Here is a 41,080-nt window from a genome sequence, read left to right on the forward strand (position 1 = left end):
TAGGCGAAGCCTTGGTCGACCTCGCCGAGGACGGCGGAGTCGGGCACGAACAGGTCCTCGAAGAAGACCTCGCAGTGGCCACCGATCATGGCGCGGTCGATGGTGTCGATGTGCCGGCCGACGGTCAGGCCGGGAGTGTCGGCGGGCGCGAGGAACATCGTCGCCCCGCCGCGCTGGCCGGGTTCGCCGGAGGTGCGGGCCATGATGATGAAGAAGCCCGCACCGTCGGCACCGGTGATGAAGTACTTGCGGCCGTTGATCTTCCAACCGCCGGGGGCCTTCTCGGCGCGGGTGGTCAGGGCGTTGGGATCGGATCCGGCACCGGGGGCCGGTTCGGTCATCGCGAAGCCGGACCGCACGTCGCCGTGGGCGAGCGGCGCGAGGAACTGCTCCTTCTGCTCCGCGCTGGCGATGTGCGCGAGCATGTGCACGTTGCCCTCGTCGGGCGCGGCGATGTTGAGCGCGATCGGTCCGAACAGCGAGTACCCGGCCGCCTCGAACACCGGGGCGCGGTCGACCATGCCGAGACCGTGGCCGCCGTACTCGACGGGCGCGTGCGGCGCGAAGACCCCGGCTTCCTTGGCCGCCTGCTGCAGCTTCACCCGCAGGTCGTCGCCGCCCGCGGCAGTGATGTCACCGTTGTGGGCGTCCTCGACGGGCAGCACGTGCTCCCGGACGAACTCCTCGGTCTTCGCCACCAGCGCCTGGACGTGTTCCGGGTACGACAGATCGACAGCCATCGCGATTCCTCCTCCTCACCCCGACCGATCGATCGCTCGGTTGCTTCAACCGTGACATACCCCACCCCGCCGGGTCAACCCAGGGCGCCCTACCGGGCGTCTGCCGCGCCGGGCCTACCGGGCGTCTGCCGCGCCGTGCCTACCGGGCGTCTGCGGCGCCGGGCCTACCGAGCGCCTACCGCGCAGCGTGCGATCGCGAGGTAGCGGCGGACGACCTCGTCGGGGGACAGCGGTCCGTCCGGCCGGTACCACGAGGCGACGGCCACGCACATGGTGGTCACCGCCCGGCTCGCATCCTCCGGGAACGCGGTGCCGAACTCCCCCTTCGCCACCCCGTCCCGGACGATCTCGTCCAGCATCCGCTGCTGCTCGTCACGCAACGCGATGTACGCCTTCCGGTTACCCGGTTCCATGCTGCGCATCTCGGTGGAGGCGACGAACGCCTGGTTGCGCCGGAACATGTGGAACCGCAGCAGCGACTCGACAACGGCGTCGAACCGCTCGGACGGTGTCGGTCCGGCCTCCGCCAGGGCCTGCTTGCTCCGGTCGAGCAGGTCGCGCATCACCAGCGTCGTCAACGACACCAGCAGTGCCTGCTTGGACGGGTAGTGGTGGTACAGACCCGGAACCGACAGCCCGGCCCGGGCGGCGACCTCCCGTATCGAGGTGCCGTCGTACCCCCGCTCGGCGAACGCCTCGAGGGCGGCCTCGAGGGGCTTCGGCAGGGTCGACGGCCCGTACTGCCGCCACGTCCCCGGTTCGACGGCTTCCTCACGCGTTTCCATGGCATCACCGTAGGCGACCCCCCGGCGCCGTCGTCACCAGTCGTGCTCTCGCACTTCCGCTGCCGGTCCGAACTTCCCACCCCTCCCGCCGACCACAGGAGAAGGTCTATTATCTGCGTATGCATGCAGACAATGGACCATGTCGGCGGAGACTCGACGACGACCAGGTCGGGTTGGTCGTCGAGGTGTTCCGCATGCTTGCCGACGGGACCCGGGTTCGACTGTTGTGGGCCCTCGTCGACCGGGAGTTGTCGGTGACCGAACTGGCCGAGCATGTCGGTAAGGCCGCCCCGTCGGTGTCGCAGCATCTGGCCAAGCTGCGGATGGCGCGACTGGTGCGGACCAGGCGCGAGGGCACGACCATCTACTACAGCCTCGAGAACGAGCACATCAAGCAGTTGGTGACCGATGCCGTGTTCAACGCGGAACACGCCGGCCCGGGTGTGCCGGGGCACCACCGCGCCGACGCCGGACTGCGCACCCTGCACGAAGGCTCCGGTCGAGCCGGCCTGCAGCAGGAGGCCACATGACCTCCCGGCGCGGCCACGGCCACGGCGACCACGGGCACGGCCACGGCGACCCCGGGCACGGCAGCCACGAGCACAGCAGCCACGAGCACAGCAGCCACAGGCGTTCGGGGCTCGTCGGCGCCCTGAGGGATGTGTTCGCGCCGCACAGCCACGACTCGGCCGACAGGGTCGATTCCGCCCTGGAATCAAGCAACATCGGCATCCGTGCCGTGAAGATCAGCCTGGTCGCCCTGGCCGTGACGGCGGCACTACAGGTCGTCATCGTCGCCGCGTCCGGTTCCGTCGCGCTCGCCGCAGACACCGTGCACAACTTCTCCGACGCACTGACCGCCGTGCCCCTGTGGATCGCGTTCGTGCTCGGACGTCGGGCCGCCACCAGGCGATTCACCTACGGGTACGGCCGGGCCGAAGACCTCGCCGGGCTGTTCGTGCTGGCAATGATCGCCCTGTCCGCGGTGATCGCCGGCACCGAATCGATTCGGCGCCTGATCGATCCCGTCCCCATCGAACACCTCGGCTGGGTCGCACTGGCCGGGCTTGTCGGGTTCATCGGCAACGAACTCGTCGCGGTCTATCGGATCCGGGTGGGCCGGCACATCGGCTCGGCGGCCCTCGTCGCGGACGGCCTACATGCCAGGACGGACGGATTCACTTCTCTGGCAGTTCTTTTCAGCGCCGGCGGGGTCGCACTGGGTCACCCTGTCGCCGATCCCGTGATCGGAATCCTCATCACCGTCGCCATCGTGCTGGTTCTGCGCACCGCCGCCCGGGACGTCTTCCGCCGGTTGATGGACGGCGTCGATCCGGAGCTCGTCACCACAGCCGAACGCGTCCTGTCGGGCCGGGTCGGCGTCGACCGCGTTCGCAGCCTCCAGATGCGCTGGATCGGTCACCGTCTGCACGCCGATGTCGAGCTCGACGTCGATCCGGGGCTCAGTCTGAGCGCTGCGCACTCCGTCGCTCACGAAGCCGAGCAGGCACTGATCTCCGCGGTCCCGCACCTCACCACGGCACTGGTGCACGCCTATCCTCCTCACGAAACGGAACTGCACGCCACCTGAGGCCCGTTGCTCGACCTGCGTCGTGCAGTACGGACCGAACCCCGGTCAGGACACGCCGGTTCCGGGTTGCCCGTGGACGCAGGGGGTCGCACAGGTCGAGGGTGCGGTTCGCGTGCGGCCCCTCCGGGACGTTCCGGCCGCGCGTCGGCGACGTCCGCTCGACAGTCCGGACCGGTGGCATGCGACGACGCCGGAAGACCGAACGAGCGGCGGATCCGTCGTGGGATCCGCCGCTCGTTCGCCCGCTCACTCAGTAGTCGTCGTCGCCGTAGAGCACCATGCCACGCAGGTTCCGGCCCTCGTGCATGTCGGCGTAGCCGTCGTTGATGTCCTCGAGCCGGTACGTCTTGGTGACCAGCTTGTCGAGTTCGAGCTGCCCGCTGCGGTAGAGGTCGAGCAGCTTCGGGATCTGCGAGCGCGGTCCGACGCCACCGAAGATCGCACCCTGCAGCCGCTTCTGCAGCAGGGTCAGCTCGAACAGGCTCAGCGTCACCTGGGTGTCGGCGGCGCTGCCCATCCCCACCACGACCACCTGACCGCCCTTGCCCGTCAGCGCCATGGACAGGGCGATGATGTCGCCGTGGATCTCGCCGACGGTGATGATCGTGACGTCGGCCATCGCCCCCCAGGTGATCTCGCCGATCACCGGCAGCGCCTCCTCGATCGAGGCGAAGGTATGGGTCGCCCCGAACTTCTTGGCCTGATCGCGCTTGAACTCCACCGGGTCGACGGCCACGACGTGCCGGGCACCCGCGTGTGCGGCACCCTGTACCGCGTTGATGCCCACGCCGCCGATGCCGATCACGACGACGGAGTCACCCACCTTGGTGCCGCCGATCGCCGTCGCGGAGCCCCAGCCCGTGGCGACGCCGCAGCCGAGCAGGGCGGCCTTGTCGAGCGGGATGTCGTCCTCGATCTTGATGACCGACGCTTCGTGCACGGTGACGTACGGCGCGAACGTGCCGAGCAGGCACATCTGGATCACCGGGTCACCGTTGAGCGTCACCCGGTGGGTCTTGTCGGCGATCGCCTGCCCGGTGAGGAGGTTCGCCCCCTCGTCGCAGATGTTCTGCAGGCCCTTCGCGCACGCGCGGCACCGCCCGCAGGCCGGGATGAAGGCGAGCACCACGTGGTCGCCCTCCCGGATGTTGGTGACTCCGGGCCCGACCTTGGTGACCACGCCGGCGCCCTCGTGCCCGCCGAGGACGGGGAAGGACGGCATCGGCGTCGCGCCGGTGCGCAGATGTTCGTCGGAATGGCACAGCCCGGACGCAGCCAGACGTACCTGTACTTCGCCGGCGACCGGATCGCCCAGGTCGATCTCCTCGATCTCCCACGGTTGATTGAGCCCTTTGATCACCGCAGCCTTGGTCTTCACGAACCCTCCCACCGGATCCACTGTGAACTGTGTCACCATGAGTAGAGCAGGACGAGCGTCCGAACGGACGACTTTGAGGATCTCCCCAGGACGCGAGTTACCTGATACCTTGGGTAACAGAAATGTCCCCACGGAGGTACAGATGATCCACATCCGCCACAGCGCCGTCGCGGAGGTCCCCCTCGACGTGGCGTTCGCCTACCTCGACGACCACCGCACGGTCCCCGAATGGATGTACGGCGTCCACCGCTTCGAACCGGTGGGGTCACAGGTCAACGGCATCGGCGCGATCTTCGACGCCACCATGCAGATCGGGCCGAAGGGCCTCGATTCGCGCCTGGCGATCGTCGACTGGGAACTCGACCGCAGGATCGTCCTCGACTCCATCGCCGGATTCCGCACCTCCTCGTGGTGGGAACTCGCCGACCTCGGCGACGGCCGGGTCCGTCTCGACGTCGACTTCGCCTACCAGCTCCCCGGCGGGCTGGCCGGGCGGGCACTGGGCAAGCTCATCGAACCGGTGGTGAGTACCGCGATCCGCCAGACGGAACAGGCGCTGCGCTCGAATCTCGGCCACGTCGCCTGAGCGCGCGCCGGCCTCGGGCGGGGCAATTCGCGCGCTCGTCCGGAATCCGCCCGCACTGCTGCCTGGGCGGATTCCGAAGGTGCGAGCAAGTCCGCTAGGTTCCCGGCGGAGGTTCCGCCGTATGACTGACGATCGCCGCATGATCCACGTGCGCCACGACGGGGTGGCCCACGTCGAACTCGACACCGCCTTCGCATACGTCGCCGACCACCGCACGGTCCCGGAGTGGATGTACGGCGTGACCCGCTTCGAGCCCGTGGGCGAGCAGGTCCGCGGCGTGGGCGCGGTGTTCGACGCGTGCATGCGGATCGGTCCGGCCGCCTTCACCTCCCGGCTCGAGATCGTCGAGTGGGAGGACAACCACCGGATCGTGCTGAGCTCGATCTCCGGCTTCCGCACCCGCTCGGCGTGGCAGTTCGACGACCTGGGCGACGGCGACATGCGGCTCGCCGTCGACTTCGGCTACCAGCTGCCCGGCGGCCCGGCCGGGCGTGCGGCCGGGCTGCTCATCGAGCCCCTGGTGGGCACGATCGTGCGGCGGACCGAGAACGCGCTGCGGGACCAGGTCGTCCGGAACGCCTGATCCCGCAGCCCTGATCCCGCAGCGCGGAAGAGATCAGAAGTTGCCGCGCGCTTCCTGCTCCCGCTCGATCGCCTCGAACAGGGCCTTGAAGTTGCCCTTGCCGAAGCCGAGCGAACCGTGCCGTTCGATCAGTTCGAAGAAGACGGTCGGCCGGTCGGTGATCGGCTTGGTGAAGATCTGCAGCAGGTAGCCGTCCTCGTCGCGGTCGACGAGGATGCCGCGCTTCTGCAGCTCCTCGATCGGCACCCGCACCTCGCCGATCCGGGCCCGCAGCTCGGGGTCCTCGTAGTAGGCGTCCGGGGTGGCGAGGAACTCCACGCCCTCCTCACGGAGCCGGTCGACGGCGGTGAGGATGTCGTTGGTGGCCAGCGCCAGGTGCTGTGCGCCGGGACCGCGGTAGAAGTCGAGGTACTCGTCGATCTGCGAGCGCTTCTTCGCCACGGCCGGCTCGTTGAGCGGGAACTTGACGCGGTGGTTGCCGTTGCAGACCACCTTGCTCATCAGGGCCGAGTAGTCGGTGGCGATGTCGTCGCCGATGAACTCGGCCATGTTGGTGAATCCCATGACGCGGTTGTAGAAGTCGACCCACTCGTCCATGTGGCCGAGCTCGACGTTGCCGACCACGTGGTCGAGCGCCTGGAAGATCCGTTTGGGAGCGCCGTCGCGCTTGCGGTAGGTCGACGACTTGTCCACGTAGCCGGGCAGATACGTGCCGGAGTACCGCGAGCGGTCGACGAGGGTGTGCCGGGTCTCGCCGTAGGTGGCGATCGCGGCGAGACGCACCGTGCCGTGCTCGTCGCTGATCTCGTACGGCTCCTCGAGCACCGTCGCGCCCTGGGCCCGGGCGTGCGCGACGCACTTGTCGACGTCGGGCACCTGCAGCGCGATGTCGACGACGCCGTCGCCGTGCCGGCGGTGGTGGTCGACGAGCGGGCTGTCCGGATCCACCGCACCCTTGACGACGAACCGCACCGCACCGCTCCGCAGGACGTAGGCGTGGTGGTCGCGGTTGCCGGTGGTGGGACCGGAGTAGGCGATCAGTTCCATTCCGAACGCGGACTGGTAGTAGTGCGCGGCCTGCGTGGCGTTACCCACCACCCACACCACCGCGTCCCAGCCGCTGACGGGGAACGGGTCCCGATCGGCGTCGTACTCGACGAGGCCGACGAGCTGCCGCAGTTCCTCGGCGTTCAGCTGGGCGAGCTTCTCGCTGTCGGTAAGGGTGAACTCGAGAGTCATGGCGATTCCTCCTGCCGCCGGACGCGGCGCCATCGGTGTGTCGTGTGTCACCAGGAAAAACCTGTCGCGAGGACGGCGCAATCTCCCCCTTTTCAGCTGGCCCACCTGACTGGAATACGAGGGATGCCGGGCGCACCGCTATACAATCGGTACAGTTTCCGCCGCCTCTTCGGAAGGAACGGCCATGCGTGACACCGTGCAGCTGGACGAGTTGGATTTCGCGCTCCTGGAAACGCTGCACACGGATCCGAAGATCGGTGCGCTGGAGTTGTCCCGGCGGTTGCGGGTGGCGCGCGCGACGGTCTCGGCACGGGTGCGCCGGCTCGAGGAGTCCGGCGTCATCGCCGGCTACGAACCGCGCCTGAACCTGGCGGCGGCCGGATTCGAGGTCCAGGCCTTCGTGACGATGGAGATCGTCCAGGGTGCGCTCGAAGCCATCACCGATGTCCTCGAAGCGATTCCCGGGGTGCTCGAGGCGTTCGCGACGACCGGCGCCGGCGACATCCTGTGCCGGATCGCCGCGGACTCCCACCTCGGGCTGCAACAGACGCTGATCGAACTGAACCGCTCGTCGATCGTCGCCCGGTCGACCAGCGTCATGGTGTTGTCGGAGGTGGTCCGCTACCGGGCCATGCCCCTGCTGCGCACCCTCCAGCCGGGCAGAACCGCCAAAGCGCCCGCCTACCGCCGGTAGAGCTGACGACCGGCCCACCAGCCCTCCCCCGCAGAAAACGGCGGCACAGCTCTGCACACTGCACAGAAAATCGGCATCCCGCTGCGCTACAGCTCTTCAGGCTGATCAGTAGCGCAGGCCGCACTTGCGCGGCGTTTGTAACCACGGTCACAGTCTTCTTCATTCGCCCGCACCCGGGCACCGCACCGTCCCGACTCCCGAGAGAAGACATGAAGAACCTGCTGACCCGTTTCGAGGACAAGGCCCCCGAGATCGTCTTCGAGTGGCACGACACCGAGACCACTGCCCGCGGCTGGGTCGTCATCAACTCCCTGCGCGGTGGAGCGGCCGGCGGCGGCACCCGCATGCGCCGCGGCCTCGACCGCCGCGAGGTCGAGTCCCTGGCCAAGACCATGGAGGTCAAGTTCACCGTCTCCGGTCCGGCCATCGGCGGCGCCAAGTCCGGCATCGACTTCGATCCGTCCGACCCGCGCAAGGACGGGGTGCTGCGCCGCTGGTTCGCGGCCGTCGCGCCGCTGCTGCGCGCCTACTACGGCACCGGCGGCGACCTCAACGTCGACGAGATGACCGAGGTCGTGCCGCTCACCGAGAGCAACGGTCTGTGGCATCCCCAGGAGGGCGTCGTCAACGGGCACTTCGCCGCGGACGAGCGCGAGCGCATCCAGCGGGTCGGGCAGCTGCGGCTCGGTGTGGCCAAGGTCGTCGAGGACACCCGCTTCACCCCCGCCCCGGACGCGAAGTACACGGTGGCCGATCTCATCACCGGCTGGGGCGTCGCCGAGTCGGTGCGGCACCACTACCGCATCTACGGGGACGCGGCCGGCAACCGCGAGCTCACCGGCAAGCGCGTGCTCGTCCAGGGCTGGGGCAACGTCGGGGCGGCCGCGGCCTACTACCTGGCACAGGCCGGCGCCCGCGTCGTCGGCATCATCGACCGCGACGGCGGCATCCTCGACACGGACGGACTCGACTTCGACGAGGTGCGCACCCTGCTGCTGACCAAGAACGGCAACGCGCTCCGCAGCGACCGGATGCGTCCCTTCACCGAGGTGCACGACGCGATCTGGGATCTCGGCGCCGAGGTCTTCCTCCCGTGCGCCGCGTCCCGGCTGGTCACCCGCGAGCAGGTCGACCGTATGGTCGCGGCGGGCCTCGAGGTGATCGCCAGCGGCGCGAACGTCCCCTTCGCCGACGACGAGATCTTCTACGGTCCCACCTACGAGCACGCCGACAAGTCCGTCTCGGTGATCCCCGACTTCATCGCCAACAGCGGCATGGCCCGCGCCTTCGCGCAGCTCATGGAGGGCGACGTCGAGGTCTCCGACGCCGCGATCTTCGGTGACGTCTCGGACACCGTCGCCGGGGCGCTGCAGCGCTGCCACGAGCGCAGCGCCGACCATACGGGCGTCGCGGCCACGGCGTTCGAGATCGCCCTCGACCAGCTGGTGCCGGCGGGGGAGCGCATCGATGACTGACACCTTGGCCACCCCACCGGCCACCACGGCCGCGCCCGCCCCACGGGCGATGCTGCATCAGGCGATGCGACCGCGGCAACTGGTGATGATGAGCCTCGGCGGCGCGATCGGCGCGGGCCTGTTCGTCGGCTCCGGCGCCGGCATCGCGGTCGCCGGCCCGGCCATCCTCGTCTCGTTCCTCGCCGCTGCAGCCCTCGTGGTCCTCATCATGCGGATGATGGGCGAAATGGCGGCCGCGAACCCCGCCAGCGGTGCGTTCTCGGTGCACGCGGAGAACGCCCTCGGTTCCGTCGCCGGTCGCACCATCGGCTGGCTGTACTGGATCCAGGTGGTCATCGTGATCGCGGCGGAGGCCACCGGCGCCGCCGCCATCACCGCCGCCTCGATCCCCGGGATCCCGCAGTGGGCCGCGGCCCTGTTCTTCATGGTCGTCCTCACCGGCGTGAACCTCGTCGGCGTGCGCCGGTTCGGTGAGGTCGAATTCTGGTTCGCGGCACTGAAGATCGTCGCCATCGTCGCCTTCCTCGCGATCGGCGTCGCGATGATCGCCGGCTGGGTGCCGGCCTTCGACAGCACCGGGTTCGCGAACCTGACCGCACACGGAGGCTTCGCCCCCACCGGTATCGCCGGCATCGCCGCCGGACTGCTCATCGTGGTGTTCGCGTTCGGCGGCACCGAGATCATCGCGATCGCAGCCGCCGAGACCTCGGATCCGCGCCGCAACGTCGGCCGCGCGGTGCGCACGCTGATCTGGCGCATCCTGGTCTTCTACATCGGCTCGGTGCTGATCATGGTGACGGTGCTGCCGTGGACCTCCGAGGATCTTGTCACGGGACCGTTCGTCGCGGTGCTGAACGCCGGCTCGGTGCCGGGGGCCGCCGCCGTGATGACCGTGATCGTCGTGGTGGCGTTGCTGTCCTCGCTCAACGCGATGCTCTTCAGCGCCTCACGGATGATCTACTCGCTCTCGCAACGCGGTTCGGCGTACCCGGTGTTCGGCCGGGTGGCCGCCAACGGCGTGCCCCGCAACGCGGTCCTGGCCTCGGTGGCGTTCGGATTCGTCACCGTCGCACTCAACTACGTGCGTCCCGACAAGGTCCTGCCGCTGCTTCTCAACGCGGTCGGCTCGACCATCCTCGTGCTGTGGACGTTCGTGGCGGTCTCGCACCTCGTGCTGCGTAAGCGGGCACGCCGCGAAGGCACCGAAGACGCTCTGCCGCTGAAGATGTGGGGCTTCCCGTACCTGTCGTACGCGACGCTCGGCCTGCTCGCCGGCATCGCCGTGCTCGCACTGTTCGACTCGGCCGCGCGCACCCAACTCGTCGCGACCGGCGCCCTCACCGCGACGATCGCGGGCGCGTGCTGGCTCCTGCACCGCCGGCAGGCGGTCCGGCAGCCGTAACCGACCGTACAGACGACGACGCCGTGCGTCCTCCCGCAGGGGGGAAGGACGCACGGCGTCGTCGTGGTTCGGTCTCCGCCGTCAGTCCTTCGGACCACCGGCGACGTAGATGACCTGGCCGGAGACGAAGCCCGCGCCCTCGCTCGCGAGGAACGACGCGGTGTGCGCGATGTCCTCGGGCTTTCCGGTGCGGGCGACGGGGATCTGCGACGCCGCGGCGGCCTTGAAGTCCTCGAACGACATCCCGACCCGCTCGGCCGTCGCCGCGGTCATCTCGGTCTCGATGAAACCGGGGGCGATCGCGTTGGCGGTCACGCCGTACTTGCCGAGCTCGATCGCGAGGGTCTTGGTGAAGCCCTGCATGCCGGCCTTGGCCGCGGAGTAGTTGACCTGGCCGCGGTTGCCCAGCGCGGAGGTGCTCGACAGGTTGACGATGCGACCGAACTTGGCCTCCACCATGTACTTCTGCGTCGCACGGGACATGAGGAACGCACCCCGCAGGTGCACGTTCATCACGGCGTCCCAGTCGTCGACGGTCATCTTGAACAGCAGGTTGTCGCGGGTGATGCCGGCGTTGTTGATCAGCACCGTGGGATCGCCCAGTTCGCTCGCGACCTTCTCCACGGCCGCGGCGACGGACTGCTCGTCGGCGACGTTCGCACCGACGGCGAGGGCCTTGCCGCCGGCCGCCGCGATGGCCGAGACGGTGTCGGCGCATGCGGACTCGTCGAGGTCCAGAACCGCGACCTGGAATCCGTCCTCGGCGAGACGCTTGGCCACCGCGGCGCCGATACCGCGCGCGGCGCCGGTGACGATGGCGGTACGGGTGCTTGCTTCGCTCACTGCTTACCTCCGGTGTGGTTGGAAACTTCAGTTGATGGTGAGGCCGCCGTCGACCGCGATCGTCTGTCCGGTGACGTAACCGGCGGCCGCCGAGGTGAGCCACACGGCGGTGGCGGCGATCTCGGCGGGATCACCGGTGCGGCCCAGGACGATTCGCGGCTTCATGCTGTCGAGATAGCCGGGCTGGTATTCGTCGGTCATCTCCGTCTCGAAGAATCCCGGCGCGATGGCATTGACGCGGATGCCCTTGCGGGCCCCCCACTGCTGGGCCAGGTCGCGGGTCAGGCCGATCACGCCGGCCTTGCTCGCGGCGTAAGCGGCTTGCGGCAGTCCCGCGGTGGTGAGGCCCAGCACGGAGGAAATGTTGACGATGGCGCTGCCCGGCTGCATGACGCGCCCGGCGGCCTGCGCTGCCCAGTACGAACCGTTCAGGTTGATGTCGATGACGCGCCGGAACTGCTCCGGAGTCTCCTTGGTGGCCGGGACGGCCGTGCCGATACCGGCGTTGTTGATGAGGATGTCGACCTTGCCGAAGTGCTCGACCGCGGCGTCGACCATCCGCTGCGCCTGCTCGGGCTCGGCGATGTCGGTCTCGACGCTCAGCGCGCGGCGACCTGCCGCACGGACGAGTTCGGCGGTCTGTTCGAGCCGGTCCGCGCGACGGGCCGCGAGCACGACGTCGGCTCCGGCCTCGGCGAGGGCCTGGGCGAAGGCGACCCCGAGGCCGGAGGACGCGCCGGTGACGATCGCGACGCGGTCGTCGAGGCGGAACTTGTCGAGTACGGACATGGGGGTAGTCTCCTCCGAAAATTGGTACCTACGCGACTTGTATAGTTGAATTCGCGCTCGAGTTCAAGATCGTTTCTTCGAAAAAGGCGCGGTCACAAGCCCTTTCGGGCCCGCGACCGCGCCTCGTTCGCGTTCCGGTCGAGAGGGGTCAGCTCAGGCGCTCGAGCACCATCGCCATGCCCTGACCACCGCCGACGCACATCGTCTCCACGCCGAACTGCTTGTCGTGGGTCTGCAGGTTGTTGAGCAGCGTGGCGGTGATCCGCGCCCCGGTCATGCCGAACGGGTGGCCGAGGGCGATCGCGCCACCGGAGACGTTGAGCTTGTCCTCGTCGATGCCGAGCTCCCGGGCGGAGCCGAGCACCTGCACGGCGAACGCCTCGTTGATCTCGAACAGGTCGATGTCGGAGATGGTCTTGCCGGCGTTCGCGAGGGCCTTCTTGACCGCCTCGATCGGGCCCAGGCCCATGATCTCCGGCGACAGCCCGGACACGCCGGTCGAGACGATCCGCGCCAGCGGGGTCAGACCCAGCTCCTCGGCCTTGGTGTCGGACATGATCACCAGGGCCGCGGCGCCGTCGTTGAGCGGGCAGGCGTTGCCCGCGGTGATGGTGCCGTCGGGGCGGAAGACCGGCTTGAGCTGGCTCACGGCCTCGTAGGTGGTGCCGGGCCGGGGGCCGTCGTCGGTGGTCACGACGGTGCCGTCGGGCAGGGTGACGGGGCTGATCTCGCGCTCGAAGAAGCCGGACTTGATGGCTTCCTCGGCCCGGTTCTGCGACCGCACGCCCCACCGGTCCTGGTCCTCGCGGGAGATGCCGGTCATCGACGCGACGTTCTCCGCGGTCTGACCCATCGCGATGTACACGTCGGGCAGCAGACCCTCGCTGCGCGGGTCCGTCCACGCCGTGCCGCCCTCGGCGAGCGTGGCGGTGCGGGCCTCGGCGTCGGCGAACAGCGGGTTCTTGGTGTTCGGCAGGCCGTCGGCGTTGCCGGTGACGAAGCTCGAGACGGACTCGACACCGGCGGAGACGAACACGTCGCCCTCGCCGGCCTTGATCGCGTGCAGCGCCATGCGGGTGGTCTGCAGCGACGACGAGCAGTAGCGGTTGACGGTCACGCCGGGCAGGAAGTCGTAGCCCAACTGCACCGCGACGACGCGGGCGATGTTGAACCCGGACTGGCCGGCGGGCTGGCCGCAGCCGAGCAACAGGTCGTCGATCTGGGTCGGGTCCAGCTCCGGCACCTTCGCCAGGGCGGCGGCGACCATCTGGGTGGCCAGATCGTCCGGGCGCACGGTCTTGAGCGACCCCTTCATTGCCCGCCCGATGGGGGAACGGGCGGCGGAGACAATCACAGCTTCGGGCATCACGCGCTCCTTGTTCGGTGTTGACGCTTCGAGTCTCTACAGGCCCAGATCGCGGCCGATGAGTTCTTTCATGATCTCGTTGGTGCCGGCCCAGATCTTGGTGACGCGGGCGTCCTTCCATGCACGAGCCACACGGTACTCGTTCATGAACCCGTAGCCACCGTGGATCTGCACGCACGCGTCCAGGACCTCGGACTGCGTCTGCGCGCTCCACCACTTCGCCTTGGCCGCGTCCACGGCGGTGAGCTTGCCGTCGGCATGCGCCTCGACGGCCTGGTCGACGTACGCCTCGGCGACCTCGATCTTGGTGACCAGCTCGGCCAGCAGGAACTTGTTGTACTGCATGGCGCCGATGGCCTGGCCGAACGCCTTGCGCTCCTTCGCGTACTCGATGGTCTCGAGCAGGATGTGCTTGGCGTGGTGCACATTGTTGACCGCGGAGCCGAGTCGCTCCTGCGGCAGCATCTTCATCATCGAGATGAAGCCCATGCCCTCCTCGCCGATGAGGTTGGCGTGCGGGACGCGAACGTCCTTGAAGAACAGCTCTGCGGTGTCGGCCTCGGGCTGACCGACCTTGTCCAGCTTGCGGCCGTTCTCGAAGCCCTCCATCCCGCGCTCGACGGCGAACAGGGAGATGCCCTTCGCGCCCTTCGACGGGTCGGTGCGGGCCGCGACGACGACGAGGTCGCAGTTGTAGCCGTTGGTGATGAACGTCTTGGCGCCGTTGAGGATCCAGTCGTCACCGTCGCGCACGGCGGTGGTCTTCAGGTTGGCGAGGTCGGAGCCGCCGGACGGCTCGGTCATGCCGATGGCGCAGATGAGCTCGCCGGTGGCGCAGCGCGGCAGCCAGCGCTCGCGCTGTTCCTCGTTGCCCAGGTGGACGATGTAGGGGACGGTGATGTCCGAATGGATACCCATCGACGAGGACAGCGCCATGTTGGCCCGGGCGAACTCCTCGCCGAGGATGGCGTTGAAGCGGTAGTCGTTCGCCTCCATGCCACCGAAGCGCTCCGGGATCTCGAGCCCCAGGAAGCCGGCCTTACCGGCCTCGATCCAGATGTCACGCGGGATCTCGTGACGTTCGATGAGCTCCTCCGCACGGGGCATGACGAACCGGTTCACGAACTCGCGCGCCGACTCGCGGAACGCCTCGTGATCGGGGCCGTACAGGGTGCGTCGCATCAACCGCTCCTCAAATCTGTAAGCATCTGCTTATTTTCTAAGCGTGCGCTTATAGTGAACCGCGGCCGCTATCTTGTCAACCAGGCCGCAGCAGGAACGGGAGCACGACGTGAGCACATCCAGGGACGCGGTGATCAGCGGATCGAAGGCCGCGGCCCGGCTACGCGAGGCAGCCGTCGAGGTGTTCGCCGAGAACGGCTACGGCGGCACCACCACCCGCCAGATCGCCGCCCGCCTCGACATGAGCCCGGCCGCGATGTACCCGCACTACAAGTCCAAGGAAGAACTGCTCTACGCGATCAGCTACGAGGGCCACGATCTCGCCCTCGAGGTGGTGCGCACCGCCGACCTGCCCGACGAGGACGCCACCACGCGTCTGTCCACCGTCATCGCCCGGTTCGCCGAGTGGCAGGCCGAGCACCATCGCCGCGCCCGCGTCGTCCAGTACGAACTGACCGCCCTCACCCCGGAGCACTACCGCGTCATCACCGGCCTGCGCCGACGCACCACCCAGGTCGTCCGCACCATCGTCGACGCCGGGGTCGCCTCCGGCGAGTTCACCGTCCCCGACACCGAGGGCGTCACCCTGGCCCTGATGTCGCTGTGCGTCGACATCTGCCGTTGGTACCCCTCCGGCCGCTACAACGAGCCCCACGCCATCGCGAACCTCTACTCCGATCTGGCCCTGCGCCTCGTCGGCGCCGTCCGTTAGGATCTGCCCCACACGACGGATCGGGGGGTCCATGATCGGGGGGACGTCTTCGCGCGGCGATCGGCCGACTGCGCACGCAACGGATGTCGCGGGTGACCGGAGAGCGCGTCGGCCACACGCTCGCGCCGCGACCTACCGAGAACGACGACGGGTACGCACGCGTGGGTGGATCGTCGCCGTCGCGGCGGCGACGGCCGGCGCGTGCACCTCCGTCGCACCCCCGGAACCCACAGCACCCGCGGAGCCGCCGGCCACGTCGACCACCCGTGTGCCGCGCATCGTCGACGAATCCGACCGGCCCCCGGTCACGTTCGACCCCTGCCTCGACATCCCCGACCAGGTACTCCGCGACGCCGGCTACGACCCGAAGTCGGAGGAGGTCAGCGACTTCGCCGCGACGCACTACACATTCCTCGGGTGCAGCTATCAGGGCACGTTACGCATCCCCGGAGTTCTCCGCCGTTACGGACTCAATCTCAATTCCGGCAACATCACCTTCGCCGAAGTGCAGGAGAAGGTCGGCGGGTACGCGACCCCCATCGAAGTCGACGGCCGACGCGCCCTCCTCGAGGTCGACCCGAGCCTGCGCCACGCGTGTGCCGTCAACGTGGAGACGTCGTTCGGGGTCCTCATCATCTCGCGCGTCTACCACCCCGACCACGGCAACGGCGTCCCGCAAGGGGAATGGTGCGCCGGACTCGAGGACACCGCCGCGCGGATCTCCGTACTCATCGGCAACTGATCGGAAGGAACAAGGTGAGCAGACCGCTGCGACTCGACCCCCACACGATCGACGAGATCGTCGCACTATGCGACACCATGCTCGCGACACTGTCCCACGCGATCGACCGATCCGAGGACCTGACCCGAGCCGTGAGCTTCGGCGGATTCGAGTCCGCGGAACAACTTCGCCGAGGCTTCCTCATCAAGGCCAGAGGCACCCCGGAGTCCGCCTACGAGCGGCTCACCCAGTTCCACGAGGTCCTCACCCGCATGCGCGAGACCTTCGCCGCCGGCGGGCAGGGATTCCTCGACGCCGAGTACGACTGGGTCCGGCGTCTCGGCACGACCGACTCCACGTGAACGCCAGCACTTTTGCACCGCTCGACGAGTCACGCGATATCCGCGCGGGCGCCAGTCATCCGCGAACGCAATCGAGGGCGCGGACGACTGGGGACCGCGCGGATGCGACGAGGGCGATCGCGGCACCACCTGCACGGCCCGGCACGACTCGCCACAGGACTGTCCGGTCCGCTACGATCCTGCGCACTACCACGGAATCGGGGGGACTCCATGGGCATGTCAGTCGAGGCTTCACACGGCACCGGAAGACGCGCGGCGCGACACGTCGCGGTCGTGAGCGGAAGTGCCGAATAAATTGTCGTACAACGAGAATCCGATCCGGTCGATGCTCGATCCGCTGCTCGATCCCGCGGTGCCGGAGCGGGTCGACGCCCTGACGAACTGGCACACCAGCCTGGTTGCACGGCTCGACGGCAGCTTCGATCCGGACTATGCCACCGTGTTCGAGAACTTCCACAGCATGGAGCACGACGCCATCTACCGGGACGTCCAGAGAATGGACCCGGGTGCGATGAGGAGCCTGGCGGAGAGCTGGCGCGCGATCGCGACCGACATGAGCATCGGCTTCATCTTCGGAACCCAGATGATCTGCAACAAGATTGCCGAGGGATGGGACGGCGAGGCGGCACAGCAGGCCGTGGCGGCGACCCGCTCCTTCGCGACGTCGGCCGAACAACTGGTCGCCGCCCTGCTGGCGGTGTCGACGAAGCTGGCTGCGGCATCGGAGATCGCCACCGCCGTCCGAACCAATGTGCAACCACCGCCGATACGGATCCCGATGCCGTCGGGTGTGGTGGTGCCACAGGACACGGCGGAGTTCGCGCGGGCGGCGGAGGCTGCACGCACCGAGGCCGTGCGCGTCATGGAGTCGCTCTACGTCCCGCACTACCGCGAATCCGGCACGGCGGTCCCGATCCTGCCGTCCCCGCACGAGGCGACGGCAGGATCGGGACCGCTCGGACCGAGCCCAGCGGAGCGCCCCGCGGATAGTGCGAACGGCCGAGGTGGCGGTTCCGGGCCCGCGGGAGCCGGCAGCGACGGCCGACCGGTCACGGACACCGCGTCCCCCGACGCCCCAGCCCCCGACGCCCCAGCCCCAGACGCCCCTGCCCCAGACCGTCACGCGGCACCGGGCGACCCGACGACGGGTGCTGCCGAGCCCTCGACGACCGTCCCGGCCGCGACGACGGCGGCCGGCGCGACCACGACCCCGGAGCGCTCCCCTGGGGGATTCCCGGGCGGAACCGGCGGAGCGACGTCGGGGGGCGGTGGCGCGGGAGGCGCCGGCGCGGGGACCGGCGCCGGCGCTCCGGGACTCGGCGGACCCGGTCCCGTCGGCGGCGTGCCGATGGCGAACGGAACGACCGGTTCGGCGACGTCGGGTCCCGGCGCGCGCGCCGGCTCCGGCCGCGCGGGCGGCATGTACCCGGGCATGCTGGGCGCCCCCGCACGCCCGGCACGGGACGACGACGCCGCCCGCACGGTGCCCAGCTACCTCGTGGGCATCGACAACGGGAACGAGCTGATCGGTCCGATGCCGCTCACCGCGCCGCCGGTACTGGGGGTCGATCCGGCATGACGTGGCGGCTCACACCCGACCGGTTCCTCGCGCTGTGGACCGCGACAGGACTCGACGAGGTCCCGTTTCCCCTGCGCTACCGCTCGACCGCGCTGTGGGAGGACGAACACGCCGCGAACGTGGAGGCGGCCCACCGGTGGCGGCGCATGAATCCCGACGAGCAGCTCGCGGCGGCGATGGCGACGATGCGGCACGCGGAGGTCACCGTCGAGGCGTACGGGCAGACCTCGGCCGACTCCGAGCTGCGGCTGCGGGGCTGCATCAGGCACGACTCCGCGGTCCTGGTGCGACAGGAACCGGGGCGTGCCGGCGACTTCGTCGTCACGACCACGTCGGCGTACACCTTGGCGGACGCCGTCGTGCAGTGTCTGCCCGACGCACCCGCAGGCACGGCGCCGGCGCTGTCCGCGCCCACCGCGGAGGTGGCGGAGTTCTCGACCCCGACGCAGGTACTGCGGACCGCGCAGGCGCCGCCCGCAGTCCGATTGCGACGGCTGCTGACCGATCCCCGGTCCGGGACGGGCAACCTGCGGGTACTGTCCTCACCGGACGGTCTGACCTTCACGCCGGTCACCGATCTCGGTTGGTTCGACGTCGTCGGGGACGGCCGGTACCTGTTCCGGACGGGCCGCCACACCCACGTCTGTCCCGCGTCGCCGGAGCTGCTGCGCGACGAGCTGGCCCGCGCCGTCGACGGGGCTCGCGAGAAGCGCGGTCGGGTCGGCGATACCGGTTTACGCTGGGTTCATGGTTGAACGGGATCGAACCGTCGACGGTAGGCCGCAGAATGCCCGTCCGCGCGACGCGCTGGGGCGTCCTCTCCCCTACGGCGAGGAGGGTGTCGAGCGGGTCCCGGAGGACCTGGACCTCGAGCCCGACGAGGCGATCACCGAGGCCCAGCGGCTGCTCGACCACGGCCATCCGTTTCATGCGCACGAGGTGCTGGAGAGCACGTGGAAATCGGCGCCGGTCGAGGAGCGGCCCCTGTGGCAGGGGCTGGCGCAGCTCGCCGTGGGGCTGACGCATCTGCTGCGGGACAATCCGGCGGGTGCGGCGTCGTTGTTGCGGCAGGGGGAGGCGCGGATCCGGCACTACGAGGACGAGCCGCCGCACGGGCTGGACATCGACGGTCTGGCGGCGTGGGCCGAGCACCTGCTGACCGAGATCGAACGCGGCGAGCCGATTCCGGAACCGCCGATTCCCCGGCTGCGGCTGCCCTGATGCCCGTGCTCCCGATGTTCCCGCTGGGAACCGTGCTGCTGCCGGGCGACGCGCTTCCGCTCCATGTGTTCGAGCCGCGCTACCGCCGCCTGGTCCGGGACTGCCTCGCAGATCCGGACGGGCCACGATTCGGCGTCGTGCTCATCGAGCGAGGGCACGAGGTGGGGGGCGGGGAGACCCGCCACGACGTCGGCACGATCGCGCGGATCGTGATGGACACCGAACTCGACGACGGTCGATACGTCCTGGAGTGCATCGGGGAAGAGCGGATCCGGGTGAAGAACTGGCTTCCGGACGACCCGTACCCACGCGCGGAGGTCGAGCCGTGGCCGGACACGGTTTCCGGCCCGGTGGATTTCGCCGAACTGAGCGTGGGGCTCGGCCGGCTCTACGGTCTGCTCGACCGGCTGTCGAACGGTCGGATCGAACCGCCGAGCATCACCGAACTGCCCGACGAGCCGGGCGCGCGGCTGTTCGCACTGGCGCGGTTCGTTCCGATCGGCGAGGCGGACCGATTGCAGGTGCTCACGGCGCCCGGACCCGCCGAACGATCGGCGGTGGTGACCGAATGCGTCTCGAACGCAGTCCAGCTCGCCCAGTGGCGCCTCGACAGCATGTGAGATCGACCGATCCCGCGGACCGCGCAGAACCCCGTTCTCCCACGTCCCGGCGGCCGTTGCTCGTTCGGCGGTCCCGGTTCTCCACACCCTCGGGGCGCGGAAAACCCTGTGGACCAGATCAACTGGTATGGTTCCGCTGTCGACAAGGGGGGTCGAGAAATGTCGAAGTGGGGCGTCGTCGTCTTCGAGCTGGGCAAAGTGGTGTTGTGGTGCGTGGGGGGCGCGCTCGCCATCGGCGGGATATCGGCAGCAGGGAGCCTGCTGGCGCCGGATGTTCCGGATGCGGCGCCGGAGTGGGCCCCACCGGTCACGACGTCACGTGCCGAGTCACCTACTGCCACAACACCACGACGTGAACTGCCACCGGGATTCCCAACGATGGAGCGGGCTCCGAAACTGCCCGACGTTCCCGAGGGCGCACCGCAACCGGTACCGACGAAGTTCGGGCTCACGTACACCACGCCACCCGGCTGGTTCGGGGGAGAGTCCATTATGGGGTGGAACGGCCGTGGCGGTGAAATGATGGTGATCGGTTCGGCATCCTCCTTCGGGAATGGGTACTGCGCCGCGGAAGACACGTCCACGCTGGCGTCCGTGGGTATCACGGGGCGGCCCGCCGGTGACCTGCTGACCGTGGCTGCTCACGAGGTTCGAGCAGTCGAGTGGATGTACTCCGGCCGGGAACAGTCGCCGACGGTCGAGTATTCGGCCCCGGTCCATTTCGACATCGACGGAAATCCGGCGGTCCGGATCACGGCGCGTGTAGCCGACATCCCGCACATCCACGAATGTGCCCCGCCGGCAGCACGGTGGGACTTCGTGGCCACCACCGGCCTGGCCTCAGCGGAGGTCGCGGTCTTCGTCGTGCAGGCGGATCGCGGTGTGGCCGGCCAGCTCGACGACGATTCCATCGACGGCCTCGTCGAGTCGCTGAGGAGGTCGTGATGTCCGAGACATACGAGAGGTTCAGCGCCACCGCGAATCAGATCGCCGGCGCTGCCGTCGCTGCGCAGGAGATCGGCAACGATGTGTTGTGGGCCAACCGGTACCTCGCCGTCCACGGTGAGCCGGCCGGCACACTGGACGGTGCACTGTTGCGGACGATCCAGGACGGGTTCCGGGCAGTTCTGCCGTCGGCACAGTCTCGATACTTCGTCCTTGCCGATCTCTGCCTGAAGACCGGCATCGAATTGAACCGCTGCGCGTGGATCTACTACGACACGGAGGAACGCAACTACGAACGGCTCAATGCCAACCTCCTCTTTCCGGAGTCGATCGACGCATACGATCCGGAGACACCGGCCGCCGGCCCGGCGCGACCGTACCCCGATCCCGTCCGGACCGGGGTTGCGGGCAGGACCGAACTCCCTCACCCCGAAGCCCCCGACGAGGACGTCCGTGAGATCGTCGCGGAGGCGGCCGGCTGGCTCGGCGACGTCGACAAGACAATCGAGATGCTGACCGAGTGGAGCCCGATCGCCCAGGTGATCGAACCGCTGGACGGAAACTGGAACGAACTGCGGCGACTCGGCAACGCGTACCGCATCGCCGGGGAGGCGGTGGAGGCCGGCGGGGAGAATCTCGACGCCGTGGTGCGAGCTCTGGATCCCCACTGGAACGGGCAGGCTGCCCGGGCGTTCACGGACTACGCCGGCCGGATCGTCGACGCGCTCCGGTGGGAGGGACCGGTCGGACGCGTGGTCGAGGAGACGTGCAACCTGGTTGCGGAGAAGATCCGGGAAGCGATCGTCACCGCGGTTCGGTCGCTGAAGGAGATGCTCGAGGAAGAGGTGGCGTTCGACGACGGGATGCAGACGCTGAAGTTCGCGCTGAAGAAGGTCCCGTTCGCCGGCACGGCCGTACAGATCCTCACCCTCGCCAGGATCGTTCGGGACACGATCGCATTCGTCGACGACGTCGTGACGCGGATCCGCGCGCTCACGGACGCACTGAGGGCGTTCCTCGATGCTCTGGCGTCGCCGGCGAACGCCCTGCAGGAGCAGGTCGATCACACGCTGGCGCCGTTGACCGAGGCGTACGAGCGCACCGAGCACCGGGCGGCGGTGGCCGTCGATCTCGCCGGCGTCGCAGACGTCCGCGGCCCCGTGAACAAGCCCTCCGAACCGTACTCGGTCGGCGAGAACCCCTGGGCGGACGCGCCGTGAGGGACGTGCCCTCGCACCTCGACGGTCCACTGGACCGCATCCACCGAGCCGTGACCGACCTCGACACCGCCGTGATCCGCGCACAGCGGTTCGCCGGCGCGAACCGGTGCATTCAGGTCGACGATGCGGTGATGGAACAACTCGCGGCGAGCAGCGACGCCTCTCCCGCACTGCGGCAGTACGCGTCGAGAGTTGCTGCCGGACAGTGCCGCTGGTCCGAGATCGAGGCGGTGGCACATCCGGTTCCACCGGAGGTCGCCGAACTGAAGGCGAATCCGCGGTTCCGGTGGTTCCCGGCCTCGCCGCGTACCACGCCTGCGGCCGGGCAGGACCAGGAGCCGTACCGGATCCCCTGGCAGTCGTAACGCCCCCAGCGGTGTGCCCTTTGGGCTGCCAGGGCAACCCAAAGGACACACCGGCCGCGTCAGCGGCCGATGAGGGCCAGGCGCTCGATTTCGCTGAAGTCGGTGCCGGCCGCCACCGGCCGGACTGCGACACCGCTCGCGGCCGTGGGGTGAAGCTGCTGCGGGGCGCTCCTCGTCCGAGCGGACCGGGAGCGCCTCGCCGTCAGCACCGGGCGCGGCGCTCCCGCTCCGACAGCCCGCCCCACACCCCGTGCCGCTCGCGGCCGAGCATCGCGTGGGTCCGGCACTCCGTCAGCACCGGGCAGCTCGCGCAGATCCGTTTCGCAGCTGCCTCCCGCCGTCGCCGCACGACCGGTTCCTCGCCGTCCGGGGCGAAGAAGTAGAACTCGCCGAGGGAGCGGCAACTGCCGCGGAACTGCCACCCGAACCCGGACCGGGTGCGGGTGGCGGTCATCCGACGATCACCACGATCAGGGTTCGTGGCCCGTGCACGCCCTCGACCCGCTCGAGTTCGATGTCGGACGTCGCGGAGGGGCCGCTGATCATGGTGGTGGGGCGTTCCGGCACCAGCCGCATCAGCGCCTCGGGCACCCCGACTTCGACGTCGGCGAGGGGCACGACGCACACGTGCAGGTCCGGCACGAGGGTCAGCGCGCGCCGGCCCTGGTCGGGGCCGCCGTCGAGGAAGATGGTGCCCGTCTCGGCACACGTGACCGCGGAGGCGGTGACGACGCCGTCGAGGTCGCCGAGGTCCGGGGCGGGGATCTCGGACGAGTCCACCACCACGTCGCCGTCGAACCGTGCGAGCCACGACCGGTCCAATCCCGCGGGGACCCCCACGCGGCGCACGCCGTGCTCGGTCAGCACCCGTGCGAGCACGTCGGGAAGGTCGGCCGGCGCGCACTCGTGCACGTGCGCCTTGTAGTCGACGAGCCGGTCCACGAGCAGTTCCCGCCGCTGTGCGTCCGGCAGGGTGCGCCCGGTGCGGTACTCGCGGGGTACCTGCACCGGTACCGGTGGGGCAAGTGTCCGGGCGTCGCGGATCCGGCCGAGGATCACGTCGCGGGTGCTCACTGCTGCCGTCCCTTCTCGCGCGCCTGTGCCAGCGCGGCACGTCCCTCGTCGGAGTTCCACCATTGCCGGAAGGTCTGTCTCGGCGGCGCCGGGATGTCGCGGGCTTCCGTCCAGCCGGCGAGCGGACCCGGCAGCGAGGTGATCTTCCCCTTCTTCCCGGCGAGGAGCCGGCCGAGTCCGGCCGCCTTCTGCGCGGTCGTCCAGCGACGCGACGACGACATCGCCAGTGATGCCGCCTTCATCGCGGCCGCCTCGATCCCGAACGACGCGTGCTCGACCTTCTGGTGCCGCAGTTCGACGAGCAGCGAGGGGATGTCGATCTTGACGGGGCATGCGTCGTAGCACGCCCCGCACAGGCTCGAGGCGAAGGGCAGGGTCGCGTTCGGATCCCCCGGGGCATCCATGCCGGCGAGTTGCGGGCTGAGCACGGCGCCGATCGGGCCGGGGTACGTCGAGCCGTAGGCGTGGCCGCCGGTGCGCTCGTACACCGGGCACACATTCAGGCACGCCGAACATCGGATGCAGTGCAGCGCTTCGCGTCCCATTTCGTCGGCGAGCGCCGCGGTGCGTCCGTTGTCGAGCAGCACGAGATGGAACTCCTGCGGACCGTCGCCGGGGGTGACGCCGGTCCACATCGACGTGTACGGGTTCATCCGCTCGCCCGTGGACGAGCGCGGCAGCAACTGCAGGAACACCTCGAGATCCCGGTAGGTGGGCAGCAGCTTCTCGATGCCCATCACGGTGATCAGGGTCTGCGGCAGCGTCAGGCACATGCGACCGTTGCCCTCGGATTCGACGACCGCGAGCGTGCCGGTGTCGGCGATTCCGAAGTTCGCGCCCGACACCGCGACCGGCACGGTCATGAACTTGTGGCGCAGGAACTTCCGCGCCGCAGCCGCGAGATGCCGGGGATTGTCGTCCAGATCGGGGTCGACGCCCGGCATCTCGCGCAGGAAGATCTCACGGATCTCGGCCCGGTTGCGGTGGATGGCGGGAACGAGGATGTGCGAGGGCTTGTCGTGGCCCAGTTGGACGATCAGCTCGGCGAGGTCGGTCTCGTAGGCCGTGATGCCCTGCTCCTCGAGGTGCTCGTTGAGCCCGATCTCCTGGGTGGCCATCGATTTGACCTTGATGACCTCGTCGGAGCCCGTCGCGCGGATCAGGTCGGTGACGATGGCATCGGCCTCGGCGGCGTCGGCCGCCCAGTGCACGACGCCGCCACGGGCGGTCACCGCGGCCTCGAACTGGGTGAGCAGCTCCGGCAGCCGGTTCAGCACGTCGGTCTTGACGGCGGCACCGGCGTCGCGCAACTGCTCCCAGTCGGGCAGCTCGCCGGTCACGCTCAGGCGCTTGGCCCGGATGGTGTGGGTGGCCTTGCCGATGTTGCGGCGCAGCTGGGTGTTTGCGAGTTCCTGGTGCGCCGCGGCGGGAAACGCCGCGACACCCCGCAGATTTCCGGAGCCGCGCGGCGGGACGGGCGGCATGCCGAGAGCGATCACGCGGGCACCCCCTTGGGAGAGACGGCCGGTTCTACCGAGGCGAGGATCTCGGCGAGGTGGATGGTGCGGGTTCCGGTGCGCAGACGTGACAGTCCGCCGCCGATGTGCATGAGGCACGACGAGTCGCCGGCGCTGCAGTATTCGGCACCGGTTGCGGTGATGTTGCACAGTTTGTCCGCGAGCATCGCGGTGGAGGTCTCGGCGTTCTTGAGCGCGAAGGTGCCGCCGAATCCGCAGCAGGAGTCGGCCTCCGGCAGCTCCACGAGGTCGATCTCGCGGACGGCGCGCAACAGCTGCAGCGGCTTGTCCCCCACGCGCAGCATGCGCAGCGAATGGCAGGTGGGATGGTAGGTCACGCGGTGCGGGAAGTAGGCCCCGACGTCGGTGACCCCGAGGACGTCGACGAGGAACTCGGACAGCTCGTACGTCTTGGCCTTCACCTCGTCGACGCGGCTGCACAGCGCCGGCGAACCGTAGCGACCGGCGACGATCTCGTGCTGGTGCCGCACGGACCCGACGCAGGATCCGGAGGGTGCGACGACCGCGTCGATGCCGTTGTCGCCGAAGGCGTCGGCGTAGTTCTCGACGAGTGGCAACGCGTCGGGCTGGTAGCCGGTGTTGACGTGCATCTGGCCGCAGCAGGTCTGGCCGTCGGGGAAGACGACGTCGTGGCCGAGCCGCGCGAGGAGGAGGGCGGTGGCCGAGACGGCGCCGGGGAACATCGTGTCCCCGAGGCACGTCGCGAACAGGGCGATTCGCATGTGGATCTCCGCATCGGGTCTATGTGGTCAGACCACAGTAACCCATGGTCGGTGCCCTGCGTCACCCCCTGTCCGGATTTTCTGCGAATTCCCTCCGGTTCTGGATTGTGACCGAGGTCATGGTGTACGGTCCTGTGGTCTGACCACAGATCCCGTCGCGGTCCGCGACGCAAACCTGGAGTTTCATGTGGAAACCGAACTGCTCGCGGTGACGTACACACCGTCGACCACCGCCGTCGCCGGCAACCTCACCGCGACGGCTCTGCTGGGCCTGGTCCCCCTCCTGACCTTCTTCGTGCTCCTCGCCGGCCTCAAACTCAAGGCCTGGTACTCCGGGCTCGGCGCGCTCGCCGTGGCCCTCGTCGTCGCCGTCGTCGGCTTCGGGATGCCGGCGCCGCTGGCCGGACTGTCCGCCCTGCAGGGCTTCACGTTCGGCCTGTTCCCGGTCATGTGGATCGTCGTCACCGCGATCTGGTTCTACGAACTCACCGTCGTCAGTGGACGTTTCGAAGACCTGCGGCACGTGTTCAACTCCGTCGGTCACGGCGACATGCGCATCCAGGCGATGCTCATCGCCTTCTGCTTCGGCGGAATGCTCGAGGCGCTCGCCGGTTTCGGGGCACCGGTCGCGATCACCGGCGCGATGCTCATCGCGATCGGCATGCCCCCGATCCGCGCCGCCGTCACCGTACTCGTCGCGAACACCGCACCGGTCGCGTTCGGCGCCATGGCAATTCCGATCACCACCGCCGGAAACCTCACCGGTATCCCGGCGACCGAGATCGCCGCCGTCGTCGGCCGGCAGACACCGGTGCTCGCCTGGTTCGTGCCGATCCTGTTGCTGCTGCTGGTCGACGGCCGGCGCGGCGTCCGCCAGGTGTGGCCGATCGCGCTGGTCACCGGCTTCGCGTTCGCGATCGCGCAGTACTGGTGCTCGAGCCACTTCTCGTACGAGCTCACGGACGTCGTCGCCTCCCTCGTCGGCCTCGCCGCGGCCGTGGTCATGCTGCGGTTCTGGCGTCCGAGCACCCCCGACGACCAGCACTCGCACGTCACCGCGGAACCGATCGGTGCCGCACGCACGGCGATGGCGCTGTTCCCGTACCTGCTCGTCATCGTCGTGTTCGGCATCGCCAAGCTGTGGACGCTCGGCGTGGACGTGCCGAAGTGGCTGGCGGGCACCGATATCAAGGTCGAATGGCCGGGCCTGTACGGGAATCTGCTCACCGCGAGCGGAGATCCGTCGACGGGCGCGATCTACACGCTGCCGTGGCTGTCGAATCCCGGTACCCTCCTGCTGTTCTCGGGCATCGTCGTCGGCCTCGTGTACACGGTGTTCAGCGGCGGCGGCCGGTTCCCGATGACCGTGCGCCTGACTCTCAGCACCTTCCCCGGGACACTGTGGAAGATGCGGCTTTCCGTCGCCACCGTGGCCACGGTGCTCGGCCTGGCCTACGTGATGAACCATTCCGGGCAGACCGTCGCCATCGGCACGTGGCTCGCCGGAACCGGCGCGATCTTCGCGTTGCTGTCGCCGATCCTGGGCTGGCTGGGCACCGCGGTGACCGGCTCGGACACCTCGGCGAACGCGCTGTTCGCGCGGCTGCAGCAGACCGCGGGGCAGGCCGCGGGCATCGATCCGACGCTGCTGGTCGCGGCGAACACCTCGGGCGGTGTCGTGGGCAAGCTCATCAGCCCGCAGAACCTCACCATCGCGGCGACCGCTGTCGGCCGGCCGGGCAGCGAGCCGCTGCTGCTGCGCAAGGTCGTCGGCTACAGCGTCGGCATGCTGGCCCTGCTGTGCGTGCTGGTCTATCTCCAGTCGACGCCGGTGCTGTCGTGGATGCTGCCGTGAGTCGTCCCCCGGGAGGACGCGGCACGGGATCTCCTCTGCCGCACCCGGAACGCCGCGCCCGGCCGCCGAGCGTCCGGCCCGTCCGGCGACCGGCATAGGCTCACACCATGCCGCACTCCGAGCCCCGCGCATGGGAGACCGTGTTGAACCACCTCGAGCAGCAACTGGTCTCGGGACAACTCGCGCCCGGCCAACGGTTGCCCGGGGAGCGCGTCCTGGCCGCCGATCTCGGCGTGGGCCGCTCGTCGGTGCGGGAGGCCCTGCGCGTCATGGAGGCGCTCGGGTTGCTCAGCGCCCAGACCGGATCCGGGCCGACGGCGGGCGCGATGATCGTCTCGCGCCCCACCGGGGGCATGTCGATGCTCATGCGCATGCAGGTGGCGGCGCAGAGCTTCCCGGTGGCGGACGTGGTCCGGACCCGGCTCGTCCTCGAGACGGAGGTGATGCGCGCCCTGGCCGGGAGCGATCCGGCCCCCGACCTCGCCCACGCGGAACAACTGCTCGACGCGATGGACGACGCCGAACTCGTGGCCCACGAGTTCCTGGTGCTCGACGCCCGGTTCCACATCGCGATGGCGGACGCAGCCGGGAACCAGGTGATCGCGGCGATGATGACCGGACTGCGCGACTCCATCGAGAGCTACGTGCTCGCCGGCGCTCCGCTCGCCACCTGGCCCACGACGTGTGCCCGGCTGCGGTGCGAGCACCGGGGACTGCTCGAGGCGGTCCGCGCCGGCGACGCCGACCTCGCCCGCTCCCGCATCGTCGACCACATTCGTGGCTACTACGCGGAGAGCCTCGGGCGTCTCCAGGACCGCCCGGACGACCCTGGAACGGAGCACTCTCCGCCTCGTGTATAGTCGGTGATGCAACGCGGGGTGGAGCAGCTCGGTAGCTCGCTGGGCTCATAACCCAGAGGTCGCAGGTTCAAACCCTGTCCCCGCTCCCCCCGCCGGCCCGGACTCTCACGAGTCCGGGCCGGTTTCGTCGTATCGGCCTCGTCCGGCTCGCCTCGCGCTCGTCCCGGCCTCGTCGAGCGAAGGCATCGTCCGTCTCGATAGTGGTGGCGACCGATACATTCGCTCTGCCCGGGCGGCGCGGACGGGTAGATTCCGGCTGTGAACGGATCTGTCGGGCGACCGCGGAGAGTGCGATGAGCGAGGACGGGCCGGCCCCGCTGCCGGCACACCGCAAACGCAACGGACCCCGGGCTCCACAGTGGCTTCGCCCGGCGATCCTGTACGTCCTCCTTGCCGTCGCCGCCTACCAGCTGTCCGGTTGGCTGTTCCACAACCTGCGCGGCTTCCTCGGATTGCTGTTTCTCGCATGGTTGCTGAGCATCACGCTCGAGCCCGTCGTCGACTGGCTCGAGCGTCACGGGCTGCGCCGGGGAGCGGCCACCGGGTTGGTGCTGTTCGGACTGCTGGCGTTCGCCGTCGGATTCGTCGCTCTGTTCGGGACGTTGCTCGCCGAACAGTTGGGCCAGTTGCTGAAAGCCTTACCGGACGCGCTGACCGCAGTCACCGAATGGGCCAATCGTGTCTTCGACACGAACTTCACCACGGGTCCGGAACTGCTGCGACTGACCCCCGAGACGGTGCGCGATCTGGTTCAGCGGTTCACCCCCGGCGTGCTCGGCGTGGTGTCGTCGGTGGTGGGCGTGGTCTTCCAGGCCATGACCATGCTGCTGTTCGTGTTCTACATGTCGGCCGAGGGCCCGGCGATGCGCCGCACGATCTCGAGCTGGTTCCCGGCCCGGCAGCAACGAGTCATCTCGACCGTGTGGGAGATTTCCGTCGAGAAGGCCGGTGGCTACGTCGTCTCCCGCCTCATCCTCGGTGCGGTCAGCGCCGTGGGCACCGGCATCTTCCTCATGATCATCGGCGTGCCGTACTGGCTGCCGCTCGCGTTGTGGACCGGAATCGTCTCGCAGTTCGTGCCCACCCTCGGGACGTACCTGGCGATCGCGCTGCCCGCGATCATCGCCGCGGCCAACCAGCCGATCGACGGGTTGTGGGTGGTGCTGTTCGGCACGGCCTACCAGCAGGTCGAGAACTACGTCCTGCACCCGCGCATCACGTCGAAGACCGTGTCGATCCATCCGGCCGTCGCGTTCGGGTCGGTGATCGTCGGGGCGTCGCTGTTCGGTGCGATCGGTGCGCTGGTGTCGGTCCCGGTCGTCGCCGTCCTCCAGGCTCTCGTGGAAACGTACGGCCGGCGCTACGAACTCGTCATCGACACCGGCGACACGGACGCCACCGCCGCGCCCGGCCCCGAACCGGGCGACGGCTGAGCGGCTACGCGCGGGGGACCCGGCCCATCAGGTAGAACTCCGGATTGGGCATCATGCCGGCGACGCCGGCCATCCTGTTGCTCAGACCGAAGAACGCCGTGACGGAGGCGATGTCCCAGGCGTCCTCGTCCGTGAAGCCGTGTGCGTGCAGAGCCTCGAAGTCCGCGTCGTCGATCTCGTATGCCCGCTCGTTGACCTTGGTGGCGAAGTCGAGCATCGCGCGCTGGCGCGCGGTGATGTCCGCGGTGCGGTAGTTGATCGCCACCTGATCCGCCACCGTCGGCTTCTTCTCGTAGATCCGCAGGATCGCCCCGTGCGCGACGACGCAGTACAGGCAGTTGTTGGCGGCGGAGATCGTCGTCACGATCATCTCGCGGTCGCCCTTGGTGAGGCCGGAGTCCTCGCGCAGCATGATCGCGTCGTGGTAGGCGAAGAAGGCCCGCCACTCGGCGGGACGTCGCGCGAAGGTGAGGAACACGTTGGGCACGAAGCCCGACTTCTCCTGCACCTCGAGCACGCGCGCGGCGATGTCCTCGGGCAGATCCTTCAGTTCCATGGCGGGAAAGCGCGTACTCACGGGGCCTCCTGGTCCGTCGGCAACGAGTCTCGAAGTTAATCGCTGTTAACCGAGTTGTCCAGATCCCCCAGCCGCCCCGGCTACCGGTCGAACCACGCCTGCGCGTCGAGCCGGACGTCCTGACCGTGCGTGACGGCGCGCAGGTCGACCTCGAGGCGCTCGAGCCGGTCCGCACCGAGCGTCCGCCCCCACTCCGCCCGCAGGTCGTCGAAGATCACCGCCGACCGCCGCAGGCAGTCGAGGCCCCGGTCGGTGAGCACGACGATCCGCGCCCGCGCGTCCGACGGATCCGGCTCGCGCCGAACGTAACCGAGACGCTCGAGCCGGTCGACGGTCTTGCCGGCGGCCTGCTTGGAGACGCCGAGGCGGCGTCCGATCTCGCTCGCCGACGCGCCGGTCGCTCCGACGGCCTGCATCGCGAACCCGTGGGCCGGACGCACGTCCGGGTGACCCTCCTCGGCCAGCCGGCGATGCAGCGCGTCGACGAGCGAGCGGAATCCGGCGAACAGGAGCAGGGGCAGCTCGTAGCCCGGGGTCGGGTCTTGCACATTTTCGACAACTCGGTTTACTATTTCGTCAACCACATTGTCTATCTTATCGGAGGCCGTCCCGTGTCCACAGCATTCCTCCACCATCGACCCGAGACTGCACCCCCGGCGTCGCGGGCCACCATGGAAGCGATCCGGCAGAAGTTCGGCTACGTGCCGGCAGCCGTGGCGCTCATGGCGGAATCCCCCGAACTGTTGTCCGCCTTCACCCGCGCCGGTGCGCTGTTCGAGCGCAGCAGCCTCGACGAACTCGAACGCGAGGTGCTCGTGCTGACGATCGCCACGCGCAACGAATGCCACGTCTGCGTCGCACTGCACACCGCCGTGCTGACGCGGATGGGTGCGCCGGGCAACCTCGTCGACGCCCTGCGGGCCGGCCGACCGCTCACCGATCCCCGACTCGAGGCCCTGCGGACATTCACCGTCGCCGTGCTCGACTCGGCGGGCGCGGTCCCGGCCGACCGGTGGGCCGCGTTCACCGCCGCCGGCTTCACCACCCGCCATGCACTCGACGTCGTCCTCGGCGTCGGCACCTTCACCCTCTCGACGCTCGCCAACCGCCTCACCGGTGCCGAACTGGACCCGCCGCTCGCTTCGTTCGCGTGGCACCCCGCACCGGCTCCGACGCCGACGGGCCGAATGTCACATTCGGTCGGTCAGATCGACGCGGTGTGACATTCGGCCCGTAAGTGTTCGGCCCGTGAGCCTTTCGGAGACGGTGAGATCAGACGAGAAGGGTCGCGGCCGTCGCGGCGACGACGTCGTCGACGCTCACGCCGGGCGCGGTCTCGACGAGCTTCAGGCCCTCGTCGGTGACGTCGATGACGGCCATGTCGGTGATGATCCGCTGGACGCAGCGCTTGCCGGTCAGCGGCAGGGTGCACTCGTCGAAGATCTTCGGTTCACCCTTCTTCGTGACGTGTTCCATCATCACGATGACGCGCTTGGCACCGTGGACGAGGTCCATCGCGCCGCCCATGCCCTTGACCATCGCGCCGGGGATCATCCAGTTGGCGATGTCGCCCTTCGCGGAGACCTGCATCGCGCCCAGGACGGCGACGTCGATCTGGCCGCCGCGGATCATCCCGAACGACTGCGCCGAATCGAAGAACGACGCACCCGCAATGGTGGTGATGGTTTCCTTACCGGCGTTGATCAGTTCGGGATCGAGTTCGTCCTCGGTCGGGTACGGGCCGACGCCGAGCACGCCGTTCTCCGAGTGCAGGATGACCTCGACGCCCGGATCGAGGTAGTTGGGCACCAGGGTCGGCATGCCGATGCCGAGGTTGACGTACTGCCCGTCCGAGAGTTCCCGGGCCACACGCGCGGCCATCTGCTCGCGGGTCAGCTTCTTCACGGTGGTGGCGGTCTGGGTCATGAACGAACCGTCCGATTCTCGATGCCGACAGTGACAGGTCCGACGGGCACGACGCGCTGGACGTGGATGCCGGGGGTGTGGATCTCGTTGGGGTCGAGCTCGCCCGGTTCGACGAGGTGCTCGACCTGCGCGATGGTGATGCGGCCCGACGTGGCGGCGGGCGGGTTGAAGTTGCGGGCGCTCGCGCGATAGACGAGGTTGCCGTGCCGGTCGCCCTTCCAGGCGTGCACCAGGGCGTAGTCGGCGACGATTCCGCGCTCCATGACGTAGGTCTCGCCGTCGAACTCGCGGACCTCCTTCGGGGGCGACGCGACCGCGATGCCGCCGTTGCCGTCGTAGCGCAGCGGAAGCCCGCCCTCCTCGACCTGGGTGCCCACGCCGGCCGGGGTGAAGAACGCGGGGATGCCCGCGCCGCCGGCGCGCAGCCGCTCGGCGAGGGTGCCCTGCGGGGTCAGTTCCACCTCGAGCTCGCCGGAGAGGTACTGGCGGGCGAACTCCTTGTTGGAGCCGACGTAGGAGGAGATGGTGCGTCGGATGCGCCCCTTCTCCAGCAGTACGCCGAGGCCGAAGCCGTCGGTGCCGCAGTTGTTGCTGACCGTCTCGAGGTCGGTGGCGCCCTGGTCGAGCAGCGCGTTGATGAGGATTTCCGGGACGCCGACCAGGCCGAATCCGCCCACGGCGATGGTGACGCCGTTCGGGATGTCGGCTACGGCCTCGGCGGCGGTGGCAACGACTTTGTCCATGCCCTTACGATAGCGCCAGTCGTACGTAATGTGAACCCTCGTCCGTCATGCGAACCATTTCGATACTGTTTCAGTTTCGAATATTGATTCGTGCCGGGTGACCCACTAGCCTTGTACGCATAGCGTCCCTCCGTCCATATCGCGAACACGCGCCGAACACCGAGGTCTCATGCTTCATCTGCCGCCCCGCTTTGCGCGCCCCGACGGCGCACACCCGCCGCTGGACTTCCCCGACTACCGGACCACCGCGCTGCGCCGCCCGGCCCAGCCGCTGACGCTGATCCCGCAGCGCCTCGGCGAACTCACCGGACCCGTCTTCGGCGAGGACCGCGTGCAGGAGGGCGACGCCGACCTGACCCTCGCCCACGGCGGCGAGGCCGCCGGGCAGCGCATCATCGTGCACGGCCGGGTGCTCGACAGCGACGGCAAGCCCGTCCCGCACACGCTGCTCGAGGTGTGGCAGGCCAACGCCGCCGGCCGGTACCGGCACGTGAACGACAACTGGCCCGCCCCGCTCGACCCGCACTTCGACGGCGTCGGCCGGTGCGTCACCGACGCCCAGGGCAACTACCGGTTCACCACGATCAAGCCCGGCGCCTACCCGTGGCGCAACCACCACAACGCGTGGCGCCCCGCCCACATCCACTTCTCGCTGTTCGGCACGGCGTTCACCCAGCGGCTCGTCACCCAGATGTACTTCCCCGACGACCCGATGTTCTTCCAGGACCCGATCTACAACTCGGTGCCCGCCGAGGCACGGCACCGCATGGTCAGCGTCTTCGACTACGACGCCACCGTCGACAACTGGGCCCTCGGATTCCGTTTCGACATCGTCCTGCGCGGCCGCGAGGCCACCCCCTTCGAGAACGAGGAGGACGACGATGAGTGAGTTCGCTCCTCGTTACCCCGTCACCCCCGGCGACCAGAGCACGGCCACCTTCGGCCCCACGCCGTCGCAGACCGTCGGCCCGTACTGGAAGATCGGCCTCGACTGGGGCGCCGACGGTGAGAACGTCGTCCCCGCCGACACGCCCGGCCGGATCACCGTGCGGATCACCGTGATCGACGGTGACCGTACGCCGATCGCCGACGCGATGGTCGAGACCTGGCAGGCCGACGCCGACGGCCGGTTCGGCACCGACGGTTTCCGCGGCTTCGCCCGCAGCGCCGCCGACGAGACCGGCACCGCCACCGTCTACACGATCAAGCCCGGCGCCCACGAGTCCGACACGGACGCCGACGAGGCGCCGCACCTGAACGTCGGGATCTTCGCCCGCGGCATGCTCGATCGTCTCTGCACCCGCCTGTACTTCCCGGAGGATCTCGCCGCGCACGCGACCGACCCGGTGCTCGCCGCGCTGCCGGAAACGCAGCGGCGCAAGCTGATCGCCGAGAAGTCCGACGACGGGTACGTCTGGACCGTGTACGTTCAGGACCTCGATCCGAACGGTGTGGAGACGCCGTTCTTCGCGATCTAGACGGGAGCGTGTCTTGACCGTGCCGGCGCAGTCCGACCCCACCCGCGGTGCCCTCTTCGACCCCGTGTTCGGCGCCGCCGACCTCGCGCCGCTGCTGTCCGACCGCGCGTGGATCACCGCCCTGCTCGAGGTGGAGGTGGCGATCACCCGCGCCGCCGAGAAGCACGGTCGGGCGACCCCCGCCGATGTCGTCGCCGTCGCCGCCGCGGCCGACGACCTCGGCCGCGACCTGGACCCGGCCGAACTGGGCCGGCTCTCGGCGGCCGGGGGCAATCCGGTGATCCCGCTGGTGAAGATCCTGCGGGCGCGCGCGGACGCCCCCGCCGCCGCGGTGCACGTCGGGGCCACCAGCCAGGACGTCCTCGACTCCGCGCTGATGCTGCTCGCCCGCGAGGCCGGCCGGCGCGTCGTCGCCGAGCTGCGCGACGCCGCCGACGCCGCGGCGCACCTGGCCCGCCGGCACCGTGACACCCCGACGGTCGCCCGCACCCTCGGCCAGCAGGCGCTGCCCACCACGTTCGGCGCCCTCGCCGCGACGTGGCTCGTCGCACTCGACGACGCCACCTCCGAACTGGACCGCGCCCTCGGCGATCTGCCGGCCCAATACGGCGGAGCAGCAGGAACTCTCGCGGCCGTGCACCCCGACGGACTCGCGTTCGCGGACACCCTCGCCGACCTGCTCGGCCTCGCCCGGCCCCTCGTGCCGTGGCACACCGCCCGCACCCCGGTCACCCGGCTCGCGACGGCGCTCGGCGTCGCCGCCGGTGCTGTCGCCAAACCCGCCACCGACGTCGTGCTCATGGCCGCCACCGAAGTCGGCGAGGTGAGCGAGGACGCGCCCGGCGGTTCGTCGGCGATGCCGCACAAGCGCAACCCGGTCGCCGCGATCACCGCCCGTGCCGCCGCCCGCCGGGTACCCGGCCTGGTCGCGACCGTGCTCGCATCGACCGACCACGAATTCGCCCGCGCCGCGGGCGCGTGGCACGCCGAATGGGAGCCGCTCACCGACCTGTTGCGCCTGACCGGCGGTGCGGCACATCAGCTTTCGACCAGCCTCGGCGGACTGCACGTCCACCCGGACGCACTCGCCCGCAACCTCGACCGCACGGGCGGCGCGATCCTCGCCGAGAAGGTCACCGCCGCCCTGGCCCAGCACACCGACGAGGCCCGCGACATCGTCACCGCCGCCGCGCAGACCGGCACCCCCCTCGACCGCGACCCGGCGATCACCGGACACCTCGGTGCCGACCGGGTCCGCGCCCTGCTGGACCCCACCCGCTACCTCGGCCACGCCGGCGATCTCGTCGACCGTGCCCTCGCCCACCACGACCGGCTCCTCGGAGGACAAGCATGACAGTCACGCTCGACTACGAACAGTACGGCGACCCCGCGGCCCCGCCGGTCGTGCTGCTCGGCTCCCTCGGCTCCGACCGGTCGATGTGGACGCCGCAGATCACCGCGCTGTCCCCGATCGCGAACGTCGTCGCCGTCGACCACCGCGGGCACGGCAAGTCACCCGTCGTCGACGGGCCCTACACGGTGGCCGATCTCGGTGGCGACGTCGTCGCGCTCCTCGATTCCCTCGGCCTCGACTCGGTGCACTTCGTGGGCCTGTCGCTCGGCGGTGCCGTCGGCCAGTGGCTCGCCGCGCACCGTCCCGAGCGCATCCGCACCCTGACGCTGCTGTGCACGTCCGCCGCGTTCGCCCCGGCCCAGCCGTGGCTCGACCGCGCCGCGACCGTCCGCGCCGACGGGCTGGCATCGATCGCCGAGTCGATCGTCGGCCGCTGGTTCACCCCCGAACTCGCCGAACGCGACCCCGAACTCGTCGCACGGCACGTGCAGATGGTCTCCGGCACGAGCGACGAGGGATACGCCGCCTGCTGCGAGGCGCTCGCGACGTGGGACGGGCGCCCCGACCTGGCCCGCATCGTCGCGCCCACCCTCGTCGTCGCCGGCGACCAGGATCCGGCCACCCCGCCGGCCACCATGCAGCTCATCGCCGACGGCATCGCCGGCGCCGACTTCCACGTCGTCGGCCCGGGCGCGCACCTGGCCAACGTCGAGCAGGCCGGCCGGATCACCGCCCTCATCCGCGAACACATCACCCGTGCGACGCCCGCCGGTGCGCAGCGCACCGCCGCGTTCGAGCAGGGCATGCGGGTGCGGCGCACGGTCCTCGGCGACGCCCACGTCGACCGGGCCGTGGCGTCGGCCACCGAGTTCACCCGGCCGTTCCAGGATTTCATCACCCGCACCGCGTGGGGCGATGTGTGGTCGCGGCCGGGCCTGGACCACCACACCCGCCGGCTGCTGACCCTGGCGATCCTCACCGCCGTCGGCAACGAACACGAACTCGACATGCACATCCGGGCCGCGCTGCGCGCCGGAGCCGACCCCGACGAGCTCGTGGAAGTATTCCTGCACACCGCGATCTACGCGGGAGTGCCGAACAGCAACCGGGCCTTCGCGCTCGGCCGGCAGGCACTCGCAGACGGCGAGGGGAGCACCACATGACGATGACCCACGGCGAACCGATCGCGGCGTCGCCGGACTACGTGCAGTCCCTCGCCCGCGGACTGTCCGTCATCAAGGCATTCGACGCCGAGCATCCGCGCCGTACCCTCAGCGAGGTCGCCAAGGCCACCGACCTGACCCGGGCCACCGCGCGACGGTTCCTGCTCACCCTGGTCGAGCTCGGATACGTACGTACGGACGGCTCCCAGTTCTGGCTGACGCCGCGCGTGCTCGAACTCGGCTACAGCTACCTGTCGAGTCTGACGCTGCCGGACGTCGCCCGCCCGCACCTCGAGGCGCTCGCCCAGAAGGTGCACGAGTCGACGTCGGTGTCCGTGCTCGACGGCGGCGACGTCGTGTACGTCGCGCGGGTGCCGGTCAGCCGCATCATGACCGTCTCCATCACCATCGGCACCCGCTTCCCGGCGCACGCCACGTCGATGGGCCGGGTGCTGCTGGCCGGCCTGTCCCCCGCCGACCTCGACGCCTACCTCGCCACCGCGACGCTCGAGCCCCTCACGTCGCGGACCCTCGTCACTCCCGACGACCTGCGCGCCGAGCTCGACCGGATCCGGCGGGACGGCTACTGCATCGTCGACCAGGAGCTCGAGGAGGGCCTGCGGTCGCTGGCCGCACCCATCCGCGACGCCTCGGGTGCCGTCGTCGCGGCCGTGAACATCTCCACCCAGGCCGCCCGCTACAGCCTCGACGCCGTCCACAGCGACCTCGTGCCCGCTGTGGTCGACACCGCGGCGGCGATCTCGTCCGACCTCGCCCGGACCCAGAACCACTGACCCCGATTCCCCGACAAGGAAGTGCCATGCGCGACGTCGTGATCTGCGAACCCCTCCGTACCCCCGTCGGCCGTTTCGGCGGCGTCCTGAAGGACGTCGCGCCGGAAGACCTGGCCGCCACCGTGATCCGGGAGCTCGTCGCCCGCACCGGCCTCGCCGGCACCGACGTCGACGACGTGATCCTCGGTCAGGCCTCGCCCAACGGCGAAGCTCCCGCGCTGGGCCGCGTCGCCGCATTGAACGCCGGTCTGGGCGTGGAGGTTCCGGGACTGCAGGTCGACCGGCGCTGCGGCTCCGGCCTGCAGGCGATCCTGCAGGCCGTCATGCAGGTCCAGTCCGGCGGCAGCGACCTGATCCTCGCCGGTGGCGCCGAGTCGATGAGCCAGGCCGAGTTCTACGCCACCGGCATGCGGTGGGGCGTCAAGGGCGAGGCCGTGGCCTTGTCCGACCGGCTGGCCCGCGCGCGGGTCACCGCCGGCGGCCGCGACTTCCCGGTGCCCGGCGGCATGATCGAGACGGCGGAGAACCTGCGCGCCGAGTTCTCCCTCAGCCGGGCGGACCAGGACGCCCTGGCGGTGCAGTCGCACCAGCGGGCTGTCGCCGCGCAGAAGAACGGCGTCTTCGCGCAGGAGATCGTTCCCGTGTCGGTGCCGCAGCGCAAGGGTGAGCCGCTCGTCGTCGACACCGACGAGCACCCCCGCGCCGACACCAGCGTCGAATCGCTCGCCACGCTGCGCCCGATCCGGGCCAGGATCGATCCGGAGTCGACCGTCACCGCCGGCAACGCCAGCGGTCAGAACGACGGTGCGGCCGTCGCGATCGTCACCACCGCCGAGAAGGCGGCCCAGCTGGGACTGCGTCCGCTGGCCCGGCTCGCGAGCTGGGCGGTGGCGGGAGTGCCGCCGCGCACCATGGGCATCGGCCCGGTGCCGGCCACCGAGAAGGCCCTCGGCCGGCTCGGCCTGACCCTGGCCGACATGGACGTGATCGAGCTCAACGAGGCGTTCGCCGCGCAGACCCTCGCCGTGACCCGCAGCTGGGGCCTCGAGCCCGACGACACCCGCCTGAACCCCAACGGCTCCGGCATCTCCCTCGGCCATCCGGTCGGCGCGACCGGCGGCCGCATCCTCGCGACCCTGCTGCGCGAACTGGACCGTCGCGGGGGGCGCTACGGCCTCGAGACGATGTGCATCGGCGGCGGCCAGGGCCTGGCCGCGGTGTTCGAGAAGGCGGCGTAGCCGCCGGTGTGTCCTTTGGGCTGCCAGGGCAGCCCAAAGGACACACCAGCCGCGTCAGCGGCGGGCGGGCACGACGGCGGGTTCCGTCTTCGAGAGCGCGTTCGGCGCGGTGATCCGGCCGAGCACCGCGATGAGGACCAGGGCGGCCAGGACCGGGACGCAGGCGACGAGGACGATGGTGCCGGTGGGGACGCCGAGGCCGATCAGTGCGCCGCCCAGGACGGGCCCGACCACGGAGCCGAGCCGGCCCATCGACGCCGACCAGCCCACCGCCGTCGTCGCGGTGGCCTGCGGATACATCGAGACCGACAGTGCGGTCTGGCCGATCATGCCCGCCTGGACGCCGAGCCCCACTCCACCGAAGACGATCAGCAGCAGCACCTTGTCGGCGCCGAGGAACGCGGACACGACGAGGAAGACGATCGCCAGCGACGTCGTGACCACGAGCACCGACGACATCCGGAACCGCAGCGCGCCGATCATCAGGACCGCCGCGCCGACGATGCTGCCGATACCGAGCGCCGCCGACCCCAGCGGCGCGAGGCTCGCCGAGAACCCGTAGCTCGTCAGCAGCGTCGGCAGCCACGACGAGAAGACGTAGTACACGGTGAACATCAGGAACGAGAAGCCCCACAGCAGCAGCGTGCGGCTGCGCAGACCGGGGTCGAACAGGCGCGCGACGGAGGCCTGCCGCACCGCCGACGTCGTGGCCTCCGGTGCGGGCCCACCGGCGGCGGCGCGGCCGTCGGGCAGTCCGATCCACAGCAGCGGCAGCAGGACGGCGGATGCGGCGGCGCCGGCGAGGAACACCGACTCCCAGCCGAACGCGGCGATCAGGCGCGTGCCGACCAGGCCGGCGAGCAGCGCACCGAGCGAGATGCCCATCGTGACGAACACCGCGATGGACTGCCGCAGCCGGGGCGGATTGAGCACCGTCGCATGCGACACGGCGGCGGGCAGCACCGCGCCGAGACCGAGTCCGGTCAGCACCCGCAGGGCCGTCAGTTCGGTGATCGTCGACGCGAACGCGGTCAGCAGCGAACCGACGGTGAACACCACCACGGCCGCCAGCACGACGCGGCGGGCACCGAACCGGGCGACGAGCCGGCCGCAGGCGAGGTAGCCGAGCGCGACGCCGGCGCTGGTCAGCGACAGCGCGGGAGTGAAGTGGGACGGGGCGACGCCCCAGTCCCTCGCGAGTGCCGGGACCGACAGGCCCAGGGCGATCGTGTCGTAGCCGTCGAGGACGACGGCGACGAAGGTCAGGACGAGGACCAGCCAGTTGGGCGAGTCCTCATCGGTTCGGGTGAGGGACGGTGTGCTGTCGGTTCCGCGCATGATGGCGTCCTCGGGTCGGTCGATGCCCTGCCACGGGCGTCGAAACGGAAGATTACGCGTCCGCCGTCGCGGTCGCTGAGATGATGCCCTGTGCCTCGACCTCGACGCCGAGGCCGGCCTCGACCAGGGCCGACACCTCGACCAGGGTCGAGCACGGGAAGTCGCCGTGGAACACCTCCGCCCGGGCCCGCCCGACGGCGGCCTTGTCCGCGATGTCCGTGACGTAGATGCGCAGGGCGAGGATGTCGTCGACCTGCGCCCCGCAGGCTTCGACCAGGACGCGGGTGCGCCGGAACGCCTCCCGCGCCTGCCGGTAGACGTCGCCGCCGCCGACGGGACCGTCGGGGGTGCCGGCGTGCATACCGGAGACGAAGAAGTGCCGGCCGACGACGCGGGCGTTGCTGAACATGCCCGGCCGCGGGGGTTCCGGGACGGACGGGTGGCCGACGCGGCTCATCGGACCACCCGTGCGTCGGATTCGCGGGTCAACCGCTCGCGTACCGGCACGAAGTCGTAGGTCGGGTAGCACTCGGTGCGGAACACGCCCCACGCGCGACGCTCGAGTTCGACGTTGACGGCGGCCAGCCGC

Annotated in this window: 45 protein-coding genes and 1 tRNA gene; 28 read left to right on the forward strand and 18 right to left on the reverse strand. The window is 69.7% G+C overall.

Annotated elements, in window-relative coordinates; genetic code table 11:
- Positions 1-740: acyl-CoA dehydrogenase family protein (locus tag OEY_RS0120740; protein ID WP_010595694.1), on the reverse strand; the 740-nt coding region annotated here is incomplete at its 3' end.
- Positions 741-904: 164 nt separating this feature from the next.
- Positions 905-1,525: a TetR/AcrR family transcriptional regulator gene (locus OEY_RS0120745; RefSeq protein WP_010595695.1), complete on the reverse strand. Its 621-nt coding sequence runs from the start codon at positions 1,523-1,525 to the stop codon at positions 905-907.
- Positions 1,526-1,644: 119 nt separating this feature from the next.
- On the opposite strand from OEY_RS0120745, the gene OEY_RS0120750 reads away from it, so the two are divergent.
- Entirely contained in the window at positions 1,645-2,055 is a 411-nt protein-coding gene (locus OEY_RS0120750; RefSeq protein ID WP_051009397.1) for an ArsR/SmtB family transcription factor, read from the forward strand.
- A complete protein-coding gene (locus OEY_RS0120755) occupies positions 2,052-3,116 on the forward strand; it encodes a cation diffusion facilitator family transporter (protein WP_010595697.1) in 1,065 nt (354 codons plus the stop codon). The genes OEY_RS0120750 and OEY_RS0120755 overlap by 4 nt, the downstream gene beginning before the upstream one ends.
- A 250-nt stretch (positions 3,117-3,366) precedes the next feature.
- Here the strand turns inward: OEY_RS0120755 and OEY_RS0120760 are convergent, their stop codons facing one another.
- Positions 3,367-4,494 (reverse strand): NDMA-dependent alcohol dehydrogenase, encoded by a 1,128-nt coding sequence (locus OEY_RS0120760; RefSeq protein ID WP_010595698.1) that lies wholly within the window; start codon positions 4,492-4,494, stop codon positions 3,367-3,369.
- Between the two features lie 142 nt (positions 4,495-4,636).
- Here OEY_RS0120760 and OEY_RS0120765 point away from each other — a divergent pair, with 142 nt between their 5' ends.
- Together OEY_RS0120765 and OEY_RS0120770 are read left to right on the forward strand one after the other, a co-directional pair.
- Positions 4,637-5,080, forward strand: coding sequence for an SRPBCC family protein (locus OEY_RS0120765; RefSeq protein ID WP_010595699.1), 444 nt, complete (start codon positions 4,637-4,639; stop codon positions 5,078-5,080).
- A gap of 139 nt (positions 5,081-5,219) precedes the next feature.
- The gene (locus OEY_RS0120770) at positions 5,220-5,663 is read left to right on the forward strand and encodes an SRPBCC family protein (protein WP_017679732.1); all 444 of its coding nucleotides are present in this window, start codon (positions 5,220-5,222) and stop codon (positions 5,661-5,663) included.
- Positions 5,664-5,696: 33 nt separating this feature from the next.
- Here OEY_RS0120770 and hppD read toward each other — a convergent pair whose 3' ends face one another.
- Positions 5,697-6,902: a 4-hydroxyphenylpyruvate dioxygenase gene (hppD, locus tag OEY_RS0120775; protein WP_010595701.1), complete on the reverse strand. Its 1,206-nt coding sequence runs from the start codon at positions 6,900-6,902 to the stop codon at positions 5,697-5,699.
- 184 nt (positions 6,903-7,086) lie between these two features.
- Here hppD and OEY_RS0120780 point away from each other — a divergent pair, with 184 nt between their 5' ends.
- The 3 genes from OEY_RS0120780 (at position 7,087) to OEY_RS0120790 (ending at position 10,473) form a co-directional block, all read left to right on the forward strand.
- Complete coding sequence (locus OEY_RS0120780; RefSeq protein WP_010595702.1) at positions 7,087-7,596, forward strand: Lrp/AsnC family transcriptional regulator; 510 nt, start codon at positions 7,087-7,089, stop codon at positions 7,594-7,596.
- A gap of 209 nt (positions 7,597-7,805) precedes the next feature.
- On the forward strand, positions 7,806-9,071 hold the full coding sequence (locus OEY_RS0120785) for a Glu/Leu/Phe/Val dehydrogenase dimerization domain-containing protein (protein ID WP_010595703.1): 1,266 nt from the start codon (positions 7,806-7,808) through the stop codon (positions 9,069-9,071).
- A complete protein-coding gene (locus OEY_RS0120790) occupies positions 9,064-10,473 on the forward strand; it encodes an amino acid permease (RefSeq protein WP_010595704.1) in 1,410 nt (469 codons plus the stop codon). The genes OEY_RS0120785 and OEY_RS0120790 overlap by 8 nt, the downstream gene beginning before the upstream one ends.
- An 81-nt stretch (positions 10,474-10,554) precedes the next feature.
- Here OEY_RS0120790 and fabG read toward each other — a convergent pair whose 3' ends face one another.
- The 4 genes from fabG to OEY_RS0120810 all read right to left on the reverse strand — a co-directional run bounded on the left by fabG (position 10,555) and on the right by OEY_RS0120810 (position 14,653).
- Positions 10,555-11,316 carry a 3-oxoacyl-ACP reductase FabG gene (gene fabG / locus OEY_RS0120795; RefSeq protein WP_010595705.1) on the reverse strand — a complete coding sequence of 254 codons (762 nt, stop codon included), beginning with the start codon at positions 11,314-11,316 and terminating at the stop codon, positions 10,555-10,557.
- Positions 11,317-11,343: 27 nt separating this feature from the next.
- Positions 11,344-12,105: an SDR family NAD(P)-dependent oxidoreductase gene (locus OEY_RS0120800; RefSeq protein WP_010595706.1), complete on the reverse strand. Its 762-nt coding sequence runs from the start codon at positions 12,103-12,105 to the stop codon at positions 11,344-11,346.
- Positions 12,106-12,253: 148 nt separating this feature from the next.
- Positions 12,254-13,471 (reverse strand): acetyl-CoA C-acetyltransferase, encoded by a 1,218-nt coding sequence (locus OEY_RS0120805; RefSeq protein ID WP_010595707.1) that lies wholly within the window; start codon positions 13,469-13,471, stop codon positions 12,254-12,256.
- A gap of 36 nt (positions 13,472-13,507) precedes the next feature.
- Complete coding sequence (locus OEY_RS0120810) at positions 13,508-14,653, reverse strand: acyl-CoA dehydrogenase family protein (RefSeq protein ID WP_003934461.1); 1,146 nt, start codon at positions 14,651-14,653, stop codon at positions 13,508-13,510.
- Between the two features lie 109 nt (positions 14,654-14,762).
- Between OEY_RS0120810 and OEY_RS0120815 the strand changes: the two genes are divergently transcribed.
- The 10 genes from OEY_RS0120815 to OEY_RS0120860 all read left to right on the forward strand — a co-directional run bounded on the left by OEY_RS0120815 (position 14,763) and on the right by OEY_RS0120860 (position 22,398).
- Positions 14,763-15,365, forward strand: coding sequence for a TetR/AcrR family transcriptional regulator (locus OEY_RS0120815; protein WP_010595708.1), 603 nt, complete (start codon positions 14,763-14,765; stop codon positions 15,363-15,365).
- 169 nt (positions 15,366-15,534) lie between these two features.
- Positions 15,535-16,107 carry a DUF3558 domain-containing protein gene (locus OEY_RS0120820; RefSeq protein ID WP_029540143.1) on the forward strand — a complete coding sequence of 191 codons (573 nt, stop codon included), beginning with the start codon at positions 15,535-15,537 and terminating at the stop codon, positions 16,105-16,107.
- Between the two features lie 14 nt (positions 16,108-16,121).
- Positions 16,122-16,448, forward strand: a complete 327-nt coding sequence (locus OEY_RS0120825; RefSeq protein ID WP_010595710.1) for a hypothetical protein — start codon at positions 16,122-16,124, stop codon at positions 16,446-16,448.
- 325 nt (positions 16,449-16,773) lie between these two features.
- On the forward strand, positions 16,774-18,027 hold the full coding sequence (locus OEY_RS0120830; protein WP_225222988.1) for a WXG100 family type VII secretion target: 1,254 nt from the start codon (positions 16,774-16,776) through the stop codon (positions 18,025-18,027).
- Positions 18,024-18,782 carry an ESX secretion-associated protein EspG gene (locus OEY_RS0120835; RefSeq protein ID WP_010595712.1) on the forward strand — a complete coding sequence of 253 codons (759 nt, stop codon included), beginning with the start codon at positions 18,024-18,026 and terminating at the stop codon, positions 18,780-18,782. The genes OEY_RS0120830 and OEY_RS0120835 overlap by 4 nt, the downstream gene beginning before the upstream one ends.
- Positions 18,775-19,248 (forward strand): DUF309 domain-containing protein, encoded by a 474-nt coding sequence (locus OEY_RS0120840; RefSeq protein WP_010595713.1) that lies wholly within the window; start codon positions 18,775-18,777, stop codon positions 19,246-19,248. Before OEY_RS0120835 ends, OEY_RS0120840 begins: the two co-directional genes overlap by 8 nt.
- Positions 19,248-19,868 (forward strand): LON peptidase substrate-binding domain-containing protein, encoded by a 621-nt coding sequence (locus tag OEY_RS0120845; protein WP_010595714.1) that lies wholly within the window; start codon positions 19,248-19,250, stop codon positions 19,866-19,868. Before OEY_RS0120840 ends, OEY_RS0120845 begins: the two co-directional genes overlap by 1 nt.
- Before the next feature lie 108 nt (positions 19,869-19,976).
- The gene (locus tag OEY_RS31235; RefSeq protein WP_225222978.1) at positions 19,977-20,813 is read left to right on the forward strand and encodes a hypothetical protein; all 837 of its coding nucleotides are present in this window, start codon (positions 19,977-19,979) and stop codon (positions 20,811-20,813) included.
- Entirely contained in the window at positions 20,813-22,033 is a 1,221-nt protein-coding gene (locus OEY_RS0120855) for a hypothetical protein (protein WP_010595716.1), read from the forward strand. Before OEY_RS31235 ends, OEY_RS0120855 begins: the two co-directional genes overlap by 1 nt.
- Positions 22,030-22,398: a hypothetical protein gene (locus tag OEY_RS0120860; RefSeq protein ID WP_010595717.1), complete on the forward strand. Its 369-nt coding sequence runs from the start codon at positions 22,030-22,032 to the stop codon at positions 22,396-22,398. The genes OEY_RS0120855 and OEY_RS0120860 overlap by 4 nt, the downstream gene beginning before the upstream one ends.
- Before the next feature lie 202 nt (positions 22,399-22,600).
- On the opposite strand, the gene OEY_RS0120870 is transcribed toward OEY_RS0120860, so the two are convergent.
- Genes OEY_RS0120870 through OEY_RS0120885 form a run of 4 tightly spaced genes read right to left on the reverse strand, consistent with a single transcriptional unit; the run spans position 22,601 to position 25,732 of the window.
- On the reverse strand, positions 22,601-22,852 hold the full coding sequence (locus tag OEY_RS0120870; protein WP_010595718.1) for a WhiB family transcriptional regulator: 252 nt from the start codon (positions 22,850-22,852) through the stop codon (positions 22,601-22,603).
- Positions 22,849-23,472, reverse strand: a complete 624-nt coding sequence (locus tag OEY_RS0120875) for a LutC/YkgG family protein (RefSeq protein WP_010595719.1) — start codon at positions 23,470-23,472, stop codon at positions 22,849-22,851. The genes OEY_RS0120870 and OEY_RS0120875 overlap by 4 nt, the downstream gene beginning before the upstream one ends.
- On the reverse strand, positions 23,469-24,971 hold the full coding sequence (locus tag OEY_RS0120880; RefSeq protein WP_010595720.1) for a LutB/LldF family L-lactate oxidation iron-sulfur protein: 1,503 nt from the start codon (positions 24,969-24,971) through the stop codon (positions 23,469-23,471). The genes OEY_RS0120875 and OEY_RS0120880 overlap by 4 nt, the downstream gene beginning before the upstream one ends.
- Positions 24,968-25,732, reverse strand: coding sequence for a (Fe-S)-binding protein (locus tag OEY_RS0120885; RefSeq protein ID WP_010595721.1), 765 nt, complete (start codon positions 25,730-25,732; stop codon positions 24,968-24,970). Before OEY_RS0120885 ends, OEY_RS0120880 begins: the two co-directional genes overlap by 4 nt.
- Before the next feature lie 187 nt (positions 25,733-25,919).
- Between OEY_RS0120885 and OEY_RS0120890 the strand changes: the two genes are divergently transcribed.
- The 4 genes from OEY_RS0120890 to OEY_RS0120905 all read left to right on the forward strand — a co-directional run bounded on the left by OEY_RS0120890 (position 25,920) and on the right by OEY_RS0120905 (position 29,880).
- Entirely contained in the window at positions 25,920-27,587 is a 1,668-nt protein-coding gene (locus tag OEY_RS0120890; RefSeq protein ID WP_010595722.1) for an L-lactate permease, read from the forward strand.
- A gap of 107 nt (positions 27,588-27,694) precedes the next feature.
- Complete coding sequence (locus OEY_RS0120895) at positions 27,695-28,447, forward strand: FadR/GntR family transcriptional regulator (RefSeq protein ID WP_029540144.1); 753 nt, start codon at positions 27,695-27,697, stop codon at positions 28,445-28,447.
- A 12-nt stretch (positions 28,448-28,459) separates the two neighbouring features.
- Positions 28,460-28,533, forward strand: a tRNA-Met gene (locus OEY_RS0120900).
- Between the two features lie 207 nt (positions 28,534-28,740).
- On the forward strand, positions 28,741-29,880 hold the full coding sequence (locus OEY_RS0120905) for an AI-2E family transporter (RefSeq protein ID WP_010595724.1): 1,140 nt from the start codon (positions 28,741-28,743) through the stop codon (positions 29,878-29,880).
- 4 nt (positions 29,881-29,884) lie between these two features.
- On the opposite strand, the gene OEY_RS0120910 is transcribed toward OEY_RS0120905, so the two are convergent.
- Complete coding sequence (locus tag OEY_RS0120910) at positions 29,885-30,436, reverse strand: peroxidase-related enzyme (RefSeq protein ID WP_010595725.1); 552 nt, start codon at positions 30,434-30,436, stop codon at positions 29,885-29,887.
- Between the two features lie 101 nt (positions 30,437-30,537).
- Positions 30,538-31,005 (reverse strand): MarR family winged helix-turn-helix transcriptional regulator, encoded by a 468-nt coding sequence (locus OEY_RS0120915; RefSeq protein WP_010595726.1) that lies wholly within the window; start codon positions 31,003-31,005, stop codon positions 30,538-30,540.
- 63 nt (positions 31,006-31,068) lie between these two features.
- On the opposite strand from OEY_RS0120915, the gene OEY_RS0120920 reads away from it, so the two are divergent.
- On the forward strand, positions 31,069-31,680 hold the full coding sequence (locus OEY_RS0120920; RefSeq protein ID WP_026137541.1) for a carboxymuconolactone decarboxylase family protein: 612 nt from the start codon (positions 31,069-31,071) through the stop codon (positions 31,678-31,680).
- Between the two features lie 49 nt (positions 31,681-31,729).
- On the opposite strand, the gene OEY_RS0120925 is transcribed toward OEY_RS0120920, so the two are convergent.
- Complete coding sequence (locus OEY_RS0120925; RefSeq protein WP_010595728.1) at positions 31,730-32,383, reverse strand: CoA transferase subunit B; 654 nt, start codon at positions 32,381-32,383, stop codon at positions 31,730-31,732.
- Complete coding sequence (locus tag OEY_RS0120930) at positions 32,380-33,126, reverse strand: CoA transferase subunit A (RefSeq protein WP_010595729.1); 747 nt, start codon at positions 33,124-33,126, stop codon at positions 32,380-32,382. The genes OEY_RS0120925 and OEY_RS0120930 overlap by 4 nt, the downstream gene beginning before the upstream one ends.
- 169 nt (positions 33,127-33,295) lie before the next feature.
- Between OEY_RS0120930 and pcaH the strand changes: the two genes are divergently transcribed.
- From pcaH to OEY_RS0120960, 6 genes are read left to right on the forward strand one after another with little or no spacing between them, the layout of a single operon-like run.
- Positions 33,296-34,015 (forward strand): protocatechuate 3,4-dioxygenase subunit beta, encoded by a 720-nt coding sequence (pcaH, locus tag OEY_RS0120935; protein WP_010595730.1) that lies wholly within the window; start codon positions 33,296-33,298, stop codon positions 34,013-34,015.
- Positions 34,008-34,604, forward strand: a complete 597-nt coding sequence (gene pcaG / locus OEY_RS0120940) for a protocatechuate 3,4-dioxygenase subunit alpha (protein WP_010595731.1) — start codon at positions 34,008-34,010, stop codon at positions 34,602-34,604. The genes pcaH and pcaG overlap by 8 nt, the downstream gene beginning before the upstream one ends.
- A 13-nt stretch (positions 34,605-34,617) precedes the next feature.
- On the forward strand, positions 34,618-35,958 hold the full coding sequence (locus tag OEY_RS0120945) for a lyase family protein (protein ID WP_010595732.1): 1,341 nt from the start codon (positions 34,618-34,620) through the stop codon (positions 35,956-35,958).
- Positions 35,955-37,121 (forward strand): bifunctional 3-oxoadipate enol-lactonase/4-carboxymuconolactone decarboxylase PcaDC, encoded by a 1,167-nt coding sequence (gene pcaDC / locus OEY_RS0120950; protein ID WP_010595733.1) that lies wholly within the window; start codon positions 35,955-35,957, stop codon positions 37,119-37,121. The genes OEY_RS0120945 and pcaDC overlap by 4 nt, the downstream gene beginning before the upstream one ends.
- Positions 37,118-37,915: an IclR family transcriptional regulator gene (locus tag OEY_RS0120955; RefSeq protein ID WP_010595734.1), complete on the forward strand. Its 798-nt coding sequence runs from the start codon at positions 37,118-37,120 to the stop codon at positions 37,913-37,915. Before pcaDC ends, OEY_RS0120955 begins: the two co-directional genes overlap by 4 nt.
- Before the next feature lie 26 nt (positions 37,916-37,941).
- The gene (locus tag OEY_RS0120960) at positions 37,942-39,153 is read left to right on the forward strand and encodes an acetyl-CoA C-acetyltransferase (protein WP_010595735.1); all 1,212 of its coding nucleotides are present in this window, start codon (positions 37,942-37,944) and stop codon (positions 39,151-39,153) included.
- Positions 39,154-39,207: 54 nt separating this feature from the next.
- Here the strand turns inward: OEY_RS0120960 and OEY_RS0120965 are convergent, their stop codons facing one another.
- Together OEY_RS0120965 and OEY_RS0120970 are read right to left on the reverse strand one after the other, a co-directional pair.
- On the reverse strand, positions 39,208-40,491 hold the full coding sequence (locus OEY_RS0120965) for an MFS transporter (protein ID WP_010595736.1): 1,284 nt from the start codon (positions 40,489-40,491) through the stop codon (positions 39,208-39,210).
- Between the two features lie 52 nt (positions 40,492-40,543).
- On the reverse strand, positions 40,544-40,948 hold the full coding sequence (locus OEY_RS0120970; RefSeq protein ID WP_010595737.1) for a RidA family protein: 405 nt from the start codon (positions 40,946-40,948) through the stop codon (positions 40,544-40,546).
- Positions 40,949-41,080 lie beyond the last annotated feature (132 nt).

This window comes from Rhodococcus sp. P14 (assembly GCF_000256505.1).
Classification (GTDB): domain Bacteria; phylum Actinomycetota; class Actinomycetes; order Mycobacteriales; family Mycobacteriaceae; genus Rhodococcus; species Rhodococcus ruber.

Excerpts from the sequence above, each read along its gene's own strand:
- OEY_RS0120745 (WP_010595695.1), bottom strand. The coding sequence starts at position 1,525 with ATGGAAACGCGTGAGGAAGCCGTCGAACCGGGGACGTGGCGGCAGTAC.
- OEY_RS0120750 (WP_051009397.1), top strand. The coding sequence starts at position 1,645 with ATGCATGCAGACAATGGACCATGTCGGCGGAGACTCGACGACGACCAG.
- OEY_RS0120755 (WP_010595697.1), top strand. The coding sequence starts at position 2,052 with ATGACCTCCCGGCGCGGCCACGGCCACGGCGACCACGGGCACGGCCAC.
- OEY_RS0120765 (WP_010595699.1), top strand. The coding sequence starts at position 4,637 with ATGATCCACATCCGCCACAGCGCCGTCGCGGAGGTCCCCCTCGACGTG.
- OEY_RS0120770 (WP_017679732.1), top strand. The coding sequence starts at position 5,220 with ATGATCCACGTGCGCCACGACGGGGTGGCCCACGTCGAACTCGACACC.
- hppD (WP_010595701.1), bottom strand. The coding sequence starts at position 6,902 with ATGACTCTCGAGTTCACCCTTACCGACAGCGAGAAGCTCGCCCAGCTG.
- OEY_RS0120780 (WP_010595702.1), top strand. The coding sequence starts at position 7,087 with ATGCGTGACACCGTGCAGCTGGACGAGTTGGATTTCGCGCTCCTGGAA.
- OEY_RS0120785 (WP_010595703.1), top strand. The coding sequence starts at position 7,806 with ATGAAGAACCTGCTGACCCGTTTCGAGGACAAGGCCCCCGAGATCGTC.
- OEY_RS0120790 (WP_010595704.1), top strand. The coding sequence starts at position 9,064 with ATGACTGACACCTTGGCCACCCCACCGGCCACCACGGCCGCGCCCGCC.
- OEY_RS0120800 (WP_010595706.1), bottom strand. The coding sequence starts at position 12,105 with ATGTCCGTACTCGACAAGTTCCGCCTCGACGACCGCGTCGCGATCGTC.
- OEY_RS0120805 (WP_010595707.1), bottom strand. The coding sequence starts at position 13,471 with ATGCCCGAAGCTGTGATTGTCTCCGCCGCCCGTTCCCCCATCGGGCGG.
- OEY_RS0120810 (WP_003934461.1), bottom strand. The coding sequence starts at position 14,653 with ATGCGACGCACCCTGTACGGCCCCGATCACGAGGCGTTCCGCGAGTCG.
- OEY_RS0120830 (WP_225222988.1), top strand. The coding sequence starts at position 16,774 with ATGCTCGATCCGCTGCTCGATCCCGCGGTGCCGGAGCGGGTCGACGCC.
- OEY_RS0120835 (WP_010595712.1), top strand. The coding sequence starts at position 18,024 with ATGACGTGGCGGCTCACACCCGACCGGTTCCTCGCGCTGTGGACCGCG.
- OEY_RS0120840 (WP_010595713.1), top strand. The coding sequence starts at position 18,775 with ATGGTTGAACGGGATCGAACCGTCGACGGTAGGCCGCAGAATGCCCGT.
- OEY_RS0120845 (WP_010595714.1), top strand. The coding sequence starts at position 19,248 with ATGCCCGTGCTCCCGATGTTCCCGCTGGGAACCGTGCTGCTGCCGGGC.
- OEY_RS0120855 (WP_010595716.1), top strand. The coding sequence starts at position 20,813 with ATGTCCGAGACATACGAGAGGTTCAGCGCCACCGCGAATCAGATCGCC.
- OEY_RS0120870 (WP_010595718.1), bottom strand. The coding sequence starts at position 22,852 with ATGACCGCCACCCGCACCCGGTCCGGGTTCGGGTGGCAGTTCCGCGGC.
- OEY_RS0120885 (WP_010595721.1), bottom strand. The coding sequence starts at position 25,732 with ATGCGAATCGCCCTGTTCGCGACGTGCCTCGGGGACACGATGTTCCCC.
- OEY_RS0120895 (WP_029540144.1), top strand. The coding sequence starts at position 27,695 with ATGCCGCACTCCGAGCCCCGCGCATGGGAGACCGTGTTGAACCACCTC.
- OEY_RS0120905 (WP_010595724.1), top strand. The coding sequence starts at position 28,741 with ATGAGCGAGGACGGGCCGGCCCCGCTGCCGGCACACCGCAAACGCAAC.
- OEY_RS0120910 (WP_010595725.1), bottom strand. The coding sequence starts at position 30,436 with ATGGAACTGAAGGATCTGCCCGAGGACATCGCCGCGCGCGTGCTCGAG.
- OEY_RS0120925 (WP_010595728.1), bottom strand. The coding sequence starts at position 32,383 with ATGACCCAGACCGCCACCACCGTGAAGAAGCTGACCCGCGAGCAGATG.
- OEY_RS0120930 (WP_010595729.1), bottom strand. The coding sequence starts at position 33,126 with ATGGACAAAGTCGTTGCCACCGCCGCCGAGGCCGTAGCCGACATCCCG.
- pcaH (WP_010595730.1), top strand. The coding sequence starts at position 33,296 with ATGCTTCATCTGCCGCCCCGCTTTGCGCGCCCCGACGGCGCACACCCG.
- pcaG (WP_010595731.1), top strand. The coding sequence starts at position 34,008 with ATGAGTGAGTTCGCTCCTCGTTACCCCGTCACCCCCGGCGACCAGAGC.
- pcaDC (WP_010595733.1), top strand. The coding sequence starts at position 35,955 with ATGACAGTCACGCTCGACTACGAACAGTACGGCGACCCCGCGGCCCCG.
- OEY_RS0120955 (WP_010595734.1), top strand. The coding sequence starts at position 37,118 with ATGACGATGACCCACGGCGAACCGATCGCGGCGTCGCCGGACTACGTG.
- OEY_RS0120960 (WP_010595735.1), top strand. The coding sequence starts at position 37,942 with ATGCGCGACGTCGTGATCTGCGAACCCCTCCGTACCCCCGTCGGCCGT.
- OEY_RS0120965 (WP_010595736.1), bottom strand. The coding sequence starts at position 40,491 with ATGCGCGGAACCGACAGCACACCGTCCCTCACCCGAACCGATGAGGAC.
- OEY_RS0120970 (WP_010595737.1), bottom strand. The coding sequence starts at position 40,948 with ATGAGCCGCGTCGGCCACCCGTCCGTCCCGGAACCCCCGCGGCCGGGC.